Source organism: Elioraea sp. Yellowstone (genome assembly GCF_006704265.1).
Classification (GTDB): domain Bacteria; phylum Pseudomonadota; class Alphaproteobacteria; order Acetobacterales; family Acetobacteraceae; genus Elioraea.
This window is the reverse complement of record NZ_VIKA01000005.1, coordinates 1-57,671: the sequence shown is the minus strand read 5'-3', so window position 1 is coordinate 57,671 and position 57,671 is coordinate 1. Positions and strand designations below refer to the sequence as shown.

Here is a 57,671-nt window from a genome sequence, read left to right as displayed (position 1 = left end):
CGCTCGGCCGCAAGGGTGAGCCGGCGGAGGTCGCCGCTGCGATCGCCTTCCTGCTGTCGCCCGAGGCGAGCTACATCACCGGCCAGGTGCTGCATGTCGATGGCGGGCTCTGCATCTGAGCCAAGGGAGTCTGCGATGCAGGTGGCGGTGATCGGGCTCGGCGCGATGGGCCTCGCGATGGCCGGGCGGCTGGCCGAGCGCGGCGAGGCGGTGCGCGGCTGGGACCGCGATGCGGCGCGGCGCCGGGCGGCGGAAGCGGCCGGGGTGGCGGTTGCCGAGGATGCCGCCACCGGCGCCGAGGTGGTGATCCTGTCGCTGCCCGACGATGCGGCCGTGCGCGCGGTCGCCGCCACGCTGCCGGCGGCCGGGATGATGGCCGGCGGCGTGGTGGTGGACACCTCCACGGTCGCCCCCGAGACGCCGCGCGCGCTCGCCCCCGGCTTCTCCGCGACAGGGCTCGCCTGGCTCGATGCGCCGGTCTCGGGCGGGCCGCAGGGGGCACGCGCGGGCAGGCTCACCATGATGGTCGGCGGCGAGGCCGAGGCGCTGGCGCGCGCCATGCCGGCGCTCGAGGCGATCGCGGCCAAGGTCGTGCATGTCGGCCCGTCGGGTGCCGGCGCGGTGGCGAAGCTCGCGAACAACCTGCTCGTCGCCGCGCATCTCCTGACGGCCGCCGAGGCGCTCAGGCTCGCGCGGCGGGCCGGGGTGGAGGCCGGGGCTGCGCTGGCGGTGATCAACGGTGCCTCGGGGCGCAGTGCGGCGACGGAGGTGAACTTCCCGCGCTGGATCCTGACGGGCAGCTTCGACTCCGGCTTCACTGCCGGGCTGATGCGCAAGGATCTGCGTCTCGCGCTCGACCTGGCCGGCCGTGTCGGCGGCGGCGGCACGCTGATGGAGGAGGTGGGGCGGCTGTGGCTCCAGGACAGTGCGGTGCCCGACGGGGAGGACTTCAACCGCGTCGCGGCCGAACTCTGGCAGGCGGAGCCGGGCGATGAATGACGCGCCGGCGCTGTCCGCCCGCGAGGCGACCCGGCGCGCCTTCGTCGCCCTGCTCGGCGATGCCGCGCCCGGCTCCTGGATCGACGGGGGGCTGGTTCCGGGCGAGGGCGAGCCCGTGGCGCTGGTCGATCCTGCGACCGGCGCGACGATCCTGGAGTACCGCGACGCCGGCCCGCGCGTCGCCGCCCACGCCGCTGAGGTGGCGGCGCGGGGCTTCCGCGCCTGGGCCGCGCTGACGCCGGCGGCACGCGGCCGGGCGCTCTGGGCCTGGGGCGAGGCGGTCGGGCGCCATGCCGAGGCGCTCGCCGTGCTGGAGGCGGCGACCAGCGGCAAGCCGCTGCGCGACTGCGGCCGCGAGGTCGCGGCCGTCGCCGACATGCTGCGCTACTGGGCCGGCTGGACCGACAAGCTCGAGGGGCGGGTGATCCCGGTGCCGACCAGCCACCACGTCACGGTCCGCCACGAGCCGCAGGGGGTGATCCTCGCCATCACGCCCTGGAACGCGCCCCTCTTCACGGCCGGCTGGAACGTCGCGCCGATCCTCGCCGCCGGGAACGCCTGCATCCTGAAGCCCTCGGAGCTGACGCCGCTGACCAGCCTGGCGTTCGGGAAGCTCGCGGAGGAGGCGGGGGTACCGCGCGGCGTGGTCTCGGTGGTGCCGGGCTACGGGCCGAGCACGGGGGCCGCACTGCTCGCCGATCGGCGCGTGGACATGGTGACCTTCGTCGGCTCGCCCGAGGCGGGCGCGCTGATCGGCGCGGCGGCCGCGCGGCGCGGCATCCCCGCCGTGCTGGAGCTCGGCGGCAAGAGCGCCAACATCGTGTTCGCCGACGCCGATCTCGACGCCGCGGTGCGCGGCGCCCAGGCGGCGATCTTCGCCGGCTGCGGCCAGTCCTGTGTGGCGGGCTCGCGGCTGCTGGTGGAGCGATCGATCCACGACCGGTTCGTCGCCGCGGTGGCCGAGGGGGCGAAGCGCATCCGGCTCGGCCCGCCGCTCGACCCGGCGACGGAGATGGGGCCGATCGCCAATGCCCGCCAGCACGCCAAGGTGACGGCGATGGTCGCCGCGGGCGTGGCCTCGGGGGCGGTGCTCGCGACCGGCGGTGCTGCGCCGGAGGGGGTTCCCGCGGGCGGGTTCTGGCTCGCACCGACCCTGCTCGCCGGTGTCGCTCCGTCGGCCGCGATCGCCCAGGAGGAGGTGTTCGGTCCGGTGCTCGCCGCGATCCCGTTCGAGGGCGAGGCCGAGGCGATCCGGCTCGCCAACGACACCCGCTTCGGCCTCGCAGGCGCCGTGTGGACCCGCGATGTCGGCCGCGCAAACCGCGTCGCCGCGGGCGTGCGGGCAGGCACGTTCTGGGTGAACGGCTACCGCACGATCCACGTCTCGGTGCCGTTCGGCGGCTTCGGCGCCTCGGGGCACGGGCGATCCTCGGGCATCGAGGCGCTGTTCGCGTATACGCGCACCAAGGCGGTATGGGTCGAGACCGCCGATCCGCCCCCGATCGCCTTCGGCCACGGCGCGCCGAAGGGCTGACCGCAGGAGTGTGTGGACAGCGCCGTCACGAAGGCGTCATGCTCCCGCCCAGACCCGCAACAGGGCGATGGGAGACAGGGACATGAAGCGACGCACCTTCCTCGGCGCGGCGGCCGCAACAGTTGCGGCGCCGGCATTGGTGCAGGGGCAGGCCGCCCGCACCCTCAAGTTCATCCCGCATGCGAACCTGACCGTGGTCGATCCGGTCTGGACCACGGCCTACATCACGCGCAACGCGGGGTTCCTGATCTGGGATACGCTCTACGGCCTCGACGAGCGCTACCGGCCCCAGCCGCAGATGGTCGAGGGCCACACGCTCGAGGACGACGACACGCTCTGGACCTTCACCCTGCGCGAGGGGCTCCGCTTCCACGACGGCGAGCCCGTGCGGGCGCGCGACTGCGTCGCCTCGATCCTGCGCTGGACCAAGAGGGACGCGATGGGAGCCCGGCTCGCCGAGCTCACCGAGGAGATGAGCGCGCTTGACGACCGTCGCTTCCGGATCCGCCTCAAGCGTCCCTTCGGCCTGATGCTGGACGCGCTCGCCAAGCCGCCGAGCAACGTGCTGTTCATCATGCCCGAGCGGGTCGCCGCCACCGATGCCTACACGCAGATCAAGCCGGAGCAGCTGATCGGCAGCGGGCCGTTCACCTTCAGGCACGACGAGTACATCTCGGGCAGCAAGGTGGTGTTCCAGCGCTTCGCCGGCTACCAGCCGCGCCCGAGCGGCGAGGTCTCCGGCACGGCCGGGCCGAAGGTGGTGCACTTCGATCGCGTCGAGTGGCACATCATCCCGGATTTCGCCACCGCCGGCGCTGCACTCCAGTCCGGCGAGATCGACTGGTGGGAGAACGTGACCGCGGATCTGCGGCCCGTCCTCGAGCGGCACCGCGAGATCGTCGTCAACGTGCCTGATCCCCTGGGCCTGATCTCGATCCTGCGGCCGAACCATCTCCATCCGCCGACCAGCAACGTCAAGTTCCGCAAGGGTCTGCTCGCCGCGGTGAAGCAGGCCGATTACATGATCGCGGTCGCCGGCACCGATCCGAAGTACTGGCGCACGCGCGTCGGCGCCTTCACGCCGGGCACGCCGCTCGCGACCGAGGCCGGGCTCGACGCCTTCGCCGAGGACATGGATCTCGCCAAGCGGCTGATCGCCGAGAGCGGCTACAGCGGCGAGCGGATCGTGCTGCTCGCCACCACCGACATTGCCTCCCTCCAGGCGCTGAGCCAGGTGACGGGGGACCTGCTGCGTCGGCTCGGCCTGAACGTCGACTACCAGGCCATGGACTGGGGCTCGGTGGTGCAGCGGCGCGCCAGCCGCGAGTCCCTGGACAAGGGAGGGTGGAGCATCTTCTGCACCAACTGGGCGGGGCTGGACCACATCAACCCCGCCGGGCATCATGCCCTGCGTGGCAACGGCAAGGAGGGCTGGTTCGGCTGGGCGGAGAGCGCGCGGCTCGAGGAGCTGCGGCAGGCGTGGTTCGAGGCGCCTGACCTCGAGACCCAGCAGCGCATCGCCGGGGCGATGCAGCAGCAGATGTTCGCCGATGTCCCCTACATCCCGCTCGGCCAGTTCTTCCAGCCGCTGGGCCACCGTCGCTCGATCGCCGGGGCAATGCAGCCTTTCGGCATTCCCGTGTTCTGGAACGTGAGGAGAGTCTGACCCATGCTTCGTCGCCGCACCGCCCTGAAGGGAACCGCTGCACTCGCGGCCACATCCCTGGCCGCGCCAGCACTGGCCCAGGGCGATGCGGCGCGGGTGCTGAAGTACATCCCGCAGGCGGACGTCACCATCCTCGACCCGATGGTGACGACCGCCTATCCCACCCGCGACCACGGCCACATGGTGTGGGACACGCTCTACGGACTCGACGAGTCCATGCGGCCGCAGCCGCAGCTCGCCGAGGGTCATGTCGTGGAGGATGACGGCAAGCGGTGGGTGTTCACGCTGCGCAGCGGGCCCACCTTCCACGACGGTGAGCCTGTGCGCGCGAAGGACGCGGTCGCCTCGATCCGGCGCTGGATGACGCGCGACGCGCATGGCCAGACGCTTGCGAATCGGATGGCGGAGATCAGGGCGCTCGACGATCGCCGCTTCGAGATCCGGCTGAACCGCCCGTTCGGGCCGATGCTCGACGCTCTCGGCAAGCCGTCCTCCTACCCGTGCTTCGTCATGCCCGAGCGCCTGGCGCAGACGGACTCGGCCACCGCGATCCCCGAGGTGATCGGCTCCGGCCCCTATCGGCTGGTGCCCGAGGAGCGGGTGGTCGGCAGCCGCATCGTCTACCGGCGCTACGACCGCTACGTGCCGCGCGAGGGCACGCCGAGCATGACCGCGGGGCCGAAGCGCGCGCATTTCGAGCGCATGGAGTGGCACATCATCACCGACGCGGCGACCTCGGCCGCGGCGCTGCAGACGGGCGAGATCGACTGGTGGTCGGCCGTGCCGAACGACCTCCGTCCGGTGCTCCAGCGCAACCGCGACGTGGTCGTCGACGTGGTGGACACCTCAGGCCTCGTCGCCTCGCTCCGCCCGAACCACCTCCATCCGCCGTTCGACGATCCGGCGAAACGGCGCGCGCTCCTGCCGGCGATCAACCAGGCCGACTTCATGCAGTCGATCATGGGGCCGGACCGGACGCTCTGGCGCGACGGCGTGGGCTGCTTCCCCGTGAACTCGCCGATGGCGAGCGACGAGGGGATCGGCGTGCTGACCGGCCCGCGCGACACCGAGGCGGCGAAGCGCGCCCTGCTTGCGGCCGGCTACAGGGGCGAGACGGTGGTGTTCCTCGACCCCGCCAACATCGTCAACAACTTCAACCTCACCCAGGTCGCGATCGACATGATGCGCAAGTGCGGCCTGACGGTCGAGGACGCGACCATGGACTGGGGCACACTCCTGCAGCGCCGCGCGCGCAAGGAGCCGCCGGGCCAGGGCGGGTGGAACGCGCTGATCGCGCTGTTCGCCGGGATCGACTTCGCAAGCCCCGCCGGCCATCTCCTCCTGCGCGCCAATGGCGATGGGGCCTGGTTCGGCTGGCCGAACAGCCCCGCGCTCGAGGCGCTGCGCGACGAGTGGTTCGAGGCGCCGACGGGCGAGGCGCAGAAGGCGATCGGCCGGAAGATCCAGGCCCAGTTCTGGCAGGACCTGCCCTACTGGCCGGTCGGCCAATACTTCGTCTCCTCCGCCTGGCGGAAGTCGCTCACCGGCGTGCTCAAGGGCATGGTGCTGCCGCTGAACGTCCGCCGCGCGTAACCATTCGGTTCCCATCCGGCCTGTTGCGGACCCGCGCCGGCTCGGGCAGGGTCCGCGCGCGGATTCGGGCTGCGGAGTGTCATGGAGCGTCGAACGGTTCTGAAGGCGGGGCTTGCGGTGCTGGCCGCACCCGCGATCGCGCAGGGCTCGCGGCCGCTGCGCTTCGTGCCGCATGCCAATCTCGCCGTGCTCGATCCCGTGGCTTCGTCCGCCTACGTGACGCGCAACCACGGGTTCCTGGTGTGGGACACGCTCTACGGCCTTGATGGCGAGTACCGCGCCCGGCCGCAGATGGTCGCGGGCCACAGCGTCGAGGATGGCGGGCTGCGCTGGATCTTCACGCTGCGCGAGGGGCTGCGCTTCCACGACGGCGAGCCGGTGCGCGGCGTCGACTGCGTCGCCTCGATCCGCCGCTGGGCGGCGCGCGACGCGATGGGCGGGCGCGTCGCGGCGCTCGCCGAGGAGATCGCCGCCCTCGACGACCGCCGCTTCGCGATCCGGCTGAAGCGTCCCTTCGCCATGCTGCCCGACGCGCTCGCCAAGCCGGGCAGCATCGCCTGTTTCGTGATGCCCGAGCGGATCGCCGCGTCCGATCCGCACAGGCCGTTCGGCCAGGCCGAGGTGATCGGCTCGGGTCCGTTCCGGTTCCGCGCGGACGAGTTCGTCCCCGGCGCGCGCGTGGTCTACGAGCGGTTCGCGGGCTACCTCCCGCGCACCGAGGGCGAGGCCTCGTTCACCGCCGGACCCAAGCGCCCGCTCATCGATCGCGTCGAGTGGCGGATCATCCCCGATCCCGCGACCGCCGCCTCGGCGCTGCGCGCGGGCGAGGTGGACTGGTGGGAGCGCACCACCGCCGATCTGCATCCGATGCTGGCGCGCGAGCGCGAGCTCGTGGTGGCGATCCCGGATGCGCTCGGCTTCATCGCCACCTTCCGGCCGAACCATCTGCACCCGCCCTTCGACAACGCGAAGCTGCGGCGCGCGCTCCTGCCGGCGGTGAACCAGGCCGATTTCGGCGCGGCGGTGGCGGGCGCCGATCCGCGCTTCTGGCGCACCGGAGTCGGCGTGTTCGCGCCCGGCACGCCGCTCGCGACCGATGCCGGGCTCGAGGCGATGCGCTTCGACCTCGAGCGCGCGCGCCGGCTGGTCGCCGAGAGCGGTTATCGCGGCGAGCCGGTCGTCGTGCTCGCCGCGACCGACGTGCCGGCGGTGAATGCGATGAGCGAGGTCGGCGCCGACATGCTGCGCAAGGCCGGGCTCACGGTGGACTACCAGACCATGGATTGGGGCAGCGTGGTGCGCCGGCTCAACTCGCGCGAGCCGCCCGACCGCGGCGGCTGGAACGCCTATTTCTCGTCATGGGCGGGGCTCGACCACATCAATCCCGCCGGGCATCTGGTGCTGCGCGGCAACGGCAGGGCGGGCTTCATCGGCTGGCCGGACAGTCCGCAGATCGAGGCGCTGCGCGAGGCCTGGTTCGAGGCGCCGACGCACGAGGAGCAGAAGCGCCTCGCCGCCGAGATCCAGCGCCAGGCGATGCAGGACGTGCCCTACATCCCGCTCGGCCAGTACTTCCTGCCGATGGCGCATCGCCGCACCGTGCGCGGCGCGGCCCAGCCGGGCGGCATCCCGCTCTTCTGGGGCGTGACGATCGGGTGAGGGTTGCCGGCGGCGGGCTGCCTCGCCAGAGTCGACGCACGACGAGCCGCACCGGAAGGAGGGAGAACCACGATGAAGCGTCGCGATCTGCTGCTCGGTGCCGCGGCGATGGCAGCCTCGGCGGGGCTCGCGCGGCCGGCGATCGCGCAGCCGGCGGCAGCGCGGGTGCTGCGGATGGTGCCGCACGCCAATCCCGGCAGCCTCGATCCGATCTGGACCACCGCCTATGTGACGCGCAATTTCGGCTACCTGGTGTTCGACACCCTGTTCGCCACCAACGAGCGGCTCGAGGTCGAGCCCCAGATGGCCGAGGGCCACACGGTGGAGGACGACGGCAAGCGCTACATCATCACGCTGCGTGACGGCCTGCGCTTTCACGACGGCGAGCCGGTGCGCCCGGCCGACTGCATCGCCTCGCTCGAGCGCTGGTCGAAGCGCGACAGCATGGGCCAGCGCCTTGCCGCCCTGCTCGACGAGATGCGGCCGCTCGACGACCGGCGCTTCGAGATCCGGCTGAAGCGCCCCTTCAGCCTGCTCCTGACCGCGCTCGGCAAGCCGTCCTCGAACGTGCCGTTCATCATGCCGGAGCGGATCGCCAGGACCGATCCCTTCAAGCAGATCGAGGAGTTCGTCGGCTCCGGCCCGTTCCGCTTCAACCGGGACGAGTGGGTCCCGGGCAGCGTGCTGACCTTCGCGCGCAACGAGCACTACCGGCCGCGCAGCTCCGGCACCCCGAGCCTGACGGCGGGGCCGAAGGTCGTCCATCTCGACCGTGTCGAGTGGCGCGTCATCCCCGACGCCTCGACCGCGGGGGCGGCGCTGCAGGCCGGCGAGGTCGACTGGTGGGAACAGCCCAACCCGGATCTGATGCCACTTCTGCGCCGGCACCGGCAGATCGAGGTGACGACCCAGGATCCGGTCGGGCTTGCCGGGATCATGCGCTTCAACCACCTCCAGCCGCCGTTCGACAACGCGGCGCTGCGCCGCGCCATCGTCCCGGCGATCAACCAGATGGACTTCATGATCGCCGTGAACGGCACGGATCCGGCCGGCATCCGCACCGGCACGGGCTTCTTCGCCTCGGTCTCGCCGCTCGCCACCAGCGCGGGCGTGGAGGCGATGAAGGGGGATCTCGCCGCCGCGCGCGCCGCGATCAAGGCCTCGGGCTACAACGGCGAGCGGATCGTCATCCTTGGACCCACCGACATCAACGCCCCCAAGGCGCTGTCCGAGGTGACCCACGACCTGCTGCGCCGCCTCGAGCTGAATGTCGACTTCCAGGCGATGGACTGGGGCACCGTCGTGCAGCGGCGCAACAGCCGCGAGCCGGTGGAGCGCGGCGGCTGGAGCGTGCTCTGCACTGCCTTCGGCGGCTACGACTTCCTCGATCCCTCCGGCCACCTGCCGCTGCGCGGCAACGGCACGCAGGGCTGGGTCGGCTGGCCGACCAGCGCGCGCCTGGAGGAGCTGCGCGAGGCCTGGTTCGACGCGCCCGATCTCGCCGCGCAGAAGCGGATCGCGGCCGAGATGCAGGCGCTCGCCTTCCAGGAGGTGCCCTACCTGCCGCTCGGCGAGTACATCCAGTTCACGGCGCTCAGGCGCAACGTGCAGGGGATGCTGAAGGGGGTCCCGGTGTTCTGGAACATCCGCAAGGCGTGATCGGTCGCGGGGGGCGGCGCGGCGCTACCCTCTTGCGGCCGCCCGCGCGGACGCTAGGCTGCACGGCAAGCTGCGGAGGCACACGCGAACCGAAGCGGCAGAGCGTCGCGGACCGCGTGCGCAGGGGAACGCCGGTCCCGGACAACCGCAGGGAGAGCGGAGGGACCGAATGAAGCGACGGACATTCCTTGGAGCGGCAGCCGGGGCGACGGCTGCGGCGGCCAGCGGGCTTGCCAGGCCGGCCCTGGCACAGGGGGCGGCGCGCGTCCTGCGCTTCGCGCCGCAGGCCAACCTCGCCAACTTCGACCCGATCTGGGGCACGCAGTACGTGGTGCGCAACGCCGCGGCGCTGGTTTGGGACACGCTCTACGGCGTGGACAGCAAGCTCGCGCCGAAGCGGCAGATGGTCGAGGGGGAGGAGCACGACGCCGAGTTCAAGATCTGGACCTTCCGCCTGCGGGAGGGGCTGAAGTTCCACGACGGCGAGCCGGTGCGCGCCACGGACGTGGTGCAGAGCCTGTTGCGCTGGATGCCCCGCGATCCCATGGGCCAGCTGATCCGGGCGCGCATGGACGCGCTCGAGGCGGTGGATGATCGCACCTTCCGCTACCGCCTGAACAAGCCGTTTCCGAAGATGGTGTTCGCCCTCGGCAAGAACAACACGCCGATGTCCTTCATCATGCCGGAGCGGATCGCCCGGACCGATCCGTTCCAGCAGATCACCGAGATCGTCGGCTCGGGCCCCATGCGCTTCAAGCGCGACGAGTGGGTGCCCGGTTCGCGCGCGGTGTTCGAGCGCTTCGCGGGCTACGTCGCGCGCGAAGAGCCGGCCGACTGGCTGTCGGGCGGCAAGCGGATCCATTTCGATCGGATCGAGTGGCACATCCTGCCCGATCCGGCGACCGCGGCGGCGGCGCTGCAGAACGGCGAGATCGACTGGTGGGAGACACCGCTGCCCGACCTCGTGCCGATCCTGAAGCGCAACCGGAACGTCATGGTCGACATCGCCGATCCGCTCGGCAACATCGGCAGTTTCCGGCTCAACCATCTCCATCCGCCGTTCAACGACGTGCGCGCGCGCCGCGCGATCCAGATGGCGCTGAACCAGGAGGACTACATGCGCGCGATCGTCGGTTCCGACGATGCGCTGTGGCGGCGCCTGCCGTCGTTCTTCACGCCCGGCACACCGGCCTACACGGAGGCGGGCGGCGAGGTGCTGAAGGGGCCGCGCGACATCGAGGGGGCGAAGCGACTGCTCAGGGAGAGCGGCTATGACGGCCAGCCGATCACCGTGCTGGTGGCGCAGGATCAGGCGCCGCTCAAGGCGATGGGCGAGGTGACGAACGCGCTCTTGCGCTCGCTCGGCATGACCGTTGATTTCGTCGCCACGGACTGGGGCACGGTCGGCCAGCGGCGCGCCATGAAGACGCCGCCCGGCCAGGGCGGCTGGCACATCTTCCACACCTGGCACGCCGGTGCCGACTGCATCGCGCCCGCGTCCTACAATGCGATCCGCGGCAACGGCGACGGCGCCTGGTTCGGCTGGCCGACCAGCGCGAAGACCGAGGCCGCGGTCGAGCAGTGGCTGAACGCCGCCACGCCGGAGCAGGAGAGGGCGGCCTATGACGCGATCAACGCCGCGGCGATGGCCGATGTCGTCTATGTCCCGACCGGGTTCTATCTCGGCTACCAGGCCTGGCGGCGCAACATCACCGGCATCCAGAAGGGGCCATTGCCGTTCTTCTGGGACGTGAGGAAGTCCTGACAGGACGGGCGTGGACGGGGAGGTTCGCATGCGGCGCAGGACATTCATCGCCACGGCGGCGGCGACATTCGCGGCACCGCGGGTGCACGGCCAGGCCACCGCCACCCGCACTCTGCGGATCGTGCCGCAGGCGAACCTCACCAGCCTCGACCCCGTCTGGACGACCGCGACGATCACGCGCACGCACAGCTATCTCGTCTACGACACGATCCTCGGCGTGGACGCGAACTTCCAGGTCAAGCCGCAGCTCGCCGACGGCTGGCAGATCGAGGATGACGGCAGGACCTACATCTTCACGCTGCGTGAAGGCCAGCGCTTCCACAACGGCGAGCCGGTGCTGGCGCGCGACTGCGTGGCCAGCATCAGGCGCTGGTGGGCGCGCGACGGGTTCGGCCAGGAGGTCGCCAAGCGCCACGACAGCATCGAGGCGCTTGACGACAGGCGCTTCCGCATCAGGCTGAAGCGGCCCTTCTCGCATCTGCTCGCCGCGCTCGCGAAGCCCAATGCCAGTCCCTGCTTCGTGATGCCGGAGAGTGTCGCGAGCACCAGCGCCGACCAGCAGATCACGTCATGGATCGGCAGCGGTCCCTACCGCTTCCTGCGCGACGAGTGGGTGCCGGGCTCGCGTGCCGCCTATGCGAGGTTCGAAGGCTACGTGCCGCGCCGGGAGGAGCCGGAATGGACCTCCGGCGCCAAGCGCGCCAATGCTGAGCGGATGGAGTGGCACATCATCTCCGACCCCGCGACCGCAGGCGCGGCGCTGCAGTCTGGCGAGGTGGATTTCTGGGAGATCCCGCTGCACGACCTCCTGCCCGTGCTGCGTCGCAACCGCAACATCATCGTCGAGAACCGCGACACGATCGGCACCGTCGGAATGCTGCGGCTGAACCACCTGCATCCGCCCTTCGACAACCCCGAGATCCGCCGCGCCCTGCTGCTCGCGATCAACCAGGAGGACTACCTCAAGGCGGTGGTCGGCGACCATCCGGAGATGTTCAACGCCTCCTACAGCTACTGGACGCTCGGCGGACCGATGCACACCGAGGCGGGCGCGGACGCGCTGAAGGTGCGCAGCGTCGAGAGGGCCAAGGAGGCGCTGGCGAAGGCGGGCTACAGGGGCGAGCGGGTCGTCCAATTGCATGCGAGCGACTTCCCCACGATCGCGGCGCAGAGCCTGGTCACTGCCGATCTGCTGCGCCGCCTCGGCATGAACCTCGATTTCGTCGCCGCCGACTGGGGCACGGTGGTGCAGCGGCGCGCCAGCCGCGAGCCGATCGAGCGCGGCGGCTGGAACGTCTTCCACACCACCTGGGCGGGGCCCGACTGGATGGATCCGGCGGCCGCGGTCGGGATGCGCACCAACGGCCCGAACGCCTGGTTCGGCTGGCCGACCAGCGAGAAGATCGAGGCGCTGCGCGAGCAGTGGTTCGACGCACCGAACCTCGCCGAGCAGAAGCGGATCGCCACCGCGATCCAGGTCGAGGCCTTCCAGGTCGTGCCGCATGTGCCGCTCGGCCACTTCCTCTCGCCCTCGGCCTGGCGCAGCAACGTCACCGGCGTGCTGAGGAGCCCCGTGGTGCTGTTCTACAACATGGGCAAATCGGCCTGAGGGGAGGGCAGGACGGAGCGCGATCGCAACCTGATGATCGGACGGCGCGGCGCCGTCGGGCTCGGCGCGGCGGCGCTGGCCGCGGGCGCGCTCGCCGCGCCCGCAGTCCGCGCGCAGGCGGACGCGCGCACGCTCCGCTTCATCCCCCACGCGCCGCTTGCGAATCTCGACCCGATCTGGGGCACGCAGTATGTCGTGCGCAATGCGGCGATGCTGGTCTGGGACACGCTCTACGGCATCGACAGCAGGCTCGAGCCGAAGCCCCAGATGGCCGAGGGGCACGAGCGGTCGGACGACGGCCGCGTCTGGACGATCCGGCTCCGGCCCGGGCTCAGGTTCCACGATGGCGAGCCGGTACGCGGCACGGACGTGGTCGCGAGCCTGGAGCGCTGGATGGTGCGCGACCCGATGGGGCAGTCGATCCGCGCGCTGCGCACGGAGCTCAGCGCGCCGGACGACCGCACGATCCGGCTCGTGCTTGCCGCCCCGTTCCCGCGGCTCCTGCTGGCGCTCGGCTCGATCGGCGCGCCCTGCGCCTTCATCATGCCCGAGCGGATCGCGCGCACCGATCCCTTCGTGCAGATCGACGAGGCGGTCGGCTCCGGCCCGATGCGGTTCCGCAAGGACGAATGGGATCCCGCCGCGCGCGCGCTGTTCGAGCGGTTCGACGGCTACCAGCCGCGCGACGAGCCGCCCGACTGGACCGCGGGCGGGAAGCGCATCGCCGTCGACCGCATCGAGTGGATCGTCCGCACGGACCCTGCCGCGGCGGTCGCCGCCCTGCAAGCGGGCGAGATCGACTGGTGGGAGCAGGTCGCGCCCGATCATGCGCCGGTGCTGCGGCGGGACCGGCAGATCGCGATCGACATCGCCGACCCGATGGGCAATATCGGCAGCCTGCGCTTCAACCACCTTCATCCGCCGTTCAACGACGTGCGCGCCCGCCGCGCGGTCGCGATGGTGGTGGACCAGGCCGACTACATGCGCGCCGTGGTCGGCGACGACGACGTGCTGTGGCGCCGGGCGCCGTCCTTCTTCACCCCGGACACGCCGCTCTATTCCGATGCGGGGGGCGAGATCCTCTCCGGTCCGCGCGACCTCGAGGGGGCCCGCGCCCTGCTCGCGCAGAGCGGCTACGATGGACGGCCGATCACGCTGCTGGTGGCCGAGGATGTCGGGCCGCTGAAGGCGATGGGGCAGGTGACGCACCGGCTGCTGCGGCAGCTCGGCTGCGTGGTGGACTACGTCGCGACTGACTGGGGCACGGTGGCGCGCCGGCGCGCGGTCAAGGCTCCACCCGCCGAGGGGGGATGGAACATCTTCCACACCTGGCACGCCGGCGTGGACTGCGCGAGCCCGGCGGGCTACACCGCGATCCGGACCAACGGGGATGACGCCTGGTTCGGCTGGCCGAGCGATCCGGAGATCGAGCGGCTGCGCGGGGTCTGGTTCGCGGCGACCACGCCGGCCGAGGAGAAGGCGGCGGTCGCGGCGCTGAACCGGGCCTCGATGGCGTTCATGACCTGGGTACCGACGGGACTGTTCATGGCCTATCAGGCATGGCGCCGGACGGTCGGCGGGATCGTCAGGGCGCCGCTGCCGCTGTTCTGGGGTGTCACGAAGGCATAAGGGGCGGGGAGCTCTCGATCAACGATGCTGGCCTATGTCGCGCGGCGGATCCTCTCCACCATTCCGGTGATGCTGGTGGTCGCCTTCGTCGTGTTCTCCATGCTGATCCTCTCGCCGGGGGATCCGGCGGCGGTGATCGCAGGCGATCAGGCGACCCCCGAGGATGTCGAGCGCATCCGCGCCGCGCTCGGCCTCGACCGGCCCTTCTTCGTGCAGTTCGCCGAGTTCCTCTGGCGGCTCCTGCATTTCGACCTCGGCACCTCGATCTTCACCAACCTGCCGGTCAGCCACATGATCGCCCAGCGCATCGAGCCGACAGTCGCGCTGATGGTCTTCACCATCGTGCTGTCCGTCGCCATCGCCGTGCCGCTCGGCGTGATCGCGGCCTGGAAGGCGGGAAGCTGGATCGACCGCGGGGTGATGATCTTCGCCGTGTTCGGCTTCTCGGTTCCGGTCTTCGTGGTCGGCTACCTGCTCGCCTACATCTTCGCGCTCGAACTCGACTGGCTGCCGGTGCAGGGCTACACGCCGATCGCGCAGGGTTTCGGTCCCTTCGTTGAGAACCTCGTGCTGCCCTCGATCGCCCTCGGCTCGGTCTACATCGCGCTGATCGCGCGCATCACGCGCGCGACGATGCTCGAGGTGCTGGCGCAGGACTACATCCGCACGGCCAAGGCGAAGGGGCTGGGCACGCGCGACGTCCTGTTCCTGCACGCCCTGAAGAACGCCGCGGTGCCGATCAGCACGGTGGTCGGCATCGGCATCGCGCTCCTGATCGGCGGCGCGGTCGTGACCGAGAGCGTGTTCGCCATCCCGGGCCTCGGCCGCCTGACGGTCGATGCGATCCTGCGGCGCGACTATCCGGTGATCCAGGGGGTCGTGCTGCTGTTCAGCTTCGTCTATGTGCTGGTGAACCTGCTGATCGACCTGCTCTACACCGTGTTCGACCCGAGGATCCGCTATTGAGTCCCGACACCGCCATCGCGGCCGCGCCCGCCCAGGTCGAGATCTTCGCGCCCGAGACGCCGCGCGGGCGCATCCGCACCTTCATCCGCCGCCACCCCTCGATCGTGCTCGGCGGGGCGCTGCTCGTCACGATGATCGTGATCGCGATCACCGCGCCGCTGCTCTCCTCGGTCGACCCGCAGGCGCTCGCACCGGCGCGGCGGGTGCGCCATCCCTCGGCGGAGTACTGGTTCGGCACCGACATGCTCGGCCGCGACGTCTATACGCGCGTGATCTACGGCACGCGCGTCTCGCTGATCGTCGGCTTCGCGGTGGCGGTCCTGTCCTCGCTCCTCGGCCTGGTGGTCGGGCTGGTGTCGGGCTTCATCCGGATGGCCGACGGCGTGATCATGCGCATCATGGACGGACTGATGTCGATCCCGCCCATCCTGCTCGCGATCGCGCTGATGGCGGCCACGCGCGGTTCGGTGCAGAACGTGATCATCGCCATCACGATCGCCGAGATCCCGCGCGTCTCGCGGCTGGTGCGCAGCGTGGTGCTGTCCTTGCGCGAGCAGCCCTTCGTCGAGGCGGCGATCGCCGCCGGCACGACGACCCCGCGCATCATCCTGCGCCACATCCTGCCGAACACGCTGGCACCGCTGACCGTGCAGGCGACCTATATCTGCGCCTCGGCCATGATCATCGAGGCGATCCTGTCCTTCATCGGCGCCGGCACGCCGCCGATCATCCCGTCCTGGGGCAACATCATGGCCGAGGGGCGGGCGCTCTGGCAGGTGGCGCCCTACATCGTGTTCTTCCCGGCGCTGTTCCTGTCGCTCACCGTGCTGGCGGTGAACCTGCTTGGCGACGGGCTGCGCGACGCGCTCGACCCGCGCCTCGCGAAGCGCATCTGAGGGGAGAAGGCGATGGCCGAGCGTCTGCTCGAGATCGAGGACCTGCGCACCCATTTCCGCACCGTCGACGGGACGGTGCGGGCGGTCGATGGCGTCTCCTTCCACATCGATGCCGGCGAGACCCTCGCGGTGGTCGGCGAGTCCGGCTGCGGTAAGTCGGTCACCTCGATGTCGATCATGCGGCTTATCCAGGAGCCGCCGGGGAAGATCACCGGCTCGGTCCGCTTCAAGGACCGCGACCTCCTGAAGCTGACCGAGAAGGAGATGCGCGCGATCCGCGGCAACGAGATCAGCATGATCTTCCAGGAGCCGATGACGTCGCTCAATCCGGTGCTGACCGTCGGGCGGCAGATCGGCGAGACCCTGAAGCTGCACCAGGGGATGGACGACAAGGCGGCCGAGGCGCGCGCGATCGAGATGCTCGAGCTCGTGCACATCCCCGAGGCGCGCCGGCGCGTGAAGGAGTATCCGCACCAGCTCTCGGGCGGGATGCGCCAGCGCGTGATGATCGCGATGGCGCTCGCCTGCAACCCGCAGCTCCTGATCGCCGACGAGCCGACCACGGCGCTCGACGTGACGATCCAGGCGCAGATCCTCGACCTGATGCTCGAGCTCAAGAAGAAGGTGGGGGCGGCGATCCTGCTGATCACGCACGATCTCGGCGTGGTCGCCGAGATGGCCGAGCGGATCGTCGTGATGTATGCCGGGCGCAAGGTCGAGGAGGCGCGGGCGCGCGACCTGTTCGCCACCCCGCGCCACCCCTACACCCAGGGCCTGCTCGGCGCGGTGCCGAAGCTCGGCTCATCGCTCGAGGGGAGGGGACGCACCCGGCTCTCGGAGATCCCCGGGATGGTGCCGAACCTGAAGAGACCGATCGAGGGCTGCGCCTTCGCCAGCCGCTGCCCGAACGTCACCGAACTCTGCCGCAAGGTCGCGCCGGCGGTCGAGGCGAAGGCTCCCGGGCATCTCGTCGCCTGCCATCACGCACCGCGCGAGGCGATCGCCGCATGACTGCCCCTCCCGCCGCCCGGACCGACCGTCCGCTGCTCGAGGTCAAGGACCTCAAGAAGCACTTCCCGATCCGCACCGGCTTCTTCGCCGGCATCTCGGGCTACGTCTATGCCGTCGATGGCGTGTCGTTCGCGATCAGGCGCGGCGAGACGCTGTCGCTGGTGGGCGAATCGGGCTGCGGCAAGTCGACCGTCGGGCGCACCGTGCTGCGCCTGCTTGAGCCCACGGCAGGCGAAGTCTGGCTCGACGGCCAGCGGATCGACGACATTCCCTTGCGCCGCCTGCGCCCGCTGCGCCGGCGCATGCAGGTCGTGTTCCAGGACCCGTTCTCGTCGCTCAACCCGCGCCTGAAGGTGCGCGAGATCCTGGCCGAGCCGATCACCAATTTCGGGCTCGCCAGCAGCGCCTCGGAGCTCGACGACCGGATCGCCGACCTGATGGACAAGGTGCGGCTGCCGCGCGACGCGGTGAACCGCTACCCGCACGAGTTCTCGGGCGGCCAGCGCCAGCGCATCGGCATCGCCCGCGCGCTCGCCCCGGGTGCGGATCTGATCATCTGCGACGAGGCGGTCTCAGCACTCGACGTCTCGGTGAAGGCGCAGATCGTCAACCTGCTCTCCGACCTGCAGGACGAGCTGGGCCTCAGCCTGCTGTTCATCAGCCACGACCTCGCGATCGTCGAGCACATCACCCATCGCGTCGCGGTGATGTATCTCGGCAAGATCGTCGAGATCGCCGACAAGCGCACGCTGTTTGCCGCGCCCAAGCATCCCTACACGGAGGCGCTGCTCTCGGCGGTGCCGGTGCCCGATCCGACCACCAGGCGCAACCGGATCATCCTCACGGGCGACGTGCCGAGCCCGATCCGCCCCCCCTCGGGCTGCCGCTTCCACACCCGCTGCCCGCACGCCTTCGACCGCTGCAAGGTCGAGGAGCCGGCGCTGCGCACGGTGGCACCGGGCCAGGTCGCCGCCTGCCACCTGCACGATCCCGCCGCGCAGCCGGTCGCCCGCGCCGCTTGACGGCGGGCCGTGCGGCTGGCGAGACTTGCGGCAGGAACGGACCGGGCCCGTGCAGCCGCGCGGGCTCTTTCGCGACAGAGGGGAGACGTCGGATGCCCAAGGTCTCGCTGACCGTGAACGGCAAGCCTGCCAGCGCGGAGGTGGAGAATCGGACGCTGCTGGTCGAGCTGCTGCGTGAGCACCTGCGGCTGACCGGCACGCATGTCGGCTGCGACACCAGCCAGTGCGGCGCCTGTGTCGTGCACGTGAACGGCGCCTCGGTGAAGTCCTGCACCATGCTCGCGGTGCAGTGCGAGGGGGCGGAGGTCGTCACCATCGAGGGGCTCGCCGCGCCCGACGGCACGCTGCATCCGATGCAGGAGGCGTTCCGCGAGTACCACGCGCTGCAGTGCGGCTTCTGCACGCCGGGGATGGTGATGAGCGCGATCGACCTGGTGCAGCGCAATCCCCAGGGCCTCTCCGACCGGGAGATCCGCGAGGGGCTCGAGGGCAATCTCTGCCGCTGCACCGGCTACCACAACATCGTCCGCGCGATCGCGGCCGCGCAGCAGGTGATGCACGGGAAGGTGAAGGAGCTCCCGCGCGCGGCCGAGTAGATCGCGCGCCCGCGCGCCCGGAGGCGCGCCAAGAACCGACGGAAGGCGGCGCTCGAGGCAGCGACGCGACAGGGACGACAGGAGCGTTCAGATGGGGTTCGAGGGCATCGGCGCAAGCGTGAGGCGGCGCGAGGATCTGCGGTTCGTCTCCGGGCGGGGCACATACACCGACGACATCAACCGCCCAGGCCAGCTCTACGCGGTGATCCTGCGCAGCCCGCACGCGCACGCACGGATCAGGGGCATCGATACGGCGGCAGCCAAGGCAGCGCCGGGCGTCGCCGCGGTGTTCACCGGCGATGAGATGGCGGCGGACGGCGTCGGCGGCCTGCCCTGCGGCTGGCAGGTGAAGAACAAGGACGGCACGCCGATGGCCGAGCCGCCGCACCCGGTGCTGGCGGTCGGCAAGGTGCGCCATGTCGGCGATCCGGTCGCCGTGGTGATCGCCGAGACCAGGAGCCGCGCGCGCGACGCCGCCGAACTCATCAGCGTCGACTACGAGGTGCTGCCCGCCGTGCCGACGCTCGAGGCGGCACAGAAGCCGGGTGCACCGCTGGTGCATGACGGGGTCGCCGGCAATATCTGCTACGACTGGCATCTCGGCGACAAGGACGCCGTCGATGCCGCCTTCGCCAAGGCGCACAAGGTGGCGAGGCTCGAACTCGTCAACAACCGCCTGATCCCGAACGCGATGGAGCCGCGCGCCGCGGTCGGCGAGTTCGACCCGATGTCGGGCGAGTACACGCTCTACACCACGAGCCAGAACCCGCACGTGATCCGCCTGCTGATGGGCGCCTTCGTGCTGCACATCCCGGAGCACAAGCTCCGCGTGGTCGCCCCGGATGTCGGCGGAGGGTTCGGCTCCAAGATCTATCATTACGCTGAGGAGGCGATCGTCACCTGGGCCGCGGGCAAGCTGAAGCGCCCGGTGAAGTGGACGGCCGACCGCGCCGAGAGCTTCATGTCGGACGCGCATGGGCGCGATCACGTCACGGTCGCCGAGATGGCGCTGGACCGGGACGGCAGGTTCCTGGCCCTGCGCGTGCGCACCCAGGCCAACATGGGCGCCTATCTCTCCACCTTCGCGCCCTGCGTGCCGACCTATCTCTACGCCACGCTGCTGGCCGGCGTGTACACGACGCCCGCGATCTACGCCGAGGTGAAGGCGGTGTTCACCAACTCGGTGCCGGTGGATGCGTATCGCGGCGCGGGGCGGCCGGAGGCCACCTTCCTGCTCGAGCGCCTGGTCGACATCTGTGCCCTCGAGATGGGCATGGACCGGGTTGAGATCCGCCGCCGCAACTTCATCCCCGCGAGCGCCTTCCCCTACCAGACCCCGGTCGCGCTGCAGTACGACAGCGGCGACTACACCGCGACCCTGGACGCCTGCCTGAAGGCCGCCGACTGGGCCGGGTTCGAGGCGCGCCGGGCGGAGGCCAAGAGGCGCGGCAAGCTGCGGGGGATCGGCATCTCGACCTATATCGAGGCGTGCGGCATCGCGCCCTCGGCGGTGGTGGGCTCGCTCGGTGCACGTGCGGGGCTCTACGAGGTCGCGAACATCCGCGTCAATCCGACCGGCAGCATCACCGTGTTCACCGGCACGCACAGTCACGGCCAGGGCCACGAGACCACCTTCGCCCAGCTCATCGCCGACCAGTTCGGCGTGCCGATGAGCCAGGTCGAGATCGTGCACGGCGACACCGCCCGGATCCCGTTCGGCATGGGAACCTACGGGTCCCGCTCGATCGCGGTGGGCGGGTCGGCGATGGTGAAGGCGGCCGAGAAGATCATCGCCAAGGGCAAGCGCATCGCGGCTCATCTGCTGGAAGCCTCTGCCGACGACATTGAGTTCAAGGACGGCAAGTTCCAGGTCGCCGGCACCGACCGCGCCAAGACGCTCGCTGAAGTGAGCCTCGCGGCCTACGTGCCGCACAACTACCCGATCGAGGAGCTTGAGCCCGGTCTGGAGGAGACGGCGTTCTACGATCCGAAGAACTTCACCTATCCGGGCGGCTGCCACATCTGCGAGGTGGAGATCGATCCCGATACCGGTGTGGTCGAGGTCGTGAACTTCACCGCCGTGGACGATGTCGGCCGCGTGATCAACCCGATGATCGTCGAGGGGCAGATCCAGGGCGGTGTCGCGCAGGGGATCGGCCAGGCGCTGCTCGAGACCTGCGTCTACGATGCCGACGGCCAGCTGCTCTCGGGCAGCATGATGGACTACACCATGCCGCGCGCCGACGACCTGCCGAACATCACGGTCGGCACCGCGATCACGCTCTGCACCCACAATCCGCTCGGCGTCAAGGGCTGCGGCGAGGTGGGCGCGATCGGCTCGCCTCCGGCGGTGATCGGCGCGGTGGTCGATGCGCTGAAGGACTACGGCGTGCGCCACCTCGACATGCCGGCGACACCGCACAGGCTCTGGCAGATCATCAACGCCAATCGGCCCCGCATGGCGGCCGAGTGAGGGGAGAGGACCGATGTACGATTTCGCCTATCACCGCCCATCCTCGGTCGCCGACGCGGTGAAGCTGCTCGCGGCCGATCCCGACGCCAAGGTGATGTCGGGCGGGATGACGCTGATCCCGACGCTGAAGCAGCGGCTCGCCAGGCCCTCGGCGATCATCGATCTTTCGGGTATCCAGGATCTCGTCGGCATCTCGGTCTCGGCCAGCGCTGTCACGATCAAGGCGATGACCACGCACGCGGCCGTCGCCTCCTCGGCCGAGGTGAGGAAGGCGATCCCGGCGCTCGCCGAGATGGCCGCGCATATCGGCGATGCGCAGGTGCGCAACCGCGGCACGCTCGGCGGCTCGATCGCCAACCACGACCCGGCCGCCGACTATCCGGCGGCAGTGCTGGCGCTCGGGGCGACCGTGCACACCAACACGCGCAGGATCGCCGCGGACGATTTCTTCACCGGCATGTTCTCGACCGCCCTGGCCGCGGACGAGATCGTCACCGCGGTCGAGTTCCCGATCCCCGAGAAGGCCGCCTATGTGAAGTTTCCCAATCCGGCCTCGCGCTACGCCATGGTGGGGGTGTTCGTCGCCAAGGGGCCGGCGGGGGTGCGTGTCGCGATCACCGGCGCGGGCGCGAACGGCGTGTTCCGCCATCATGCGATGGAGGAGGCGCTGGCGCGGAACTGGTCGCCGGACGCGCTGGAGGGTGTAGGGACCGACCAGGAGGGGCTGAACGGGGACATCCATGCCAGCAAGGAGTACCGCGCGCATCTCGTGGGCGTGATGGCGAAGCGCGCGGTCGCGAAGGCGGGATAGGACGTGACGGGGGCCAAGGGCCCTTGGCCCTTGTCCCCCCACCCCCAATCCCATGAGAGGGCCCCTCCCGTTGGTCGGGGCCCCAGTCCCAACCAGCGGGAGCGACGCCCTGTGCAGGGGGGACCAGCGTGGTCCCCCTTCATTTCTTCCAGAGTTCGTCCTCCGGCATCGCCATGGGCTGCGCCGCCTCGAGTGCCGCGCTGCCGCGCAGCACCAGGTCCTCGCGGAAATGCGCCGCGATCAACTGGACTCCCACCGGCAACCCCTCGCCATCCAGCCCCCACGGCACGCTCGCGCAGGGCTGCCGCGTCAGGTTGAACGGCCATGTGTAGGGCGTCCAGTCGTACCACTCGGGCCACTGCGCAGGATCCGGCGTGTTCACGCCGTGGCCGGCGCGGAACGCGCCGACCGGCAGGGTCGGGCACAGCAGCAGGTCGTAGCGCTGGTGGAACGCGATCATCGCGTGGGTGAACCGCGTCCGTTCCGCCTGCGCGAGCTTCTCGGCGACCGCCGAGAGGGCGAGACCGCGCCGGGCGACGTCCAGCAGACCGGGGTCGAACAGCGTCAAGCGCTCGGCCGGTGTGGTCATCACCGCCGAGGCATAGGCCGCCTCCCAGAGGGTGACGAACACCGGTCGCGCGTTCCAGAGAGGCGGATCCTCCCATGTCACCGCGGCACCGGCCGCGGCAAGCGCCCGTGCTGCGCCCTCGAGCGCGGCCGTCCGCGCGCCGTCCACCGGCGGCGCGAAGCCCAAGGTTGACGAGACAGCGACGCGCAGGCCCTTCACCCCCTCCGCGAGCACCGAGGGGTAGTGCGGTGCCGGCACGGCCGAGGCGATCGGGTCGCGCGGATCGGGCCGGGCCATCCAGGCCAGCGCCAGCGCGGCATCGGCCACCTTGCGCGAGAGCGGTCCTGGCGCGACCAGATCGCCCGCCGGCGAGTCGTACAGGCCCGGAACGCGCCCCGTGGTCGGCTTGATGCCGAACACGCCGGTGAAACCGGCAGGCATGCGGATCGATCCGCCGCCGTCGCCGCCCGTGGCGATCGGACATACGCCGGTCGCCACCGCCACCGCCGCGCCGCCCGAGGAGCCGCCAGGCGTGCGCTCGGGGTTCCAGGGGTTGCGCGTCACCCCCGTCAGCGGCGAGTCGTTGACACCCTTCCAGCCGAGATCCGGCATGGTGGTGCGCGCGAAGATCACGCAGCCGGCCTCGCGCAGCCGCGCGACCATCGGCGCGTCCTCGCGCTCCGCCACGGGCTCGCGCGTGCGGCTGCCCGACTGCTTGGGCATCCCCCTCGCCGCATGGTTGTCCTTGATCGCGAGCGGCACCCCGTCGAGCGGCGAGAGCGGGTCATGCTTGGCCCAGCGGGCCTCGCTCGCGGACGCGGCCTCGCGCGCGCCCGCCTCGTCGAGCAGGCGGAAGGGGCAGAGCGCCTGCTGCACCAGGGCGGCGCGCGCCAGCGTCGCCTCCATCACCTCCACCGGCGACAGCCGCCTCGTCCGGTACGCCTCGGCCAGGTCGGCCGCGCTCATGCGGTGGATCTCCGTCACTCCGCCTCTCCCATGCCTGTCGATCCCGCGCACTCTGACCCGCAGGACAGAGGAGGTGAAGCCCATGGAGATCGACATCCCCGAGGCGGTGGCAGAGGCGCGCGCGGTGCTCGACCGGGACGAGACGGCGCTGATGAGCAACGACATCCCCGCGCTCGAGGCGCTGCTCTGGGACGATCCGCGCACGATCCGCTTCGGGGTGGCGAGATCCTGGCGGACAGGGAGGCGATCCGCCGCTTCCGCCGCACACGGACCGGCGGCTGCCAGCGGCGGGAACGGCTGGAGGTGCTGATCACCACCTTCGGGCGGGATGTCGCCGTCACCAGCATCGTCTGCCGCCGCGTCGCTGCCGGCCTGATCGGGCGGGAGAGCGAGATCATGGCGCGCATTGCAGGCATCGGCTTCCGTGGAGTCTCGGCGCACGTGTCGCTGAACGAGGCCGGCACGCTGGAGCTGCGCTGAGCGGCTTGCGGCGCGGCGCCGGGGCGCTAGGGTGCGGGCCGACCGGGGCGCCCGCCCCCGACGTCGAGGACTGAAGGCGATGCCCGACCATGTGGTGGTGATCGGCGCCGGCGCGGTCGGCGCGGCGACCGCGCTGACGCTCGCGCGCGAGGGGCACCGCGTGACGATCCTCGAACCCGGCGAGCCGGGCGGGCCGCAGGCCGCGAGCTACGGCAACGCCTGCTGGATCAGCCCTGAGAGCGTGGTGCCGATGGGCGTGCCGGGGATCTGGAGGAAGGTGCCCGGGTTTCTCGCCGATCCGCTCGGGCCGCTGACCATCCGCTGGCGCCATCTGCCCCGGCTCGCGCCGTGGCTCGCGGTGTTCCTGCGCGCCAATGCCACCGTAGCGAAGCTCGAGCGCACCAGCCGCGCCCTCGCCGCGCTGCTGGTCGATGCCGTCGCGCGCCACGAGGCGCTCGCGGCGGAGGCGGGTGCCGCGTCGCTGATCGCGCGCGCCGGCCACCTTTACGCCTGGCGCGACCGCGCGGCGTTCGATGCGGATGCGCTCGGCTGGCGGCTCCGGCGCGAGGCCGGCATCCGCTGGATCGAGCTCTCGGCCGAGGAGCTGCACCAGCGCGAGCCGGCACTGTCGCGCGACTACACCTTCGCGCTGCTGATCGAGGACGCCGCCCACGTGCGCGATCCAGGCGCGCTGGTCGCCGCTTATGTCGCGGCGGCGGCGGCACGCGGTGCCACGCTGGTGCGCGGCCGAGCGACGGGGTTCGTGGTCGAGCGCGGTCGACTGCGCGCCGTGCGGAGCGACGCCGGCGAGATCGCGGCCGACCGTGCGGTGATCGCGACCGGCGCGCACGGCAAGCCGCTCGCCGCCGCGCTCGGCGACCGCGTGCCGCTCGAGAGCGAGCGCGGCTACCACGTCGTGATCCGCGACCCGGAGGTCACCGTGCGCACGCCGGTGATGATCGGCGATGCGCGCACGCCCCTGACGCCGACCGCGCAGGGCTTGCGCGTCGCCGGGCAGGTGGAGCTCGCCTCGCTCGAGGCGGAGCCGGACTGGCGCCGCGCCGAGGTGCTGAAGCAGCTCGCGCTCAGGCTGTTGCCGGGCCTGCCGCGCGACCTGCCGGCCGAGCGGCTCTCGCTCTGGATGGGGCACCGGCCGTCGATCGCCGACGGGCTGCCGGTGATCGGTCCGGCGAGCGGCTGCGCGGACGTGATCCACGCCTTCGGCCACGGCCATGTCGGGCTTGCCTCGGCGCCGAAGACGGCCGCGCTCGTCGCCGACCTGCTGGCCGGACGCGCGCCGGTGATCGACCCCGCCCCCTACAGTGCGGCGCGGTTCCGATGAGCACCGGCCAACGCTGCTGATGGTGCGGCGAGGACCCGCTTTCCGTCGCCGGGCACGACCACGAACGGGGCTCGCCGGTCGCCGGCGAGCGCCGCCTGTGCGAGGCGATGGCCGGGCTTGGCGGCACGATGCAGGCGACGGCGCTGTCGATGGAGCGGAAACGCGCGGGCTCCGGCCTTTGTCGGTCCGACCACCGTCCATGGCTTCATGCCAGCCGTGGGCCGGTGAACGACCCCGTCGAGGCCATCGAGGGCCGCCCGCTGCGCGCGGCGGCGCGCCGGGTCCGGGCGGCGTTCATGGCGCCGCGCCGATGCCCGTTCCCGTAGCCGCCGTGTCAGCGTCCGGTTGCCCGATCAGGCACCCCTTGCGGAGCGCGACGCGGTCCAACGCCTCCTGCTCGCCCTTCAGCCGGGCGATCTCGCCCTTGCGGTCAACGGTCGCCGGCATCGCGAGCAGGGCTGGCCAGAACAGCAGCATCCCGACCGTGAAGAGGGCCGCATCGGTGTTCGCGTTCTCCTGCTGAAGCGTGGAGAGCTCGGTGAGCCTGGCGGAGAGACGTGCATGCTCCTCGGCGATCTGCTCGCAGGTCAACGACTGGTACTGGATGTGGCTCACATACTGCGGCGTGATCGCTTCGGGCGGCTTGACACAGCCCACGGCAAGTGCCGCCGCAGCGACGGCCCTCAGGCTCGTGCGAAGGTGCATCGGTATCCCCTCCCTGCGCACCGGGCGTTCGTCCCGGCCGCAAGCGAGGATGAGGTCGTGATCCGCCAGCTCTGGACGGATGCACTGCGGCTCGTTCGGCCGGCCGATCCCGCACCCCCCGGAGACGATCGACGTAACCTGTGACCGGCCACGGCCGAACTGCAGGGATGGTTCGGCCCTCGCGCGCGCCAGGAGAGTGAGAGCGTGTCCACCCGAAGCCCCCGTATTCCCGCACGCCTTGATCCGGCGAAGTTCCGCGACCCGCGCGTCACCGCGAAGGGCGAGGCGCGCGCGGCCGTCGCGCTCGCGGGCCTGCGGACGCTCTGGTTCAACACCGGCACGCTGTGCAACATCGCCTGCCGCAACTGCTACATCGAGAGCAGCCCGACCAACGACGCGCTGGTCTATCTGACGGCGGCCGAGGTGGCGGGTTATCTCGACCAGGCGGAGGCGGCCGGGCTGCCGCTCGAGGATGTCGGCTTCACGGGCGGCGAGCCGTTCATGAACCGCGACCTGCCGGCGATGCTGGCCGACGTCCTGGCGCGTCCGGCGCGCTACCGTGCGATCGTGCTGACCAACGCCATGGCGCCGCTGCGGCAGAAGGCGCGCGCGCTGCTGGCGCTCCGCGACCGCTTCGGCACCGACCGGCTGGTGCTGCGCGTCAGCCTCGACCACTACGAAGCCGCGCATCACGATGTCGAGCGCGGCGAAGGGGCGTTCGCGAAGGCGCTCGATGGCCTGATCTGGCTCGCGCGCGAGGGCTTCATGGTGCATGTCGCCGGCCGGGCGGCGTTCGGCGGCGAGGACGAATCGACCCTGCGCGCGGGCTTCGCCGCCCTGTTCGCCCGCCATGCGATCCCGATCGATCCCGCCGATCCGGTCGCGCTGATGCTGTTCCCGGAGATGGACGACAGCGCGGATGTGCCCGAGATCACCGAAGCCTGCTGGGGCATCCTGGGCAAGAGCCCCAGGAGCGTGATGTGCGCCTCGTCGCGCATGGTGGTGAAGCGCAAGGGTGCGGCGGCCCCCACCGTGGTTGCCTGCACGCTGCTGCCCTACGATCCGCAGTTCGAACTCGGCGCGACCCTTGCCGAGGCATCCCGTCCGGTTCCGCTCAACCACCCGCACTGCGCGCGGTTCTGCGTGCTCGGCGGGGCAGCCTGCTCGCGCTGATCAGCCGCGATCGAAGCGGCGCGGCCTGAGACCGGCATGGAACCAGGTGATGAAGCTCACGATGTCGAACACCGGCAGCCCGACCGCCTCGCCGAGCGCCGCCGCATAGGGCGGCATGTTCGTGCATTCGAGCACGATCGCCCCGACCTCGGGATGGCGCGCGACCAGGTCGCGGCCCGCATCGAGAATGTCCTCGCGCGCGAGCGCCACGTCCATGTCGTCCTTCTCGGCCTTGATCAGCACCCGGAAGAACTCGCGTCCGTTCTCCGTGCCGACGAAGGGCAGATCCGGCGGGCAGCCTGCGGCGACGAGATGGGCGGGCGTCAGCGACTGCGCCGACACCGTCACCACGCCGACGCGCCTGCCGGGCGGCAGCATCGCCTGCACCATCGGCACCTGCATCAGGCTCGATGTCGCGACCGGCACCTTCAGCCGCGCGGCGAGCTCGGCCTGGAACAGGCTCAGGAAGCCGCAATTGGTGGTGATCCCCTCGCAGCCGAGCGACACGAGTTCCTCCGCCGCGCGCAGGAAGTCGTCGAACAGGCCGCGCGCGCCCTCCAGCACCACGCGCTCCGGGGTTGCTCCCCGCACGACGCGGTACATCACCGGGAACGGCCAGGTCGTGCCGTTGCCCATGTCGCCCGGGATGCGCGGGAAGCGTGCCTCCAGCATCAGGATGCCGAGCGGCACGCCGTAGACGGCCTTGCCGCCGCGGGCGAGCATCGGTTCGGGGGAGCGCGTCATCGGCACGGTCATCGGCAAACCTTCGGTTGCAAGCCAGCGCAGGACCGGGACAATACCCGCTCCATCCAGTGCTGGGAGACCCCTCGATGACAGTCTCGCGCCGCCTCGCCCTCGGCCTCGCGCTTGCCGGGCTTGCCGCCAGCCCCGTGCTTGCGCAGCACTTCCCGATCGCCGGCAAGCCGGTGACGATCATCGGCGGGTTCCCGAACGGCGCCGGCACCGACATCTACAGCCGCAAGGTGGCCGAGCCGCTGTCGCGCGCGCTCGGCGTGCCGGTGATCGTCGACAACCGCGTCGGCGCCGGCGGCAACATCGCCATGGATCATGTCGCGAAGGCCGAGCCGGACGGGCACACCATCATGATGGCCACCTCGGCGATGCTGGCGATCAACCCCGCGCTCTACGCCCGCATGCCGGTCGACACGATGAAGGACTTCGTGCCGATCATCGCGCTCGCCGACGTGCCGAACGCGTTGACGGTCGCGCCGAGCCAGCGGCCGAACCTCACGAGCTGCCGCGCGGTGATCGAGACGGCAAAGGCGAACCCGGGCAAGCTGAACTATGCCTCGACCGGCAACGGCGCCTCGACGCATCTCGCCGGCGCGCAGTTCGCGAACGCTGCCGGGATCGACATCGTGCACGTGCCCTATCGCGGCAGCCCCTTCGCGATGACGGCGCTGCTCGGCGGCGAGGTCGACATCTTCCTGCACCAGACGCCGGCACTCGTGGGTCCGGCGCAGCAGGGCCAGGTGCGCCTGCTCGGTGTCACCAGCAAGGAGCGGGTGAAGGCCTTCCCGGACGTGCCGACCATGGCCGAGGCCTGCAACCTGCCGGGCTTCTCGACCACCACCTGGTATCTCTTCGCCGCCCCTGCCAGGACCCCGGCACCGATCGTCGCCCGGCTCGAGCAGGAGATCCGCAGGATCATCAGCGAACCCGAGTTCGTCGCCTGGGTGGAGAGCCTCGGGATGAGCCCGATGGGCCAGGGCTCGGCCGAGGCGCGGGCCATGCTCGAGCGCGATCTCGGCATCTGGGCCGAGGTGGTGAAGCGTTCCGGCGCGCGGGTGGACTGAGGGCGGCCTGGCGCGTCACGCGGTCCGCCGCGCGGTCGGCGGCGCGATCGGACCACTGGCCACACCGACAGGCGAGGGACCGGGGCCGTGGAGCACGGCCTCCGGGCCTGCCCGGCGGACGCCCGCTTCCGGCGCTGGCATACGCCGACGAACCGTTCGCGGGCTCATGGGACGACGGCGGCCGCTTCCGCGGTGGGCCGGGTGGACAAGTGTGTCACCCCGCGCCACGCTCCCGTCTTTCCGAGGGAGCGTGCTGATGAACGCCATGCCGCCCACCAACTCCCCGATCGTCGCTGCCTTCATCGCGCGCACGCCCGGCAGTGCGGCGAACTATGCTGCCGCCCGGCGCCTGTTCCCCGGCGGTGTTACGCACGATTCGCGCTACGTGCGGCCGCATCCGCTGGCGATCGTGCGCGCGCAGGGCGCGCGCAAGTGGGATGTCGACGGCAACGAGTACGTCGATTACGCGGGCGGCCACGGTGCGCTGATCCTCGGCCATGCCCACCCGGCCGTGACCGCGCGCGTGACCGAGCAGCTTGCGCGCGGCACGCATTACGGCGCCAACCATGCGCTGGAGAACCGCTGGGCCGAACTGATCCAGGAGCTTGTGCCGAGCGCGGAGATGGTGCGCTTCACGAGCTCCGGCACCGAGGCGACGCTGATGGCGCTGCGCCTTGCCCGCGCCGCGACCGGGCGGAGGAAGCTCCTGCGCCTGCGGGGGCACTTCCACGGCTGGCACGACCATATGGCCTTCGGCGTGACCAACCATTACGACGGCACGCCGACGCCGGGCGTGCTCACGGCACTGGCCGAGAATGTCGTGTTCGTCGATCCGAACGACGAGGCCGGCCTCGCCGCGCTCCTCGAGGAGCAGGGTGCGGACATCGCCGCGGCGATCCTCGAGCCCACCGGGTCGAGCTACGGTCAGGTGCCGCTGCGCCCGGACTTCGTGCGCCGTCTGCGCGAGGAGACCGCGCGGCGCGGCATCGTGCTGGTGTTCGACGAGGTGGTGACCGGCTTCCGCGTCGCGCGCGGCGGCGCGCAGGAGGCGCTCGGCATCCGCCCGGACCTGACGACGCTCGCCAAGATCCTCGCCGGCGGGCTGCCGGGCGGCGCAGTTGTCGGGCGGCGCGACCTCCTCGAACTCCTCGACCCCGAACGAGCAGCCGCGCGCGGCGTCGAGAAGATCCCGCATCAGGGCACCTACAACGCCAATCCGCTCTCGGCGGCAGCCGGGATCGCGACGCTGGAGATCATCCGTGACACGGATGCGATCGCGCGCACCCACGCCTATGCCGCACGGCTGCGCGCCGCGCTGAACGACGTCATCGAGCAGGAGGGCGTGGCCTGGGCGGTCTACGGCTCCCACACCGGCGTGCATGTGTTCGTCAACCCGAACGGGCTGGCGATCGGCCCGCGCAGCTTCGATCCCCTTGCGATGGGCTACGCCGATCTCAAGATCCCGCGCGGCAACCAGACGGTGACGAAGCTTCTGCTGGCGATGCGCACGCGCGGTGTGGATCTCGCGCCCTGGCCGGGCGGGCCGGCTTCGGCGGTGCATGGCGAGGACGACCTGGAACGGACGGTCGAGGCGTTCCGCGGGGCGATCCGGGCGCTGCGCGAGGAGCGCGAGATCGCCTGACGTCTTGCCGTCCGCACCGAAGCGGTGTCACCATTCATGCCCCCGCAGATCGGCTGAACGGCCTGACGTCTTGCCGCCTCGGACGATCTCGGTCGAAGGGGAGGCTCGCATGAGGATGCGCAACCTGTTGGGCGTGGCGGTCGCCGCGCTCTGGCTTCAGCCTTTCGGCGCGGCGGCCCAGGATCTGCCGCGGCACCACTTCAAGGTGATCGGGCTGAACAGCCCGACCGTCGCCTCGACCATGGACGAGGTGCCGTTCTGGCGCGAGACGATCCCGCGCGCCTCGAACGGCCGGATCACCGCCGACATCACGCCGCTCGACCAGATGGGCATCGATGACAAGACCATGCTGCGTCTGCTGCGTCTCGGCGTGATGGATTTCGCGGGCATGGACATCTCGAAGATGGCAGGCGACGACCCGCGCTTCGAGGGCTGCGACCTCGCGGGGCTGACGCTCGACGCCGACAAGGCGCGCGCGGCCTGCGAGGCGTGGCGGCCGGTGATCGACCGCCAGATGCAGCGGAACTGGAACGCCAAGCTGCTCGCCTTCGGCGGCAACCCGCCGCAAGTGTTCTGGTGCCGCGAGGTGATCGGCGGGCTCGCCGACCTGCGCGGCAAGAAGATCCGCGTCTTCAACAACACCATGCGCGACTTCCTCCAGGGCGTGGGCGCGACCGCCGTCAGCATGGCCTTCGCCGAGGTCGTGCCGGCGCTGAACAACGGCGTGGTCGACTGTGCGGTGACCGGCAGCCTCTCCGGCAACACTGCGCGCTGGCCCGAGGTCTCGAAATCCATCTATCCGATGTCGCTCGGCTGGAGCATCAATGTCCTCGCGGTCAACCTGACCACCTGGAACCGGCTGGAGCCGCGTGTGCAGCAGTTCCTGCTCGAGCAGGTGAAGGCCTACGAGGACAAGATGTGGCAGACGCTGAAGGCGGCGGATGCCCAGGCGGACAACTGCAACTTCAACCGTCCGCCCTGCACCATGGGCCGCCTCGCGAACATGACGCTCGTGCCGGTGAAGCCCGAGGAGGCGGCCGTGCACAAGCGGCTTGTCGAGACGGCCGTGCTCGCGAACTGGGCCAAGCGCTGCGGGGCGGAGTGCACGCGCGAGTGGAACGACACTGTCGGCAAGGTGCTCGGCCTGACGGCGCCGCTCCCGTGAGCGGCCCGGGCTCCGGCGCGGTGTCGCTCCGCGCCGGAGCCCTCCGGCCGGAGGAAGGGACCGGATGAGCGTGCTGATGTCGGCTGCCGCGGCGGTGGCCCGGTTCGGGCTCTGGTTCGGTGGCGCGCTCATCCTGCTCGCCGCGATCCTGATCGGCCTTGATGTGTTCCTGCGCAAGGTTCTCGTGGTCTCGATCGGCGGCGCGGACGAGCTTGCGGGCTACGCGCTCGCGATCGGCGTGGCCTGGGGGCTCGCGGCGGCACTGCTCGACCGTGCGCATATCCGTATCGATTCGCTCTATCTCCTGGCGCCGATACCGGTGCGGGTCGCGCTCGATCTCGTGGGTCTCTCGCTGTTCCTCGGATTCTTCGCGCTGGTGTTCTGGCACGGCATTGGCGTGTTCGAGCAGTCCTGGACCTCGTCGTCGCGCAGCCAGTCGGCCCTGGAGACACCGCTGATCGTGCCCCAGGCGCTCTGGCTGATCGGCCTCGGCCTGTTCGTCGCGATCGCCTTCGCGCTTGTCCTGGTGGTGCTGGCGCGGCTGCTGCGCGGGGATCTCGCCGGCGTCAGCGCGTTGATCGGCACCCGCTCCAGCGCCGAGGAGGTGGCCGAGGAGATGCGCGCGGCCGAGGCACGGATCGCCGAGCGGTGATCGTCACGACGATCGCCATCCTGCTGGCGCTGCTGGCGGCGGCGGTGCCGGTCGCGGCCGCGCTCGGCGTTCTCGGTCTGGCGCTCGAGCAGATCTACGCCCGCTTTCCGCTCTCGCTCGCGATGGGCGAGCTCGCCTGGTCGACGTCCAACTCGTTCCTGCTGGTCGCGATCCCGTTCTTCGTGCTGCTGGGCGAGATCCTGCTGCGCTCGGGCACGGCGGAGCGGATGTATGCCGCGCTCGTGCAGTGGGTCCCCTGGCTGCCGGGTGGGCTGATGCACGCCAACATCGCCGCCTGCGCGCTGTTCGCCGCCACCTCCGGGTCGAGCGTGGCGACGGCCGCGACCATCGGCACCGTGGCGCTCGGCGAGATGGAGCGGCGTGGCTACAGCGAGCGGCTGTTCCTCGGGACGATCGCCGCCGGCGGCACGCTCGGCATCCTGATCCCGCCCTCGATCAACATGATCGTCTACGGCGTGCTGACCGAGACCTCGATCCCGCAGCTCTATCTCGCCGGGGTCGTTCCGGGCATCATCCTCGCCTCGCTCTTCAGCCTGACGGTGCTGGTGGTGTGCCTGTTCCGACCCACACTGGCTGGCGAGCGCATGTCGACGAGCTGGCAGGGACGGTGGCGTTCGCTGCCCGATCTGATTCCCCCGATGCTGATCTTCTTCGCGGTCGTCGGCTCGATCTATGCAGGGCTCGCGACGGCGACCGAGGCGGCCGCGCTCGGCGTGCTCGCGGCGCTCGCGGTCGCCGCCTGGCGTCGCCGGCTCACATGGCGGGTGCTGCGCGAGGCGCTGGAAGGCACGATGCGCACCACCGCCATGATCATGGCGATCCTGGTCGCGGCCTACTTCCTCAACTTCGTGATCACCTCGATCGGGCTGACGGCTCTGGTGAACCGCTTCATCCTCTCCCTCGGCCTTGCGCCGCTCGAGCTGCTGCTGGTGGTGATCGGCTTCTACCTCGTGCTCGGCATGTTCATGGAGACGCTGTCGATGATGGTCGCGACGGTGCCGATCATCATCCCGCTGCTGATCCGCGCCGGATTCGATCCTGTCTGGCTGGGCGTGCTGGTGGTACTGCTGCTCGAGACGGCGATGATCACGCCGCCGGTCGGCATCAACCTCTACGTGGTTCAGGGGCTCAGGCCACGTGGCCGGATCGACGACGTGATCATCGGAGCGGCGCCGTTCGTGCTGACGCTGGTGATGATGATCGCGCTCTTGATCCTGTGGCCCGACCTCGCACTCTGGTTGCCGCGCACGGCGCGGGGGTGAACCTATCGATCGATCACGATGTTCGCGCCCTCGTCGATCCGCGCTCGCCAGCCCGGCAGCACGAGGCAGGTCGCGTCATATTCCTCGACGATCAGCGGTCCGTCCGCGCCTTGGGCGAGGTCGCCACGGCGCAGCACCGGGGTCTCGATCCAGCCGGAGGCCGGGCCGAAATAGGCGCGTCGCTGCGGGATCGCCGCCTCCCTGCGGCATGTCGATGTGCGCTCCGGCAGCGTGAAGTCCCGCCTGATCCCGCGCCCGACCACCTGGATCGAGACGAGCTCGACCGGCTCGTCCGCACCGGCGCGATGGCCGTAGGTGCGTTCGTGCTCGGCGCCGAACGCCTCCTCGAGCGCGCGCACACCTGCCGCGTCGATCCTGCCATCGGGGGCGGGCACGGCAAGCTCGAAGCTCTGGCCGTGATAGTGGAGCGCGGCAGTGCGCTCCAGTCGTGCCGCCTCGCCACGGAACCCTTCGGCCGCGAGCTGCTGGAGCGCCTGGTCAGCGAGAGACTCCCACGCCTCGTTCAGTGCCGCAAGGTCGAGCGCGCGCGTCAGGCAGCGGAAGCTGCGCGCATAGTGGTGTTCGGTCTCGGCATAGAGCAGGCCGAAGGACGAGAACAGGCCGGGCGACGGCGGCACGATCACGCGCCGCATCCCGAGCGCCTCGGCCATGCCGCAGGCGAAGAGCGGCCCGTTGCCGCCGAAGGCGAAGAGCGCGAAACGTCGCGGGTCCCGCCCACGCTCCGACGAGACGGCTCGGATCGCGCGGATCATGTTCGAGGCCGCGATCAGATGCGCCCCGTGTGCGGCGCGCGCGAGGTCGAGCCCGAGCGGAGCGGCAACCCTGCGCTCGAACACCGCACGCGCCTTGTCCGCGTTGAGCTTCACCGCGCCGCCGACCAGGTGGCATGGATTGAGGTAGCCGAGGATGACGTTGGCGTCGGTGATGGTCGGCTCGGTGCCGCCTGAATCGTAACAGACCGGGCCGGGCACGGCCCCGGCGCTCTCGGGCCCGACCTTCAGCGCCCCTGCGGCATCGACGCGCACGAGCGACCCGCCGCCGGCGCCGACCTCGGCCAGATCGATCGCCGGCACCTTCAGCAGGTAACCGGCGCCGGTGAGCAGCCGCGAGCCGACCATGATCCCGGCTCCGACCGAGTACTCCGCCGCGCGTGCCACCACCCCGCTCTCGATGGTCGCGGCCTTGGCGGTGGTGCCGCCCATGTCGAAGGTGATGATGTCGGAGAGGCCGTGGATGCGCGCGACCGCCTGCGCGCCGATGACACCACCGGCGGGGCCGGATTCGATGATGTGCATCGGCCGCGCGGCCGCGGCCTCCGCTGCCATCAGTCCGCCGTTCGACTGCATCAGCGAGAGCCGCGCCGGCACGCCCGCGCGGTCGAGCCCGCTGCGCAGCCGCCGCAGGTAGCGCGCGACCACCGGCATGACGTAGGCGTTGATCACGGTGGTCGAGGTGCGTTCGTACTCCTTGATCTCGGGCAGCACCTCGGACGAGACGGAGAGCGGCAGGTCCGGCGCGAGGCGGCGCACGATGCCGGCAAGCAGCGTCTCATGCGCCGGGTTGGCGTAGGCGTGCAGCAGGCAGATCGCGATCGCCTCGATGCCCTCGTCGAGGAGCGCGCGCACCACCGCCTCGGCCGCCACGGGATCCAGCGGCCGTTCGACCCGGCCGCGTGCGTCGATCCGCTCGTCGACGACGCGGCGCAGTCGGCGCTCCACCAGTGGCGGCGGCTTGTCCCAGGCGATGTCGTAGAGCCTGGGCATGCGCAGCGTGCGGATCTCGAGCACGTCGCGGAAGCCCCTGGTGGTGATCAGTGCGGTGCGGGCGCCCTTGTGCTCGAGGATCGCGTTCGAGGCCACCGTGGTGCCGTGACGGACCTCCGCGATCGCATGGCCGGCGATGCCGGTCTCGGCAAGCAGCGCGGCCAGACCATCGACGATCGCGCGTGCGTAGTCGTCCACGCTCGATGAGATCTTGCGTGTGTGCACCGTGCCGTCCGATCCGAGCAGCACGATGTCCGTGAACGTGCCGCCGATATCGACACCCACGCGCCAGGTCGTTGCCATCGGCGCTACTCCGCGGCCTGCGGCAGCGGATCGGTGCGCTGCACCGTCGGCACCTCGCGCCAGCCGCGCCGCGCGCGGAGCTCGGCACGCAGGCGTTCCGTCGCCGCCGGGTCCACGGCGCCAGCGTCGATCACGACGCCGTACTCGGCGGCAGCCTTCGCGACCGAGAGCAGTTCGTTGCGGACGTCGCGCAGCACCCGCGCCGGATCGCGCTCGAGCGGATCGCCCCAGCCGCCGCCGCCGGCGAGCACGTGGCGGAACACCTCGCCGTGACGGATCGTCATGGTGAACTTCGAGGGCAGGGGACGGTTCTCGGTGTCGGGGTTCAACACGTTCTCGGACGGCGCGCCGGGGCTGCCGCCGTAGAGGCCGAAGGGACGATGGGTGCGCCGGTCGGAGCGGACCTGCAGCGTCCCCTCCTCCTCCAGGAAACGGTAGTCGCGGCGGAACGGCACGCCGCCGCGGAACTTCCCCGCCCCGGCCCTGTCCGGCACGAACTCGTAGGCGAGGATCTGGATCGGCTGCTCGACCTCCGTCACCTCGACCGAGTGGGAGGCCATGTTGGCGAATATGTGGCTGTTGCCGTCGAGCCCATCGGCCCAGGGCCGGGCACCCCAGGCGCCGCAGGTGAAGTCGACATAGATGAACGGCCTGCGGTCGGCCGTCCAGCCACCGATCGAGATGCCGGTATTGCCGCCGTCGCCGGCGGCGAAGACGCGGTCGGGCAGCATCATCGCGAGCGCGCCGAAGACGCAGTCCGTCATGCGGAACCCCGTCAGCCCGCGCGCGGCGCAGGCCGCCGGCAGCACGGCGTTGCCGACCGTGCCGGGCGGGCAGATCACCTCGATCGCGCGGAACACGCCCTCGTTGTTCGGGATGCCGGCGGGCAGCACCGACCGCACGGCGGTATAGGAGGCGGCCTTGGTGAAGGAGAGCGTGTTGTTGATGGCGCCCTTCACCTGCGGGCTCGTGCCGGTCCAGTCCACCACCATGTGGCCGCCCCGCTTCCTCAGCGTCACGAACAGGCGGATCGGCTTGCCGACATCCACGCCGTCGTCGTCGATCCAGTCCTCGAAGGACCACTCCCCGTCGGGCAGCTCGGCCAGCGCCGCGCGCGTCAGGCGCTCGGCGTAGTCGATCACCTCCTCCATGTACAAGCCGACCTTCTCCACGCCGTAGCGCGCGATCAGCTCGGCGAGCTGCGTCTCGGCGATGTGGCAGGCGGCGAGCTGCGCGCGCAGGTCGCCGAACAGCCGCACGGGAAGCCGCACGTTGCGCTCGATGATGGCCATCAGCGTCTCGTTGCGCACACCACGGTCGTAGAGCTTGAGCGGCGGGATGCGCAGCCCCTCGGCGTAGATCTCGGTGGAGTCCGAGGCGTTCGAGCCCGCCACGCGCCCGCCCACGTCCGTGTGGTGGCAGACCGTCGCGGCGAAGGCCATCCGCCTGCCCTGGTGGTAGAGCGGCTTGAAGACGAAGATGTCGGGCAGGTGCATGCCGCCGTCGAAGGGGTCGTTCAGGCAGTAGATGTCGCCCTCGTTCATCGAATCGCCGAAGTGGCGCATGACGCTCGCAAGTGCCGTCGGGATCGAGCCGAGATGTCCGGGCAGCGTCAGTCCCTGCGCGACCAGCCGTCCGTCCGCATCGGCGAGGGCGGTCGAGTAGTCCATGTTGTCCTTCAGCACGCCCGAATAGGTGGTGCGGAACACGGTCAGTGCCATCTCGTCTGCGATCGAGAAGATCGCGTTGCGGAAGAGCTCGAACTCGATCGGGTCGTGCGTGGCGGTCATGGAGCGGGCGGGCCTGCGCGGTCGTGGGTACGAGGGCGAGTGTCCGACGGCGTGGCGCGGTCTGCAACCCGGCGCGCCGATTGACCGCCGCGCTGCGCATAGCCAGCATCGCCGCATGACGCCGGATGCCGAGCGCGCGCTGCTGCGTCACGTGCTGGAGACGCCGGACGATGCGATCCCGCCGGCGGCCCGCGCGGCCGCGCGCGTGTTCGTGCTGGATACGCTTGCGGTCGGGGTCGCCGGCACGGGACATGAGAAGCAGCCGGCGATCGTCGCCGCAGCCTCGCGCTGGGGCACGGGGTCGGAGGCGACGGTCTGGGGGCAGGGTACGCGCCTACCCACGGCGCAGGCAGCCTTCGTCAACGCGTTCCAGGCCCACGCGCTGGAGTTCGACGCGATCCACGAGGCGGCGGTGGTGCACGCGATGACGCCCACGCTCGCCGCCGCTTTCGCCGAGGCGGAACGGCAGGGGACGGTCGGCGGGTTCCGGTTCGTCTCGGCCGTGGTGTTCGGGCTCGAGCTCGCCTGCACGGTCGGTGCGGCGTCGCGCGGCACGATGCGGTTCTTCCGTCCGGCGACGGCGGGGATGTTCGGCGCCTATGGTGCGGTGGCGCGGCTGCGCGGCTTCGACCTGGCGACCGGCTCGGCCGGTGCCGGCCTGCTGCTGGGGCAGATTCCCGGAACGATGCAGGCGCACCACGAGGGGTCGATCGCGCTTGCGGTGCAGATGGGCTTCGCCGCTGCCGCGGGGCTGCGTGCGGCAGACCTCGCCGCGGCGGGCGTGCACGGACCGGAGGCGTGGCTCACCGGCCGCTCCGGCTTCCTGGCGATGACGGAGCCGGAGCACGATCTCGCGCCCGCGCTCGCCACCCTCGGGAGCACCTGGCAGGTGCAGGCGCTGTCGCACAAGCCCTTCCCCTCGGGGCGGCTGACGCATCCGGTGATCGACGGGCTGCAACGACTGCGCGCGCGCGAGACCATCGATCCGGCTTCCGTGCGCGAGATCCGCCTGCATCTGCCGCCGCTGGCGATGCGTCTGGTCGGCCGCCCGCTCCGTGACGACCTGACGCCGAGCTATGCACGGCTCTGCCTGCCCTTCGTCGCCGCGACCACGCTGCGCTTCGGCACGGTCGGCCTCGCCGACTTCACGCCCGCGCGGCTGGCCGACCCTGAGACGCTCGCGCTGGCGGCCCGCGTGCGGCTGATCGAGGATGGCAACCCCGATCCGAACGCGGTCGTGCCGCAGACGGTGGAGGTGGCGCACGGCACGACTGCGCGCGTCACGGTCGAGCACACGCTCGGCAGCCCCGCGAACCCGCTCTCGCGCGAGGCGCAGTTCGCCAAGGCGTCGGCGTGCCTTGCGGCCGCACGCCCGCCGTGCCTCGACCTTGCCGCGCTGGTCGGCGCGGTCGAGACCCTCGATGCCGCGCCCGACATCGGCGCGCTTGCGCGCGCCGTGTCGGGCCGAGGCTAGGCTGCGCGCATCAGCGCCGTCGTCTGCTCCACCAGACGCGCGAGCCCCGCCTCGGGCGTGAGGTCGCCGCGCATGATCGAGGTCAAGATCTCCTGCTGTGCGCGATGGATGCGCGGGCCGTTCGCACCGTAGTCCTCCCACGGCAGCGACCGGTCGGCCTGCAGCGCAGCCGAGCGCGCATTCGGGTTCTTCTCGTAGAACGCTCCGAGATACTCGGGACCGAGCGCACGCCGGTTGGTCGGCAGATAGCCGGTCATCTCGACCGCGATCTTCTGCGCCAGCGGACCCGCGGAGAACTTCACGTACTCCCAGGCCGCGCGCCGCTTCGCCTCGTCGCGTGCCAGGATCACCGCCGCGTTGCCGCCAGTGGGCACGCCTCCCTTCTGCTTGTCGGTGATCGGGAAGGGGGCCGTGCGCAGCGGGAACCGCCCGCCCACCAGCCCGGTGATCACCGAGAGCCGGGCGGGGCTGTCGAAGATGATGCCGATGCCTCCCGTCGCGAATTGCTGGCGGTTCTGATCCGCGCCGATCAGCTCCATGCCGCACTCGGTGACGAAGCGCCGCGCGAGCCGCACCGCCGCAAGCCCGGCTGCGTCGCCGAAGGCGACCGTCTTGCCGTCGGGCGAGAGCATCCGCCCGCCGCCCTGCTGCACCAGCGCCTGCCAGAGCCAGTCGGAATCGAAGCTGTTGATGTAGTAGGAGACGCCCATCGCGTTCGGTGCCGCCTGCTTGATGCGCGCGCCGAGCGCGATCACCCCGTCCCACGAGTCCGGGAACGCGTCCGGATTGCCGCCCGCGCGCGCGACGAGTTCGGGGTTGTAGTAGGCGATCGGCGAGGAGGCGTTGAACGGCATGCCGAACTGCCGGTCGTCGACCTTGCCCAGCGCCAGCATGCGCGGGCTGAAGTTCTCCGCCGCCCAGTTCGCGCCCTCGGCCGCGATCAGCGGGCCGAGATCGACGATCTGGTTGCGCGCGGCGAGGGTGCGCGCAAGCTCGGGCAGACGGTTGAACCCGGAGAAGGTCACGTCCGGGAGCTGGTTGGTCAGCGCGCCGCGCAGCAGCGACTGATGGAGTTCGTCGTAGTTCGGGATGATCTGGCGGAAGGCGATGCGGATATTCGGGTTCACCTTGGTGAACTCCTCGGCGATCGGCGCGAAGAACCGCGCGAAGGAGGGATAGGCATGCACGACGTCCAGCGTCACCTGGGCCTGCGCCGCCGCGCGCCTTGTCGGCATGGCGGCAGCGAGCGCGGCGGCCCCGGTCCCCGTCAACAGTTGCTTGCGTGTCAGCATCGGTGTCGCTCCCTTCTGGGCTGGTCGGTCAACGGACCCCGGTCATGGTGATGCCGCGCACGAAGGCGCGGCGGGCTGCGAGGAAGCCTGCGATCATCGGCCCGGTGATCAGCGATGCGGCCGCCATCAGCGCGCCGTAGTTGCCGCCCGTCTCGGCGTCGCGGAAGGCGAGGATGCCGAGCGCCGGGGTCGCGCGCTCCGACGAGGTGATGACGATCAGCGGCCAGTAGAGGTCGTTCCAGTGCGCGACCACCGAGAAGACCGAGAAGGCCGCGATCGCCGGCAGAGCGGCGGGTGCGGCGATGCGCCAGACGATCTCGAACTCCCCCATGCCGTCGAGCCGCGCGGCCTGGAGGATTTCCTCCGGATAGGTGCGGAAGAACTGGCGGAACAGGAACAGGCCGAACACGGTGAGGAAGAACGGCGCCATCAGCGCGAAATAGGTGTCGAGCAGCCGCAGGTTCGCGAACGCGATGTAGAGGGGCAGCGCCGGCACCTGGATCGGGATCGTCAGCCCGAACAGCACGAGCGCGAACAGGAGCTCGCGGCCGCGGAAGGAGAGCCGCGCCAGCGCGTAGGCGGCCGGGATCGCGGTCATGAGCTGGACCGCGAGGATGCCGCCGCAGACGATCACGCCGTTCAGCATCGCGCGCGGCAGGTTGCTCGCCGTCAGAGCCTGGCCGTAGTTCTCGAAGCCGGCGAAGCGCGAGGGGATCGGATCGAACACCGCGCCGAACACCTCCTCGGGCGGGCGGATCGAGGTGAGCAGCATCCAGACGAAGGGCGCCGCCATGACCACCGCGCCGGCGGCGAGCACGGTGTGCGCGGCGATCCGTCCGATCAGGCGCGATGGGCTCATGCGTAGTGCACCTTCCGCTCGATCACCCGCGCCTGGAGGATCGAAAGCCCGGCGAGGAACACCAGCAGCACCACCGTCATCGCCGCCGCATAGCCCATGCGGAAATACTGGAACCCCTCGAGATAGAGGATGTAGAGCAGGGTCTCGGTCGCTCCCAGCGGGCCGCCGCGCGTCAGCACCACCACCGTGTCGAACACCTTGAAGGCGGTCACGGTCGAGGTCACGGTGACGAACATCGTCGTCGGGCCGAGCATCGGCCAGGTGACGCGCAGGAAGCGATCGGGCGCGTGGCGTGCGCCGTCCAGCGCGGCCGCCTCGTAGAGCTCGCGCGGGATCGCCGAGAGGCCGGCGAGGAACAGCACCATGTTGAAGCCGATCAGCTGCCAGAGGCCGATCAGCGCCAGCGTGCCGAGGGCGAGATCGGGATCGTTCAGGAGGTCGATCCGCCCGAATCCCAGATTCATCCAGAGGGGGGTCACCGGGCCGAGGGTCGGGTGCAGCATGAACTGCCAGACGGTCGCCATCGCCACCAGCGTCGAGGTGACAGGAAGGAAGTAGATGACCTCGTAGACCGTGCGCGTCCGGATCCGCGCGTGCACCAGCAGCGCCACGCCCAGGCCCCCGAACACGGCTGCCGGCAGCACGAAGGCGACGTAGAGGAAGGTGTTGCGGAGGCTGCGCTGGAAAACCGGGTCGCCGAGCAGCGCTGCGTAGTTGTCCAGCCCGACCAGGCGCACCGTGATCGCGCCCAGCCGGTAGTCGGTGACGGACAGCGCCACCAGCACCGCGAGGGGGGCGAGCAGGATCGTGAGGATCAGCAGCAGTGCCGGGGCCGCGAAGATCGCGCCCCAGCGTGCCTCGCTTCGCGCCTGCGGCGAGCGCGGGCGCATCACGCCGCTCCGGCGAGGCGGCGGACGGCGATGCGTGCGCCGTCGGCGCCGAACAGATGCATCCCGGACGCGCTGACGGCGAGCGCGAGCTCCTCCCCGATCAGCCCGGCACGCTGCGCGGCCTCGTGCTCGGCGGCGGTGATGCGCGCAACCACCGCGGTGCCGGCGCTGTCAGGGAGGATCGCGTGCAGCAGCCACTCCGCACCCAGGTTCTCGGCCCGCTTCAGCCGCGCGCGCAGCACCGGTCCGTCGTGGCGCGGCGGTGCAGGATGCAGCGCCTCCGGGCGGATGCCGACGGTGACGCGCGTTCCCCCCGCCACACCCTGCGCGATCGGCAGCCGCGCGCCATCGATCCGCACGCCGCCCGCACCGTCGCTCTCACCCTCGATCAGGTTGATCGGCGGCGAGCCGATGAAACGCGCGACCGCGAGGGTGGCTGGATGGTCGTAGAGGTCGGACGGCGTGCCGAGCTGGAGGATGCGGCCCCGGTCCATCAGCGCGACCCGGCTCGACATCGTCATCGCCTCGACCTGGTCATGGGTGACGTAGACGAAGGTGATTCCGAGCCGTGCGTGCAGCTCGGCGAGTTCGCTGCGCATGTGCACGCGCAGCGCCGCGTCAAGGTTCGAGAGCGGCTCGTCCATGAGGAACACGCGCGGGCGGCGCACCATCGCCCGGCCGAGGGCGACGCGCTGGCGCTGGCCGCCGGAGAGCTGCGCCGGCCTTCGGTCGAGCAGATGGCCGATCTGCAGGGTTTCGGCGACCGCACGCACCTCCGCCATGATGCCGCGCATGACCCTCGGCCGCCGCGGCGAGAGGTGGCGCACGAGCGGCAGACGCTCCGCAAGCGTCAGCCGGCGCAGCTCGAGGGGGGTCGCGATGTTCCCCGCCACCGTCATGTGCGGGTAGAGGGCGTAGGACTGGAACACCATCGCCACGTCGCGCTCGTCCGGGCGCAGATGATCGACCCGCCGGCCGCCGATCGCGACCGTGCCGCCATCCGCCGTCTCCAGACCGGCGATGATCCGCAGGAGCGTCGACTTGCCGCAGCCCGAGGGACCGACCAGGGTGAGGAACTCGCCGCCCTCGATCGCGAGGTCGATGCCGTCCAGCACGCGGGTCGCACCGAACGACTTGACGATGCCGGCCAGCGCCACACCGTCCGCCCCTTCCTCCGACTTGCGCAAGCCCCTCCGTCTCCCCTTCGAGCCGCGGCGGTATAGCGATGCTACACCCGACCGGTCCGTGATTGTTCGGTGACAGCGCGCTCGGCCTCGCGCAGCGCGCGGCGGATGATCTTGCCCGTGGTGGTGAGCGGCAGCGCGTCGACGAACGCGATCTCGCGCGGGTACTCGTGCGCGGCGAGCCGGGCGCGCACGAAGTCCTGGATCTCGCGCGCCAGCGCCTCGGAGGGGGCGACGCCCGCGCGCAGCACCACGAAGGCCTTGACGATCTCGGTGCGGAGCGCATCCGGCTTGCCCACCGCAGCCGACATCAGCACGGCCGGGTGGCGGTTCAGGCAGTCCTCGATCTCGCCGGGGCCGATGCGGTAGCCGGCGGAGGTGATCACGTCGTCGTCGCGGCCCACGAAGCGCAGATACCCGTCCGCATCCATCGTGCCCTGGTCGCCGGTGACCAGCCAGTCGCCGCGGAACTTGCGCGCGGTCGCCTCCGGATCGTTCCAGTAGCCGAGGAACATCACCGGATCAGGCCGGCGGATGGCGATGTCGCCGAGCGCGCCCGGGGGCAGGGGCGTGCCGTCCGGGCCGATCACCGCGACCTCGTGGCCGGGCACGGGGCGGCCCATCGAGCCCGGGCGCACGGGGTAGAGACCTGCGCAGTTCGAGACGACCAGGTTGCACTCGGTCTGGCCGTAGAACTCGTTGATGGTGAGGCCGAAGGCGGCGCGGCCCCACTCGAGCAGCTCCTCCCCGAGCGTCTCGCCCCCGCTGGCGACCGAACGCAGCGCCAACCCCGGCGGCGGCGTGGCCGCGCGCAGCATCCTGAGCGCGGTCGCGGGCATGAAGACGTTGCGCACGGCGTGGCGCGCCATCAGCGCGAAGGCTGCCTCGGGGTCGAACTTCGCCATCCGGTGCGCGATCACGGGCACGCCATGGAACAGGCTCGGCAGCAGCACGTCGAGCAGGCCCCCGATCCAGGCCCAGTCGGCCGGGGTCCAGAAGAGGTCGCCCGGGCGGGGGAAGAGCTCGTGCGGCAGCTCGACGCCCGGCAGATGGCCCAGCAGCACGCGATGCGCATGCAGCGCCCCCTTGGGCGGGCCGGTCGTGCCGGAGGTGTAGATGATCAGCGCGGGATCGTCGGCGGACGTGTCGGCGGGCGTGCGTTCGGCGGCCGCGCGCTCCATCAGCCGCACCGCATCCTCCGCCGCCTCGCCGGCGCCCTCGACCGACAGCACGGTCGCGAGCGCCGGCAGCCGCGCGCGCAGGCCGGCGAGCTTCGCCACCCCCTCCGCATCCGTCACCACCGCTGCGGCACCGGAATCGGCGAGCCGGTATTCCAGCGCCTCCGGCCCGAACAGCACGAACAGCGGCACCGCGATCGCGCCGAGCCGGTAGGCGGCGAGATGGGCGACCGCCGTCTCCGGGCGCTGCGGCAGCAGGATCCCGACCCGGTCGCCGCGCGCGACGCCGCGGCTCGCGAGCACGTTGGCGAGCCGGCACGAGGCCTCGCGCAGGCGGTCGAAGCTCCAGACGTCGAGGCGGCCGTCGGCGCCGAGATGCATCAGCGCGATGCGCCCCGAGCCGTCGGCCCAGGCGTCGCAGCAGGCTGCGGCGATGTTGAAGCGCGGGGGGATCGCCCAGGCGAAGCGGGCGGTCAGGTCCTGATGGTCGCGGGGGGCTTCGGGCAGCACGCGCCTCTGTCCTTTCCCTGCCCTTGCATCGACGGACAAAGGACAAAACTAAGCGAGCGGCGACCGCGTGACGAGGGTGCCGGCAGGCACACCCGCCGGGAAGGGGGCCGGAGGGTCGCTTCGGCAGGAGGAGGCGCATGGTTGACCGGATCCGCAGAGTGATTGGCGCGCTTGGTGCGCTCGGGCTCGCCCTCGCGCCGTTCCGCCCCGACCGCGCGCTGGCCGAGGCGAACACCGCCTGGGACTTCACCTTCACCTCGATCGAGGGCGAGGCCATGCCGCTGGCGCGCTGGCGCGGCCGCCCCCTGCTGGTCGTGAACACCGCCTCGTTCTGCGGCTTCACTCCCCAGTACGCAGCGCTGCAGGCGCTGTGGGAGCGCTACGAGCCGCGCGGGCTGGTGGTGGTCGGCGTGCCCTCGAATGATTTCCGCCAGGAACAGACGGATAACGCCGCGGTGAAGCGGTTCTGCGAGGTCGAGTTCGGCGTCTCGTTCCCCCTCGCCGAGATCAGTCGGGTCACGGGGCGCGAGGCGCATCCGTTCTACCGCTGGGCCGCGGCCGTGGCAGGGCCGCCGCGCTGGAACTTCCACAAGTACCTGGTCGATCGCGCCGGCCGGATCGTCGGCGCCTGGGGGGCCCGCACGGCACCCGACAGCCCGGACCTGATCGCCGCGATCGAGGCGGCGCTCGCTGCCCCGCCCCCCTCGGCCTGACCCGGGGTCAGCGCCGCGGCAGCAGGGCAAGCGCGACCGCGGCGGCACTCGCCGAGAGCGCGATGCCGAACGCCATGGCCCAGCCGGCGCTGTCGAGCACCAGGGCCAGGGCGAGGCCGCCGAACGCAGCCAGTCCCCATTGCAGGAAGCCGAGCAGCGCCGAGGCGCGGCCGGCCATGTGCGGGAAGGGGGCGACGGCGCCAGCCTGGGCGTTGGTCTGGGCAAGCGCGAAACCGATCATGTAGAGCGCCATCGGCGCAGTGACCGTAATGACGCCCGAGCCGAAGAGGGCGAGTCCCGCCGGGCCCGACCAGCCGAACGCCAGGCAGAGCGCGACGCCGATCCGCACCATGCGGACGACTCCGAGGCGCGGGCTCAGGCGGCGGGCGATCGCGCTGCCCAGGACGTAGCCGGCGACGGCGGCGGCGAACATCACCCCGTAGGCCTCGGGGCCGAGGCCGAGCCCCGTCTGCGCCACGTGCGACGAGCCGGAGATGAAGCAGAACAGGCCGGTGTAGGTCGCCGCGGTCACGCCGGCGAAGCCAAGGAAGCGCCGGTCGCGCAGGATCAGGCGGTAGGCGCCGGCCAGCCGCGCCGGGTCGAGCGCTGCGCGGTCCAGGCCCGGCGCCGTCTCGGGCAGGAGCCGGATCGTCGCGAGGGTGATCGCGCCGGCGAGCACCGCGAGCAGCCAGAAGGCGGCGCGCCAGCCGCCCAGGCCGACGACGACACCGCCGAGGATCGGCCCGGCTGCCGGGGCGAGCGCCATCAGCCCGGCGATGGTCGCGAAGACGGCGGCTGCGCGCGGCGGATCGGTCGTGTCGCGGACCACCGCGCGGGCGATCACCGGCCCGCCGCAGGCGCCGAGCGCCTGGGCGACGCGCGCCGCGGTCAGCAGGCCGAGGCTCGGTGCCGCGGCACAGGCGAGGGTCGCGACCAGATAGGCCGCGAGTCCGACGATCGCCGCCGGGCGGCGGCCGAAACGGTCGGCGAGCGGGCCGTAGACGAGCTGGGCCGGGGCGAAGCCGAGCAGATAGCCCGACAGCGTCCACTGCACGCCCGCTGCATCGGTCGCGAAGGCGGCCGCGATCGCCGGCAGCGCCGGCAGGTAGAGATCGGTCGAGAGCGGGCCCAGCGCGACGAGCGCTGCGAGCAGCCAGACCGGCGGCGTGGCGCGCGGCAAGGCCCGCCCGATCCGCTAGCCGGGGGTCCTGGCGCCGGACGCGGGGGCGAGCCGCGGCAGGAGCTGCGCGAACACGTCATGGAACATCGCCTCGGTCAGCCGGCCCGTGTTCGTGTTGTAGCGGCTGCAATGGTAGCTGTCGGCGAGCGTCAGCCCGTCGAGCGCGTGCAGCGCCCCGTGGGCGAAACGCGCCGAGGAGGCGCGCCGGCCGAGCGCGCGCAGCACCGCACCGTGGGCGATCGCACCGAGCGCCAGCACGGCGCGGAGCCTTGGCATGGCGGCGATCTCGGCGGCGAGGAAGGGGTTGCAGGCGGCGATCTCGGCCGGGGTCGGGCGGTTGCCGGGCGGCACGCAGCGCACCGCGTTGCAGATGCGCGCGCGCGTCAGGCGCAGCCCGTCCTGCGGCCGTGCCCCATAGACGCCCTCGGCGAGACCGAAGCGGAGCAGCGTGGCGTAGAGCAGTTCGCCCGCCCAGTCGCCGGTGAAGGGACGGCCGGTGCGGTTCGCGCCGCGCAGCCCGGGCGCGAGGCCGACGATCAGCAGGGGCGCGTCGAGCGGACCGAAGGAGGCGACGGGCGCGTTGTGCCAGTCCGGGAAGCGCGCACGGTTCTCGGCGCGGAACCCGGCGAGCCGCGGGCAGAGCGCGCAGTCCCGCGGCGGCGCCGCAGGCCGGCGGCTCACTCGGCGTTGCCGGTCTCCGGCACGCCGCGCCAGGGCTCGGACGGCGTCGCACGCGGGCTGCCCACGGTTTCGACCGTGAAGGGCCGCCCCGTCACGCCCACCCGCTCGCCCTCGCGCGGCTCGCGGGGCGCCCCGGGCTCGCGCGGCGGCACGATGCGGCGGGTGAACTCGCCCATGATGTCGGCGAGATCGACGAACTGGTCGGCCTGGCGGCGCAGATCGTCGGCGATCAGCACCGGCTGGGTGCGGATCGTGCTGACCACCGTCACGCGCACGCCCTTGCGCTGCACCGCCTCGACCAGACGGCGGAAGTCGCCATCGCCCGAGAACAGCACGACATGGTTCACGTGCGGCGCCATCTCCAGCATGTCGATGGCGAGTTCGATGTCCATGTTGCCCTTGACGCGGCGGCGGCCGGTCGAGTCCGTGAACTCCTTGGCGGGCTTGGTGACGACCGTGTAGCCGTTGTAGCCGAGCCAGTCGACCAGCGGCTTGAGCGGCGTGTACTCTTCCGTCTCCAGCACTGCGGTGTAGTAGAACATTCGGACGACATAGGCTCTGCTTCGGAAGAACGCATGCAGCGACTTGTAATCGACATCGAATCCCAGCGTCCGAGACGCCGCATAGAGGTTCGACCCGTCGATGAAGACTGCGATGCGCTCAGATTTCTCGAACATGTTCTTTGGCTCCTGAACCCTGTGCCACTGGGCGATTCCGGCGCCGGCGCAGGCTAAACACGACCGAAGCTGACGGGAATAGGGTATCGTGCATGTTCCGAAAGAATGTCAGATGATTTTTGTCGCCCTGGGCGCCAATCTGCCCGGGCCCGGTGGCGCGCCGCCGCGGGCCACGCTCGCCTGGGCCATCGGGCGCCTGAACGCGCTGCCCGGGCTGCGGCTGCAGGCGGTCTCGCGGTTCTGGGACTCCGCCCCGGTGCCGCCTTCGGACCAGCCGCGCTACCTCAACGCCGTCGCCGCCTATGCAGGCGTGGCGACGCCCAGAGCCCTGCTCGCGGCCCTGCATGCGCTCGAGGCCGAGGCAGGGCGGGTACGGGGCGGGCGCGATGCCGCCCGCACGCTCGATCTCGATCTGCTCGACCTGGACGGGCTGGTTCAGGGCGGTGCGCCGGTGCTGCCGCATCCCCGCCTCGCTGACCGCGGTTTCGTGCTGCGCCCGTTGGCCGAGGTGGCGCCGGGCTGGCGCCACCCCGTCACGGGTGTGGCGATCGCGACGCTGATCGCGGCCCTGCCCGCGAACGAGGACTGCCACCCCTTGCCCTGAACAGGTCAGGATTGCTTGCCTTCCGACCGCGGGATCACTATTAGAGAGAGTTCAGCCCCAGACGTCAGTGCCGGAGGGTCGAGCGCATGGCGCGCGTCACCGTTGAAGACTGCGTTCTCAAGGTCCCGAACCGCTTCGAGCTCGTCATGCTCGCCGCCCAGCGCGCGCGCAACATCAGTCGGGGCGAGGCGCCGACGGTCGAGCGCGACAACGACAAGAACCCCGTGGTCGCGCTGCGCGAGATCGCCGAAGGCACGATCGATCTCGAGGCGGTGAAGAGCGACCTCATCAAGAGCCTGCAGCGCCTGCCGGAGCCCGAGCCTGCCTCGGAGGAGGTCATGGACCTGCTGCCGACCGAGAGCAACATCTTCGCCGGCATGGATATCAGCCCCGAGGAGCAGGCCGCCGAGGAGGGGCCGGCCCCCGAGGACGACATCGAGGCCGCGATCGCCCGCGAACTGGGCGGCGGCTGACACGGGGGCATCCGCGATGAGACCGGCGCAGGCAAGGCTGCCGTTCGGGCGCCTGCCTGCGCCGCGATGGTGACGCCGCGGTGCCCGACGGCACGGCGCTTCTCGACCGCGAACTGGTCGAGCGCGTGCGCGCCTACGACCCCAGGGCTGACGCCGACACCATCAGCCGCGCCTACGCCTTCGCCGCCAAGGCCCATGTCGGCCAGACACGCGACAATGGCGAGCCTTACTTCACCCACCCGGTCGAGGTGGCGAACATCCTGACCGGATTCCGGGTCGATTCGAACTCGATCGTCACGGCGCTGCTGCACGACGTGGTCGAGGACACGCCCGTCACGCTCGCCGATGTCGAGAAGGCGTTCGGTCGCGACGTCGCCCGGCTGGTCGACGGCGTGACCAAGCTCACCCGGCTCGAGCTCCAGTCCGACCGCTCCAAGCAGGCCGAGAACTTCCGCAAGCTCGTGCTCGCGATGAGCGAGGACATCCGTGTCCTGCTGGTCAAGCTCGCCGATCGGCTGCACAACATGCGCACGCTGCGCTTCGTGCGCGACGAGAAGCGCCGGCGCCGGATCGCCGCCGAGACGCTCGAGATCTACGCCCCGCTCGCCGAGCGGATCGGCATGGACCAGGTGAAGACCGAGCTCGAGAACCTGGCCTTCCGCGAGCTGCAGCCCGACGCCTATGCCTCGATCCTCGCCCGCGTGGCGTTCCTGCGCGGCGAGGGCGCGGACGTGATCGACCGCGTCACCGAGGACTTGCGCCGGATGATGGAAGAGCACGGCATCAGGGCCGAGGTCACCGGGCGCGAGAAGAGTCCGTACTCGATCTGGCTGAAGATGCACCGGCGCAACGTCGCCTTCGAGCAGCTCTCCGACATCATGGCCTTCCGTGTGGTCGTCGAGACGGTCGACGACTGCTACCGGGCGCTCGGCGTGGTGCATTCGGCCTTCCGCGTCGTGCCGGGACGGTTCAAGGACTACATCTCCACGCCCAAGCCGAACGGCTACCGCAGCCTGCACACCGGCGTGATCCTGCCCGGCGCGCAGAAGATCGAAATCCAGATCCGCACGCGCGAGATGCACGAGGTCGCCGAATACGGCGTTGCCGCGCACTGGTCCTACAAGGAGGCGGGGCCGAAGCCGGCGGAGGCGCCGCGCCAGTACCGCTGGCTGCGCTCGCTGCTCGAGATCCTGGAGCAGGCCTCCGGCCCGGAGGAGTTCCTCGAGCACACCAAGCTCGAGATGTTCCGGGACCAGGTGTTCTGCTTCACCCCCAAGGGCGACCTGATCACCCTGCCGCGCGGCGCCACCCCTGTCGATTTCGCCTACGCCGTCCACTCGGAGGTCGGCGACACCTGCGTCGGCGCCAAGATCAACGGACGCATCATGCCGTTGCGCACGGAGCTGCAGAACGGCGACCAGGTGGAGATCGTCACGGCGCGCGGCCACACGCCCAATCCCGCCTGGGAACGGTTCGTCGTCACCGGCAAGGCGCGGGCGCGCATCCGCCGCTTCATCCATGCCCAGCAGCGCGCGCAGAACATCGAGCTCGGCCGCTCCATGCTGGTGAAGGCGTTCCGCCAGGAAGGGGTCGAGGGCGGCGAGAAGGTGCTCGAATCCGTGCTCAAGGCGTTCAAGCAGGCGAGCGTGGAGGACCTCTATGTCGCCGTCGGCTCGGGCACGATCGGCCCGCGCGAGGTGGTGTTCGCCGCCTACCCGGAGCTCCGCCCGACCGCGCGCGTCCCTTCGATGCTGCCGATGGCGCGCGGCAGGCCGAAGCCGCCGGCACCGGCCAGGGAAGCCCCGGCCGCCCAGGTGCCGATCAGCGGCCTGGTCGCCGGCATGGCCGTGCACTTCGCCGGCTGCTGCCACCCGCTGCCGGGCGATCGCATCGTCGGCATCATCACGACCGGCAAGGGGGTGACGATCCACACCGCGGACTGCCAGACGCTCGAGAGCTTCGCCGCCACGCCCGAGCGCTTCCTCGACGTCTCCTGGGATCTCGACCCGACCGCGCAGCAGAAGCATGTCGGCCGGATCACGGTGCTGACCGCGAACCAGCCGGGCGCGCTCTCGACGCTGACCACCATCATCGCCAAGCGCGAGGGCAACATCGTCAACCTCAAGATCGTCAACCGTACCCCCGAGTTCTTCGAGATGCTGATCGACCTTGAGGTGCGCGACCTCGGCCATCTCGGCGACATCATCGCCGCCTTGCGCGCGAGTCCCCAGATCAGCGCCGTGGAGCGCGCGCGCGCCTGACCGCGCCGCGGAGCAGGAAAGGACCCCGATGGCAGCCCGCCTACGCCTCGGCGTGAACGTCGATCATGTCGCGACCATCCGCAACGCGCGGGGCGGCGCGCACCCCGATCCGGTGCGTGCCGCGCTGCTGGCGCAGGAAGCGGGAGCGGACGGCATCACCGCGCATCTGCGCGAGGACCGCCGCCACATCCGCGACGAGGACATGCGTCGCCTCAAGGACGAGATCGCGCTGCCGCTCAACTTCGAGATGGCCGCGACGCCGGAGATGATCGGCATCGCGCGCGCGCTGCGCCCCCACGCCGCCTGCCTCGTGCCCGAGAAGCGCGAGGAGCGCACCACCGAGGGCGGACTCGACGTGATCGGCAACCGCACCGCGGTGGGCGAGGCGGTGGTGGCGCTGGCCGAGGCGGGGATCCGTGCCAGCCTGTTCATCGAGGCCGATCCGCGCCAGCTCGACGCCGCGCGCGAGATCGGCGCGCCGGTGGTGGAACTGCACACCGGCACCTATTGCGAGCATGTCGGCGCGGCGCGCGAGCGGGAACTCGCGCGCATCGTCGCCGCCGCGCGGCACGGCGCGGCGATCGGGCTCGAGGTGCACGCGGGACACGGACTGTCGTTCGACACGGTCGGGCCGATCGCGGCGATCCCGGAGATCGTCGAGCTCAACATCGGCCACTTCCTGGTGGGTGAGGCCGTCTTCATCGGGCTGGCCGCGGCGATCCGGGAGATGCGACGGCGCATGGACAACGCGCGTCGGCAATGACACGGGGGCGCCGCCCCCTGTACCCCAGCCGAAAGGGCGATCGGCGGCTGGAACCGGTCAACCTGTGACGCGCATCAGCCGCTCGGTCGTCATCTCGGCGAGCGAGGTGATGCCGAGCAGCGCCATGTCGCGGTCGATCTCGGTCGCCAGCAGGCCGATCGCATGCGCCACGCCGTCATGCCCGGCGATCGCCGCGGCAAAGAGGAAGGGACGGCCGACGAACACGCAGCGCGCCCCGAAGGCGATCGCCTTCAGCACATCCGTGCCGCGCCGCACACCGCCGTCCAGCATCACCGGCAGGTCGCCCGCAGCCTGCACCACCGCCGGCAGGGCGCGCAGCGCCGAGACCGCATAGTCGAGCTGCCGTCCGCCGTGGTTGGAGACGATGATCCCGTCCGCGCCATGCTCGCGCGCGAGCCGCGCGTCCTGGGGATCGAGAATGCCCTTGATCACCAGTCGGCCGCGCCAGCGCTCGCGGATCAGCGCGATGTGGCTCCAGTCGAAATGGTCTTTGCTCGAGAAGTCGCGCAGGGCGCGGCGGGACAGGATCGGCGCGCCGCGATGGGCGAAGGAATTCTCGAAATGCGGCATGCCATGCCGAAGCAGCGTGCGTGCCGCGGTGCCGAGCAGCCAGCGCGGCCGGATCGCTCCGTCCCAGGCAAGCCGCAGGCTCGGCCTGAGCGGCGTCGAGAAGCCCGAACGGATGTTGTTCTCCCGGTTCGCCGCCACCGGTACGTCCACCGTCACCACCAGCGTGCCGAAGCCTGCCGCCGCGGCGCGGTCGATCAGCCCGAGGATGCGCTCCGGATCGCCCGGCAGATAGGCCTGGAACCAGCTCGCGGGTGCAGCCTTCGCGACCTCCTCGAGCCGGATCAGCGAGGAGCCGCTCATGATGTTGACGATGCCGGCCTCCTCGGCCGCGCGCGCGAGCACGAGATCGCCGCGATAGGCGATCAGCGCCGCGAGCCCCATCGGGGCGATGCCGAACGGCGCGGACCAGCGCTGGCCGAACAGCTCGATCTCGCTCGTCCGCCGCGCGACGTTGCGCAGCACGCGCGGCACGAAGCCCCATTCGGCGAAGGCCGCCCGGTTGTCCGCGATCGCCGCGTTCTCCTCCGCCGCGCCGGCGACGAAGCCGAACAGCGGACGCGGCAGGTGCCGCCGCCCGGCCGCTTCGAGGTCGTTCAGGGAGAGGATCGAACGCAGCCGGCGCGGAATGCGGACCGACTTGCCTTCGGCGTAGTTGAACCCGGCGCGCGGGGCGCGGCGCGGTGCCGCGGCCGCGGCGGTGTCGAGCGTGCGCGTGCTGATCGGAGGGCCCTCCCGTCATCCGTCGCCGGGTACCCTGCCGCCGCCGGGCCGCGCTGTCGAGCCGGAACGCGCCCCAAGCGGGTGCTGGCTGCCTTGCGCAAGGGTGGGATCGGTGGAAGGTGAAGCGGCGGCGCGGGCGGCCGCCGGCATCGCGCGCCGCCGCCGAGGACAGCCGCCTCAGCCCCTCACCCACGTCATCACATGCGTCGCGGCGAGCGCGAGCGTGCCATCCTCCTTGCGCACCTCGACGGGGCTGACCGTGCGCGCGGCCGCCTCGTCCACCGTGCCGACCGTGTAGGTCGCGGTCAGGGTCTCGCCCGGATAGACCGGCGCGGTGAAGCGCACGCGGTCGTAGCCGAGCGACAGCGCGACACCTTCCGCCCCGCCCTCGCGCGCGCGCCTCGCGATCATCGCCGCAACCGTGCTGCAGAGCCCGAGCACCAGCGCGCCGTGCGCGATCCGCCGGCCCAGCGGCGTCGTCCGGGCATAGGCCTCGTCCATGTGGATCGGATCGAAGTCGCCGGTGATGCCCGCGAACAGCACGAGATCCGTCTCGGTGATGGTCTTGCTGAACGACACGCTGTCGCCGGCGGAGAGGCCGAGCCGCATCGCCCTCACTCCGCCGGCCGGGCGGGATCGGCGAGCCGTGCGGGCGGCGGCCTGGGGGGCCTCGCGGCGAGATCGGCGGCAAGCCCCATGCGCTCCGCGGCGAACAGGCGTGCATCCATGCGCCTCAGCGCCGGCGAGACGAGCGGGCGGAACGCCATCACCCCGATCACGTCGCGTTCGAGATCGGCCTCGGGGGCGATCTCGACCAGCTCCACCCCTTCGCGCACCAGGCGGAACACGGCGCGTTCGGTGACGATCATGACGGGCTGGCTCCGCTCGCGCGCGTAAGGGCCGCTGAAGGTGATCTGCTCGACCGCGCGCACCGCCTTGGGCGCCCCGCCCCTGGCCGCGAGCGTGCCGCCGAAGATCACGCGCTTCGCATGCTGGCTGATGTTGATGAAGCCGCCGGGTCCGATGATCCGTCCGCCGAAGCGGCTGACGTTCACGTTCCCCTGCCGGTCGAACTCGGCGAACGAGAGGAACGCGAGGTCTAGCCCGCCGCCGTCATAGAAGTCGAACTGGTAGGGCTGGTCGAGCGTCGCGTCGGGGTTCATCGCCGCGCCCGCCTCGTTGCCGGAGGCGGGCGCGCCGCCGACATGGCCCTGCTCGTTGGTCAGGCACACGCGATCGAGCACGCCCTCCTCGGCCGCGACATTGGCGATCCCGGTCATCACGCCGCTGCCGAGATTGCAGATCGCACCGGGAAACAACTCGAGGGCCGCGCGGCGGGCGATGATCTTGCGCGCATCGAGCGCCAGCACGGGGATGTCATCGAGCGGCGTGCGCAACTCGCCCGAATAGGCGGGCGAATAGGCGGTCTCGTAGGTCTGGCGCTGGTCGGGCTCGACCACGACGAGATCGACCAGGATGCCGGGGATCTTCACCATCTTCGGATGCAGCGTTCCGGCGCGCGCCATGCGCTTGACCTGAACGATCACCACGCCGCCACAGCGCTTGGTCGCCTGCGCTTCCGACAGCATCTCCAGCGTCACCGCCTCCTGCTCCATCGAGACATTGCCCGCCTCGTCGGCGGTGGTGCCGCGCAGGAACGCCACGTCCACATGGAAGGGCTTGTAGAACAGATACTCCTCGCCGCGGAACGTGACGAGTTCGACCAGATCTTCCTTGGCCGACGGGCTCTGCCGCCCGCCGCCGTGGCGCGGATCGACAAAGGTGTGCAGCCCCGTTCGGGTCAGCAGGCCCGGCCGACCGGCCGCCATCTCGCGCATGAGCTGCGACAGCACGCCCTGCGGCAGCGTCCAGGCCTCGATCTCGTCGGCGATCGCGAGGTCGGAGATCCTGGGCGAGTTGACGAACGTTCCGGCCACGGCGCGCTTCAGCATCCCCTTGTGCGCGAAATGGTTGGCACCGAGCGAGACGCCATCGCCGAGGCCTACGGGATGCAGCGCGGTGATGCCGCGCGGCTCGCCGGTCTCGACGAAGCGCTGTCCGAGCACCGCCATCAGGGTCTCCGGCACCGCATGGCCGCCGCCCGATCCGCCGATCAGCAGCGTGTCGCCCGAACGCACCACGCGCACCGCCTCCGCGGCCGTCACCCGCCTCATCTGGGCGCCCTCCCGTCGCATCCTTCCGGCGGGCTGCCCGGCCGCAGCCCGCCGCGGTCTCGTCGCAGGCCAGCCTAGCGGTGGCACCGGAAGGGTCAATGCGAACGCGATGCGGCACGGTCCGTTCCTTCTCGGGAGCCGCCGCGTCGCACCGCCGGCACACGGACGGCCGAAGGCGTGCGCGAAACGCCGTGACTGCGCCGCAACGGTGATGATACGATCCCAGAAGGGCATGGGAGCGGCACGGATGGCCGATCAGGGGACGGCGGTGCTCGTGCGAGGCGGGCGGCTGCCGGCGGGTCCATTCCGCCTCGGACACGCAGGTGCGCTCGCGGCCGAGGCGGAGCCGCTGTTCGTCAGCATCCGCCGGGAGGCGACCGGCCCCGCCGCCGCGGCGGCCCAGTGGCAGCTTCTGCGCGTCGCCGGCGCCGAGCCCGCAGCCTCGCCCTGGGATCTCTGCCATGCGCTGCTGGCGAAGGGGTTCGACTTCGCCGGCGCCCCTGCAGTGGAGTTCGCCGAGCCGGATCTCGAGCAGTCCTGGCGCTTCGGGGCCGACCCAGCGCTCGCCCTGCGCGCGGCCGCCGCCTGCCCCGACGCGGGCGAGCCGCAGGACTCCCGCTATCCGTGCGGCGCGCAGTCCGGCGCGTTCCCCGACTGGTACCAGGACGAGGACCATGCGCAGTTCCGCCTGGTCGCCTCGATCTTCGATCCCTCGGCCGCGCCGCGCATGCGCATCGCCCATCTCGACACGGGCTACGATCCCGCCCATGAGAGCCGCCCGGCCTTCGTCTCGCGCGTGCATCAGCGCAGCTTCGTCGCCGGCGACGACCCGACGAGCGCCGCCGACACCACCTCGGGCCTGCTCACCCAGCTCGGTCATGGCGCAGGCACCATCGGCATCCTGGCCGGCCCCGCGATCGGCGCCGCCCCCTTCGCCGAGGTGATCCCGCTGCGCGTCGCCGACCGCGTCGTCCTGTTCCGCACCAGCGCGATCGCGCGCGCCCTCGATCACGTGCACGACCTCTCCGGCGCGGAGGCCAGCTTCGTCCACGCGGTGACGATCAGCATGGGCGGCATCGCCTCGCAGGCCTGGGCCGAGGCGGTGAACGCGCTCTACGAGCGGGGCGTGTTCATCGCCGCCGCCGCCGGCAACAATTTCGGCGGCCTGCCCGGGCGGCACATCGTCTTCCCCGCGCGCTTCCGGCGCGTCACCGCCGCCTGCGGGACGATGGCCGATCACAGCCCCTACGCCGATCTCGGCCTCGCGCGCATGGCGGGAAACTACGGGCCGCCGGCGAAGATGGCGACGGCGATCGCCGCCTGCACGCCGAACCTGCCCTGGCCGCGTCACGGCTGCGCGCGGGTGGTCGACGGCGACGGCGGCGGCACGTCTGCGGCGACGCCCCAGGTGGCGGCTGCGGCGGCGCTCTGGATCCAGCATCACCATGCGGCCTGGCGCGCCTATCCCGAGGGCTGGATGCGCGTCGAGGCCGTGCGCAAGGCCCTGTTCGAGAGCGCCGCGCCGGGCGATCGCGACCGCCTCGGCCGGGGCAGGCTGCGCGCGGCGGATGCGCTGCGCGAGCAGCCCGCGACGGCCGAGGCGCTCAGACCCGTCCTCCCCGACGAGGCGTCGTTCCCGATCCTGCGCGTGCTCACGGGCCTCGGCCTGAACGCCGAGCCGACGCCGCGCGAGCGCATGCTCGAGCTCGAGGCGCTGCAGCTCTCCCAGGGCGCCGAGATCGAGGCGCTGATGCCCGAGGGGCCGGAGGCCGCGCCGGGATCGGCCGTCGCGCGTCGCCGGTTGACGGAGGCGCTGGCCGATCATCCCCGTGCCTCGACGGCGCTGCGCGCTGCACTCGGCGCGGCGGCTGGCCGCGGCGCGCGGGTCG

General features: G+C 71.2%; 47 protein-coding genes and 1 pseudogene (1 of these 48 running past the window's edge). 32 read left to right on the top strand and 16 right to left on the bottom strand.

Translation table 11 applies throughout. The features are described from left to right. The 17 genes from FK498_RS01970 to FK498_RS01890 all read left to right on the top strand — a co-directional run. Positions 1-119: the final stretch of an SDR family NAD(P)-dependent oxidoreductase gene (locus FK498_RS01970; protein ID WP_141851132.1), read on the top strand. It extends 640 nt beyond the left edge of the window; 119 of the gene's 759 nt are visible here — the last part of the coding sequence; its start codon lies beyond the left edge, outside the window; its stop codon occupies positions 117-119. Positions 120-135: 16 nt separating this feature from the next. Beyond that, positions 136-999: an NAD(P)-dependent oxidoreductase gene (locus FK498_RS01965; RefSeq protein WP_141851131.1), complete on the top strand. Its 864-nt coding sequence runs from the start codon at positions 136-138 to the stop codon at positions 997-999. Next, positions 992-2,533 (top strand): aldehyde dehydrogenase family protein, encoded by a 1,542-nt coding sequence (locus FK498_RS01960; RefSeq protein ID WP_202614707.1) that lies wholly within the window; start codon positions 992-994, stop codon positions 2,531-2,533. Before FK498_RS01965 ends, FK498_RS01960 begins: the two co-directional genes overlap by 8 nt. An 82-nt stretch (positions 2,534-2,615) precedes the next feature. Continuing rightward, positions 2,616-4,199 carry an ABC transporter substrate-binding protein gene (locus FK498_RS01955; protein ID WP_141851130.1) on the top strand — a complete coding sequence of 528 codons (1,584 nt, stop codon included), beginning with the start codon at positions 2,616-2,618 and terminating at the stop codon, positions 4,197-4,199. 3 nt (positions 4,200-4,202) lie between these two features. Beyond that, positions 4,203-5,792 carry an ABC transporter substrate-binding protein gene (locus FK498_RS01950; protein ID WP_141851129.1) on the top strand — a complete coding sequence of 530 codons (1,590 nt, stop codon included), beginning with the start codon at positions 4,203-4,205 and terminating at the stop codon, positions 5,790-5,792. 81 nt (positions 5,793-5,873) lie between these two features. Beyond that, positions 5,874-7,451, top strand: coding sequence for an ABC transporter substrate-binding protein (locus tag FK498_RS01945; protein ID WP_202614706.1), 1,578 nt, complete (start codon positions 5,874-5,876; stop codon positions 7,449-7,451). A 72-nt stretch (positions 7,452-7,523) separates the two neighbouring features. Continuing rightward, a complete protein-coding gene (locus tag FK498_RS01940; protein ID WP_141851128.1) occupies positions 7,524-9,110 on the top strand; it encodes an ABC transporter substrate-binding protein in 1,587 nt (528 codons plus the stop codon). A gap of 169 nt (positions 9,111-9,279) precedes the next feature. Further along, positions 9,280-10,875: an ABC transporter substrate-binding protein gene (locus tag FK498_RS01935; protein WP_141851127.1), complete on the top strand. Its 1,596-nt coding sequence runs from the start codon at positions 9,280-9,282 to the stop codon at positions 10,873-10,875. A gap of 28 nt (positions 10,876-10,903) precedes the next feature. Further along, the gene (locus FK498_RS01930; protein ID WP_237560801.1) at positions 10,904-12,484 is read left to right on the top strand and encodes an ABC transporter substrate-binding protein; all 1,581 of its coding nucleotides are present in this window, start codon (positions 10,904-10,906) and stop codon (positions 12,482-12,484) included. Between the two features lie 33 nt (positions 12,485-12,517). Further along, positions 12,518-14,113: an ABC transporter substrate-binding protein gene (locus tag FK498_RS01925; protein WP_141851126.1), complete on the top strand. Its 1,596-nt coding sequence runs from the start codon at positions 12,518-12,520 to the stop codon at positions 14,111-14,113. A 24-nt stretch (positions 14,114-14,137) separates the two neighbouring features. Further along, positions 14,138-15,079: an ABC transporter permease gene (locus FK498_RS01920; protein ID WP_141851125.1), complete on the top strand. Its 942-nt coding sequence runs from the start codon at positions 14,138-14,140 to the stop codon at positions 15,077-15,079. Further along, positions 15,076-15,975 (top strand): ABC transporter permease, encoded by a 900-nt coding sequence (locus FK498_RS01915; protein WP_141851124.1) that lies wholly within the window; start codon positions 15,076-15,078, stop codon positions 15,973-15,975. Before FK498_RS01920 ends, FK498_RS01915 begins: the two co-directional genes overlap by 4 nt. A 12-nt stretch (positions 15,976-15,987) precedes the next feature. Next, complete coding sequence (locus FK498_RS01910) at positions 15,988-16,986, top strand: ABC transporter ATP-binding protein (protein ID WP_141851123.1); 999 nt, start codon at positions 15,988-15,990, stop codon at positions 16,984-16,986. Beyond that, entirely contained in the window at positions 16,983-18,008 is a 1,026-nt protein-coding gene (locus FK498_RS01905; protein WP_141851122.1) for an ABC transporter ATP-binding protein, read from the top strand. Before FK498_RS01910 ends, FK498_RS01905 begins: the two co-directional genes overlap by 4 nt. Before the next feature lie 92 nt (positions 18,009-18,100). Next, on the top strand, positions 18,101-18,604 hold the full coding sequence (locus FK498_RS01900; RefSeq protein ID WP_141851121.1) for a (2Fe-2S)-binding protein: 504 nt from the start codon (positions 18,101-18,103) through the stop codon (positions 18,602-18,604). A gap of 91 nt (positions 18,605-18,695) precedes the next feature. Then, positions 18,696-21,077 (top strand): xanthine dehydrogenase family protein molybdopterin-binding subunit, encoded by a 2,382-nt coding sequence (locus FK498_RS01895; RefSeq protein ID WP_141851120.1) that lies wholly within the window; start codon positions 18,696-18,698, stop codon positions 21,075-21,077. Between the two features lie 13 nt (positions 21,078-21,090). Continuing rightward, positions 21,091-21,888 carry a xanthine dehydrogenase family protein subunit M gene (locus FK498_RS01890; protein ID WP_141851119.1) on the top strand — a complete coding sequence of 266 codons (798 nt, stop codon included), beginning with the start codon at positions 21,091-21,093 and terminating at the stop codon, positions 21,886-21,888. A 139-nt stretch (positions 21,889-22,027) separates the two neighbouring features. Here the strand turns inward: FK498_RS01890 and FK498_RS01885 are convergent, their stop codons facing one another. Next, positions 22,028-23,422, bottom strand: a complete 1,395-nt coding sequence (locus FK498_RS01885) for an amidase family protein (RefSeq protein WP_161988273.1) — start codon at positions 23,420-23,422, stop codon at positions 22,028-22,030. Between FK498_RS01885 and FK498_RS20165 the strand changes: the two are divergent. Beyond that, a pseudogene (locus tag FK498_RS20165) lies at positions 23,421-23,902 on the top strand (AtzH-like domain-containing protein). The gene FK498_RS01885 and the pseudogene FK498_RS20165 overlap by 2 nt on opposite strands. Positions 23,903-23,981: 79 nt before the next feature. Next, entirely contained in the window at positions 23,982-25,244 is a 1,263-nt protein-coding gene (locus tag FK498_RS01875) for an FAD-binding oxidoreductase (RefSeq protein WP_141851117.1), read from the top strand. Positions 25,245-25,538: 294 nt separating this feature from the next. Here the strand turns inward: FK498_RS01875 and FK498_RS01870 are convergent, their stop codons facing one another. Then, complete coding sequence (locus FK498_RS01870) at positions 25,539-25,949, bottom strand: hypothetical protein (protein ID WP_141851116.1); 411 nt, start codon at positions 25,947-25,949, stop codon at positions 25,539-25,541. Between the two features lie 204 nt (positions 25,950-26,153). On the opposite strand from FK498_RS01870, the gene FK498_RS01865 reads away from it, so the two are divergent. Beyond that, positions 26,154-27,122: a radical SAM protein gene (locus FK498_RS01865; RefSeq protein ID WP_141851115.1), complete on the top strand. Its 969-nt coding sequence runs from the start codon at positions 26,154-26,156 to the stop codon at positions 27,120-27,122. On the opposite strand, the gene FK498_RS01860 is transcribed toward FK498_RS01865, so the two are convergent. Then, positions 27,123-27,878, bottom strand: coding sequence for an aspartate/glutamate racemase family protein (locus tag FK498_RS01860; RefSeq protein WP_161988272.1), 756 nt, complete (start codon positions 27,876-27,878; stop codon positions 27,123-27,125). It abuts the gene before it with no gap. 74 nt (positions 27,879-27,952) lie between these two features. On the opposite strand from FK498_RS01860, the gene FK498_RS01855 reads away from it, so the two are divergent. The 5 genes from FK498_RS01855 (at position 27,953) to FK498_RS01835 (ending at position 33,681) form a co-directional block, all read left to right on the top strand. Then, entirely contained in the window at positions 27,953-28,939 is a 987-nt protein-coding gene (locus FK498_RS01855; protein WP_141851114.1) for a tripartite tricarboxylate transporter substrate binding protein, read from the top strand. 256 nt (positions 28,940-29,195) lie between these two features. Further along, on the top strand, positions 29,196-30,581 hold the full coding sequence (locus FK498_RS01850; protein ID WP_141851113.1) for an aspartate aminotransferase family protein: 1,386 nt from the start codon (positions 29,196-29,198) through the stop codon (positions 30,579-30,581). Between the two features lie 109 nt (positions 30,582-30,690). Beyond that, the gene (locus FK498_RS01845) at positions 30,691-31,746 is read left to right on the top strand and encodes a TRAP transporter substrate-binding protein (RefSeq protein ID WP_161988271.1); all 1,056 of its coding nucleotides are present in this window, start codon (positions 30,691-30,693) and stop codon (positions 31,744-31,746) included. A gap of 64 nt (positions 31,747-31,810) precedes the next feature. Continuing rightward, complete coding sequence (locus FK498_RS01840) at positions 31,811-32,398, top strand: TRAP transporter small permease (RefSeq protein ID WP_141851111.1); 588 nt, start codon at positions 31,811-31,813, stop codon at positions 32,396-32,398. Continuing rightward, positions 32,395-33,681: a TRAP transporter large permease gene (locus FK498_RS01835; protein WP_141851110.1), complete on the top strand. Its 1,287-nt coding sequence runs from the start codon at positions 32,395-32,397 to the stop codon at positions 33,679-33,681. Before FK498_RS01840 ends, FK498_RS01835 begins: the two co-directional genes overlap by 4 nt. 2 nt (positions 33,682-33,683) lie before the next feature. Here FK498_RS01835 and FK498_RS01830 read toward each other — a convergent pair whose 3' ends face one another. After that, positions 33,684-35,768, bottom strand: a complete 2,085-nt coding sequence (locus FK498_RS01830; RefSeq protein ID WP_141851109.1) for a hydantoinase/oxoprolinase family protein — start codon at positions 35,766-35,768, stop codon at positions 33,684-33,686. 5 nt (positions 35,769-35,773) lie between these two features. Next, positions 35,774-37,558 carry a hydantoinase B/oxoprolinase family protein gene (locus tag FK498_RS01825; protein ID WP_141851108.1) on the bottom strand — a complete coding sequence of 595 codons (1,785 nt, stop codon included), beginning with the start codon at positions 37,556-37,558 and terminating at the stop codon, positions 35,774-35,776. A gap of 115 nt (positions 37,559-37,673) precedes the next feature. On the opposite strand from FK498_RS01825, the gene FK498_RS01820 reads away from it, so the two are divergent. Next, entirely contained in the window at positions 37,674-39,032 is a 1,359-nt protein-coding gene (locus tag FK498_RS01820; RefSeq protein ID WP_161988270.1) for an MmgE/PrpD family protein, read from the top strand. Here FK498_RS01820 and FK498_RS01815 read toward each other — a convergent pair. Genes FK498_RS01815 through FK498_RS01795 form a run of 5 tightly spaced genes read right to left on the bottom strand, consistent with a single transcriptional unit; the run spans position 39,029 to position 44,945 of the window. Then, positions 39,029-40,324: an ABC transporter substrate-binding protein gene (locus tag FK498_RS01815; protein ID WP_141851106.1), complete on the bottom strand. Its 1,296-nt coding sequence runs from the start codon at positions 40,322-40,324 to the stop codon at positions 39,029-39,031. The genes FK498_RS01820 and FK498_RS01815 overlap by 4 nt on opposite strands. A gap of 28 nt (positions 40,325-40,352) precedes the next feature. Continuing rightward, positions 40,353-41,183, bottom strand: coding sequence for a carbohydrate ABC transporter permease (locus FK498_RS01810; RefSeq protein ID WP_141851105.1), 831 nt, complete (start codon positions 41,181-41,183; stop codon positions 40,353-40,355). After that, positions 41,180-42,073 carry a carbohydrate ABC transporter permease gene (locus FK498_RS01805; RefSeq protein ID WP_141851104.1) on the bottom strand — a complete coding sequence of 298 codons (894 nt, stop codon included), beginning with the start codon at positions 42,071-42,073 and terminating at the stop codon, positions 41,180-41,182. Before FK498_RS01805 ends, FK498_RS01810 begins: the two co-directional genes overlap by 4 nt. Next, on the bottom strand, positions 42,073-43,260 hold the full coding sequence (locus FK498_RS01800) for an ABC transporter ATP-binding protein (RefSeq protein ID WP_141851103.1): 1,188 nt from the start codon (positions 43,258-43,260) through the stop codon (positions 42,073-42,075). The genes FK498_RS01805 and FK498_RS01800 overlap by 1 nt, the downstream gene beginning before the upstream one ends. Before the next feature lie 41 nt (positions 43,261-43,301). Further along, positions 43,302-44,945, bottom strand: coding sequence for an acyl-CoA synthetase (locus FK498_RS01795; protein WP_141851102.1), 1,644 nt, complete (start codon positions 44,943-44,945; stop codon positions 43,302-43,304). Between the two features lie 158 nt (positions 44,946-45,103). On the opposite strand from FK498_RS01795, the gene FK498_RS01790 reads away from it, so the two are divergent. Next, complete coding sequence (locus tag FK498_RS01790; protein WP_237560800.1) at positions 45,104-45,658, top strand: glutathione peroxidase; 555 nt, start codon at positions 45,104-45,106, stop codon at positions 45,656-45,658. Between the two features lie 7 nt (positions 45,659-45,665). Here the strand turns inward: FK498_RS01790 and FK498_RS01785 are convergent, their stop codons facing one another. The 3 genes from FK498_RS01785 to FK498_RS01775 are packed head-to-tail and all read right to left on the bottom strand — an operon-like array spanning position 45,666 to position 48,196. After that, positions 45,666-46,838, bottom strand: a complete 1,173-nt coding sequence (locus FK498_RS01785) for a multidrug effflux MFS transporter (protein ID WP_161988269.1) — start codon at positions 46,836-46,838, stop codon at positions 45,666-45,668. A 15-nt stretch (positions 46,839-46,853) separates the two neighbouring features. Continuing rightward, positions 46,854-47,519, bottom strand: a complete 666-nt coding sequence (locus tag FK498_RS01780; protein ID WP_141851100.1) for a uracil-DNA glycosylase — start codon at positions 47,517-47,519, stop codon at positions 46,854-46,856. Beyond that, complete coding sequence (locus FK498_RS01775) at positions 47,516-48,196, bottom strand: NYN domain-containing protein (protein WP_141851099.1); 681 nt, start codon at positions 48,194-48,196, stop codon at positions 47,516-47,518. Before FK498_RS01775 ends, FK498_RS01780 begins: the two co-directional genes overlap by 4 nt. A 112-nt stretch (positions 48,197-48,308) precedes the next feature. On the opposite strand from FK498_RS01775, the gene folK reads away from it, so the two are divergent. The 4 genes from folK (at position 48,309) to FK498_RS01755 (ending at position 52,297) form a co-directional block, all read left to right on the top strand. Further along, positions 48,309-48,800, top strand: a complete 492-nt coding sequence (gene folK, locus FK498_RS01770; protein ID WP_141851098.1) for a 2-amino-4-hydroxy-6-hydroxymethyldihydropteridine diphosphokinase — start codon at positions 48,309-48,311, stop codon at positions 48,798-48,800. 86 nt (positions 48,801-48,886) lie between these two features. Further along, positions 48,887-49,273 (top strand): DNA-directed RNA polymerase subunit omega, encoded by a 387-nt coding sequence (gene rpoZ, locus FK498_RS01765; RefSeq protein ID WP_141851097.1) that lies wholly within the window; start codon positions 48,887-48,889, stop codon positions 49,271-49,273. A gap of 80 nt (positions 49,274-49,353) precedes the next feature. Continuing rightward, the gene (locus FK498_RS01760; RefSeq protein WP_237560799.1) at positions 49,354-51,534 is read left to right on the top strand and encodes a bifunctional (p)ppGpp synthetase/guanosine-3',5'-bis(diphosphate) 3'-pyrophosphohydrolase; all 2,181 of its coding nucleotides are present in this window, start codon (positions 49,354-49,356) and stop codon (positions 51,532-51,534) included. Between the two features lie 28 nt (positions 51,535-51,562). Beyond that, the gene (locus tag FK498_RS01755; RefSeq protein ID WP_141851095.1) at positions 51,563-52,297 is read left to right on the top strand and encodes a pyridoxine 5'-phosphate synthase; all 735 of its coding nucleotides are present in this window, start codon (positions 51,563-51,565) and stop codon (positions 52,295-52,297) included. A 57-nt stretch (positions 52,298-52,354) separates the two neighbouring features. Here the strand turns inward: FK498_RS01755 and FK498_RS01750 are convergent, their stop codons facing one another. The 3 genes from FK498_RS01750 to FK498_RS01740 all read right to left on the bottom strand — a co-directional run bounded on the left by FK498_RS01750 (position 52,355) and on the right by FK498_RS01740 (position 55,782). Beyond that, positions 52,355-53,452 carry an alpha-hydroxy acid oxidase gene (locus FK498_RS01750; RefSeq protein ID WP_237560802.1) on the bottom strand — a complete coding sequence of 366 codons (1,098 nt, stop codon included), beginning with the start codon at positions 53,450-53,452 and terminating at the stop codon, positions 52,355-52,357. A 333-nt stretch (positions 53,453-53,785) separates the two neighbouring features. Continuing rightward, a complete protein-coding gene (locus tag FK498_RS01745) occupies positions 53,786-54,217 on the bottom strand; it encodes a MaoC family dehydratase (RefSeq protein ID WP_141851093.1) in 432 nt (143 codons plus the stop codon). Between the two features lie 5 nt (positions 54,218-54,222). Next, a complete protein-coding gene (locus FK498_RS01740) occupies positions 54,223-55,782 on the bottom strand; it encodes an acyl CoA:acetate/3-ketoacid CoA transferase (RefSeq protein WP_141851092.1) in 1,560 nt (519 codons plus the stop codon). Positions 55,783-56,029: 247 nt separating this feature from the next. Here FK498_RS01740 and FK498_RS01735 point away from each other — a divergent pair. Continuing rightward, the coding region (locus FK498_RS01735; protein WP_141851091.1) for a S8/S53 family peptidase at positions 56,030-57,671 on the top strand (1,642 nt) is incomplete at its 3' end.

What these genes read in the sequence shown, in the direction of transcription:
- FK498_RS01875 (WP_141851117.1), top strand. Translation starts at nt 23,982, where the DNA reads ATGCCCGACCATGTGGTGGTGATCGGCGCCGGCGCGGTCGGCGCGGCG.
- FK498_RS01740 (WP_141851092.1), bottom strand. Translation starts at nt 55,782, where the DNA reads ATGAGGCGGGTGACGGCCGCGGAGGCGGTGCGCGTGGTGCGTTCGGGC.
- FK498_RS01825 (WP_141851108.1), bottom strand. Translation starts at nt 37,558, where the DNA reads ATGACCGCCACGCACGACCCGATCGAGTTCGAGCTCTTCCGCAACGCG.
- FK498_RS01775 (WP_141851099.1), bottom strand. Translation starts at nt 48,196, where the DNA reads ATGTTCGAGAAATCTGAGCGCATCGCAGTCTTCATCGACGGGTCGAAC.
- FK498_RS01755 (WP_141851095.1), top strand. Translation starts at nt 51,563, where the DNA reads ATGGCAGCCCGCCTACGCCTCGGCGTGAACGTCGATCATGTCGCGACC.
- FK498_RS01810 (WP_141851105.1), bottom strand. Translation starts at nt 41,183, where the DNA reads ATGAGCCCATCGCGCCTGATCGGACGGATCGCCGCGCACACCGTGCTC.
- FK498_RS01870 (WP_141851116.1), bottom strand. Translation starts at nt 25,949, where the DNA reads ATGCACCTTCGCACGAGCCTGAGGGCCGTCGCTGCGGCGGCACTTGCC.
- FK498_RS01960 (WP_202614707.1), top strand. Translation starts at nt 992, where the DNA reads ATGAATGACGCGCCGGCGCTGTCCGCCCGCGAGGCGACCCGGCGCGCC.
- FK498_RS01930 (WP_237560801.1), top strand. Translation starts at nt 10,904, where the DNA reads ATGCGGCGCAGGACATTCATCGCCACGGCGGCGGCGACATTCGCGGCA.
- FK498_RS01820 (WP_161988270.1), top strand. Translation starts at nt 37,674, where the DNA reads ATGACGCCGGATGCCGAGCGCGCGCTGCTGCGTCACGTGCTGGAGACG.
- folK (WP_141851098.1), top strand. Translation starts at nt 48,309, where the DNA reads ATGATTTTTGTCGCCCTGGGCGCCAATCTGCCCGGGCCCGGTGGCGCG.
- FK498_RS01895 (WP_141851120.1), top strand. Translation starts at nt 18,696, where the DNA reads ATGGGGTTCGAGGGCATCGGCGCAAGCGTGAGGCGGCGCGAGGATCTG.
- FK498_RS01920 (WP_141851125.1), top strand. Translation starts at nt 14,138, where the DNA reads ATGCTGGCCTATGTCGCGCGGCGGATCCTCTCCACCATTCCGGTGATG.
- FK498_RS01935 (WP_141851127.1), top strand. Translation starts at nt 9,280, where the DNA reads ATGAAGCGACGGACATTCCTTGGAGCGGCAGCCGGGGCGACGGCTGCG.
- FK498_RS01805 (WP_141851104.1), bottom strand. Translation starts at nt 42,073, where the DNA reads ATGCGCCCGCGCTCGCCGCAGGCGCGAAGCGAGGCACGCTGGGGCGCG.
- FK498_RS01850 (WP_141851113.1), top strand. Translation starts at nt 29,196, where the DNA reads ATGAACGCCATGCCGCCCACCAACTCCCCGATCGTCGCTGCCTTCATC.
- FK498_RS01745 (WP_141851093.1), bottom strand. Translation starts at nt 54,217, where the DNA reads ATGCGGCTCGGCCTCTCCGCCGGCGACAGCGTGTCGTTCAGCAAGACC.
- FK498_RS01910 (WP_141851123.1), top strand. Translation starts at nt 15,988, where the DNA reads ATGGCCGAGCGTCTGCTCGAGATCGAGGACCTGCGCACCCATTTCCGC.
- FK498_RS01860 (WP_161988272.1), bottom strand. Translation starts at nt 27,878, where the DNA reads ATGACCGTGCCGATGACGCGCTCCCCCGAACCGATGCTCGCCCGCGGC.
- FK498_RS01940 (WP_141851128.1), top strand. Translation starts at nt 7,524, where the DNA reads ATGAAGCGTCGCGATCTGCTGCTCGGTGCCGCGGCGATGGCAGCCTCG.
- FK498_RS01815 (WP_141851106.1), bottom strand. Translation starts at nt 40,324, where the DNA reads ATGCTGACACGCAAGCAACTGTTGACGGGGACCGGGGCCGCCGCGCTC.
- FK498_RS01855 (WP_141851114.1), top strand. Translation starts at nt 27,953, where the DNA reads ATGACAGTCTCGCGCCGCCTCGCCCTCGGCCTCGCGCTTGCCGGGCTT.
- FK498_RS01965 (WP_141851131.1), top strand. Translation starts at nt 136, where the DNA reads ATGCAGGTGGCGGTGATCGGGCTCGGCGCGATGGGCCTCGCGATGGCC.
- FK498_RS01925 (WP_141851126.1), top strand. Translation starts at nt 12,518, where the DNA reads ATGATCGGACGGCGCGGCGCCGTCGGGCTCGGCGCGGCGGCGCTGGCC.
- FK498_RS01840 (WP_141851111.1), top strand. Translation starts at nt 31,811, where the DNA reads ATGAGCGTGCTGATGTCGGCTGCCGCGGCGGTGGCCCGGTTCGGGCTC.
- FK498_RS01830 (WP_141851109.1), bottom strand. Translation starts at nt 35,768, where the DNA reads ATGGCAACGACCTGGCGCGTGGGTGTCGATATCGGCGGCACGTTCACG.
- FK498_RS01890 (WP_141851119.1), top strand. Translation starts at nt 21,091, where the DNA reads ATGTACGATTTCGCCTATCACCGCCCATCCTCGGTCGCCGACGCGGTG.
- FK498_RS01845 (WP_161988271.1), top strand. Translation starts at nt 30,691, where the DNA reads ATGAGGATGCGCAACCTGTTGGGCGTGGCGGTCGCCGCGCTCTGGCTT.
- FK498_RS01945 (WP_202614706.1), top strand. Translation starts at nt 5,874, where the DNA reads ATGGAGCGTCGAACGGTTCTGAAGGCGGGGCTTGCGGTGCTGGCCGCA.
- FK498_RS01885 (WP_161988273.1), bottom strand. Translation starts at nt 23,422, where the DNA reads ATGAGCGCGGCCGACCTGGCCGAGGCGTACCGGACGAGGCGGCTGTCG.
- rpoZ (WP_141851097.1), top strand. Translation starts at nt 48,887, where the DNA reads ATGGCGCGCGTCACCGTTGAAGACTGCGTTCTCAAGGTCCCGAACCGC.
- FK498_RS01905 (WP_141851122.1), top strand. Translation starts at nt 16,983, where the DNA reads ATGACTGCCCCTCCCGCCGCCCGGACCGACCGTCCGCTGCTCGAGGTC.
- FK498_RS01900 (WP_141851121.1), top strand. Translation starts at nt 18,101, where the DNA reads ATGCCCAAGGTCTCGCTGACCGTGAACGGCAAGCCTGCCAGCGCGGAG.
- FK498_RS01955 (WP_141851130.1), top strand. Translation starts at nt 2,616, where the DNA reads ATGAAGCGACGCACCTTCCTCGGCGCGGCGGCCGCAACAGTTGCGGCG.
- FK498_RS01950 (WP_141851129.1), top strand. Translation starts at nt 4,203, where the DNA reads ATGCTTCGTCGCCGCACCGCCCTGAAGGGAACCGCTGCACTCGCGGCC.